Genomic DNA, 40,645 nt, shown 5'->3' on the forward strand with positions numbered 1-40,645 from the left:
GCCCGGGGGCGTCGGGGCCCGCGGACGCCCGGCGCGAGGCGGGCCGCCGATGGGAGGCGCTGCTCTCCGAGATCCGCTCGCGGCCGGGGCTCGGCGACTTCTGGGCGGTGCCGACGATCGACCGGCTGCGCCGCCAGGCCCGCGACGGCCACGTCGTGCTCGTCATGGCCGGACGCGAGGGCGGCAGCGCACTGATCCTCGCGGACGACCCGGCGGAACCGGTCCGGCACCTCCCGCTGCCCGGACTCGGCAGCGACAAGGCCCGGGAACAGGTTCTGCACCTTCGCAGAGCCCTGCGCGGCACGGCAAGGCCCGCCTCGGCGGGCGCGGGGACGGCGCCGCACGGGACCTCGGTGAACGACGTGCTCGGGTGGCTCTGGGACGCCGTGGCCGGACCCGTACTCGCCGCGGCCGGGCACACCGCGGCCCCGGAGCCGGGTCGGGCATGGCCGCGGATCTGGTGGTGCCCCGTCGGCGTCGTCGCCGGACTGCCCCTGCACGCGGCGGGCCACCACCCCGGTCTGACGCCGGAGTCCGACGACCCGGACACGGTCCTGGACCGCGTGGTCTCGTCCTACACGCCGACCATCCGCGCCCTCGGCTACGCGCGCGAGGCGCCCGCCGCCACCGAGCACGCCGGCGAGCGCCCTGCCGCCGACAACGCGCTGATCGTGGCCGTGCCCGCGGCGCCCGGCACCGCGCCTCTGCCCGGAGTCGAGACCGAGGTCCGACTCCTGCGCCCGTTGTTACCCGACGCCTTCGTCCTGACCGGCCCCCAAGCCGTCCGCGACATCGTCCTGACCGCTCTTCCGCGCTGCGCGGTCGCGCATTTCGCCTGCCACGGCGTCAGCGACTGGGCCGATCCCGAAACCGGCCGCCTGATTCTTCATGACCATGAGACCAAGCCCCTGACACTCGGCCGGGTCTCCGGGCTGGATCTGGCAGAGGCCGAACTCGTCTACCTCTCCGCCTGCTCCACCGGCGACGCGATTCCGCGCCTCGCGGACGAAGCCGTGCACATGACCGGGGCGTTCCAGCTCGCCGGGTATCGCAACGTCGTCGGCACGCTGTGGCCGATCTCGGACCGCGCCGCGTCGTCCATCGCGGCCGGATTCTACGAGCGGCTCACCGACGGCGGCCGGCGCCCGGCCGACGTCGACGGCGCGGCCCACGCCCTGCACGAGTCCGTGCGCGCCTACCGTGCCGTGAATCCCTCGCCCGCCCGATGGGCCGCGCACGTCCACGTCGGGCCCTGATACGCGCCTCCCGCGACGGGTTCCGGCGCAAACGCGCCCGGCCGCCCGAACCGCGCGTTATCCTCCCTCCATGGTGGATGCCGGGGAAGAGTCCCGAGGCCGGCTGGCACCCCTCGTCGCAGAGCTCGCGGACGAGGTGGGGGAGTCGCGACTCACCGAGAAGCAGTGGGCCGTCGTGGGCGAGCTCGTGGGGCGACTTGAGGCCGCGGTCGCCTCCGGGCACGGGCTCGCGATGGAGCGGGCCCTGGTGGAACTGGAGGGCATCGGGCCGTTCCGGGCGGTGAAGGCGGGTTCCGTCGATCACGTCGCACAGCCCGAGCCTCTGCGCGAACGCCTCGCCGTACTCGTCCACACGCTCCAGGCGTCCGCCGCCGCGGTCGCGCGGGAAGGCCTTGAGCGACAGCATCCTGATGAGCAGCCCCGTGCCGCTCGCTGAATGCGAACTCGCCGTCCACCTCGTCGCGATCGCCGACGGTCCGGGCGGCACGACCGGCACAGTTCGAGCGTACGGATACCTGCTCGAGGTCTGGTCGCGATGCCGTACGCGGCTGGGCATGACCGAGCCGTTCCCGGACTCGACGGCGCCCCCGGAACCCGCGCCCGATCGGGCCGGGCGGTCCGGTCTCCTGGCGGCCGCCCAACGTCCCGGGGCCGGCGTCTTCCAGGTCATCCTGCGTTGCGAAGACGGCCTGCTGACGCTCTCGGCGATCCTGTCCCCGGCCGGCGGATCGGCGCAGGATCAGGCGCAGGAACCGACGCGGGAACCGGCGCAGGCCGCAGCGGAACGAACGCAGGAGACGCAGGCCCCTGCGACCGACTGGGCCGAGCTCGAGGCCCGCTGGGACGAGGTGGCCGGCGAGCCCCCGGCCGAGCTGATCGGGGACTTCCGGCTGCTCCTGGCGAAGGACGCCCGCCCGTCGCTCAGGTCGGCCTTCCCCCGGCTGGGGCCCGAGGCCGCGCACTGGGATCAGGGTACGAAGACGAGGGACGGGATCGTGCTCGGCGAGGTGTCCGCGCGTGACGACGCGCGCATCGCGCGGCGCATCGTGCTCCTGGCCAAGCCCGGGCGCGACGCCGAACTGAGCGCGTGGGCATGGTCGCGCGGCGACCTGGCCGCCACGCCCTTCGCCCGCTACCTCCAGCACACGGCGAGACTCCGCTACGAACTGCGGGTATGGGCCGACGGCGCCCACCCGCGGCGGCTGCGCCAGGACGTCGACTCCGCCGTCGACGCCCTGATCGCGCTGCTGCCGACCGGCGCGGTGGACGCCGACGATCCGGACGGCGGCGGCATACTCAGCTCGACCGGCCGGATCACGGCCCTGCTCGCCGCCGAGACCGGGGTGGTGGTCACCGTGACCCGGATGTGCGAGATGCTGCGGACGGTCGAGATCATCCACGGCAACATGGCGGCCGTGCTCGGCCGACAGGTCGCGGCCGACGACACGCAGACGCTGTTCGCCGACGACCGGGGGCTGGCCGTCTGGCTGGAACACCGCCTCGCCGACGACATCGCCTACCTGAACGCCGCGAGGGAACGCGCCCGCGACGTCACCTCCTTCGCCGACCAGGTCGTGCGGCGGATCGCCGGCGAGCGGGAGAGCGCGGCCCGCAGCAGACAGGAACGGCTCACCGTCCTGCAGACGGCGATCACCGGCTCCATCCTGATGGCGCTGACGGCGATCCAGGCGCTGGGCTACCACCCGGCGGTCCGGGCGCAGGCCGCGCCCGCTCTCACCGCGCTCCTGAGCTCGCTGACACTCGCGCTCTCCACCCGGGTGTTCGGAGTCCTGCTCATCGGGCGCTCCCGGGTGCTGTCCTGGCTCGACGTGTCGGCGTGGGGCGCGGCGGCCGCGGCCGCGAGCTGGCTCGCCCTCTCGCTCGTCGGGAACGTAAGACTCGGCTCCCTCAGCCCGACGGGGACCACCGGCGCGGTCTCCGGCGCGGCTTTCGCTCTCGCCGTGACCGCCTACTTCGTGATGACGAAGATACGGAGACGCTGACATGGACCCGGTCGACGAGGTCGACGGCGCGATTCTCGCCGCCAGGTCTGCCTGTCGGGAAACCGACCCGGCTTCGGTCGTCCGCCTCGCCGCCCTGCTGTATCTGCGCTACGAGTTCCTGGACCCCTCAAGGGGTGCTTCGCTCAGAGACGTCGTATTCGAAGCGATCGTCACCGGGGCGTGCGACCAGGTCAAGCCGGTAGATCAGCTCGGCGTGCCGTTGCCGTCCGGCTATGCGGACCCGGCGCGCGCCGAAGCACTCGGCGAGATCGTCGGCCTGCTCGAGCCGCTCGTCTCCCGGCTTCCGGGTCGGCCCGATTGCGCCGCGCTGCTGGCACAGGGACTGCTCTCACGGCATCGGGACACCGGGGCCGCCGCGCCACTGCGCCGGGCCGTCGAGGTGTGCGAGCGGGTGCTGGAGGACGACGCCGCGAACCCGGAGGCGTTGCACTGCCTCAGTTCCGCGCTCGTCGCCCTCGACCCCTTCGACGGCGACGTGGAGCGGCTGGCGATTGCGGTGCGGTCTTCCGCGCAGGCCGCCGAGTACGGCCCGCTGCCCGGCCCGCGCAAAGCCGTCTACCTCTGCGGCCTCAGTCACGCGGCCCAGGCGTTGTTCGCCCGGACTCGCCAGACGGACTTGCTGCAATGCGCCGTCGAGGCCGCGGCCGACGCGGTGGACCTCGCCGAAGACATCGAACTGGTCAGGGCAGAGGCCGGATACGCTCTCGGCACGGCGATGCTGCGCACCTACGAGGCGGATCCCGACCTGTTCCCGATCGAGAGCGCCGTCACCTGCCTGCGCGAAGCAGCGTCCGTCGAGGCGAAGCCCGAGTACGTGGCGGCCCTCGCCAACGGGCTGGTCCTGATGTACTTCGTCAACTCGGACGAGGACACCCTCGCGGAGGCCGCGAGTGAGGCGCACCGGGCGATCGGGCTCGCGCGCCCGAACCACCCAAACCGCCACGAATTCCTGCAACGCCGGGCACTGACCTACTACCTCGGCGCCATCACCGGCGGCGGCGACTCGCTGCTGACCACGGCGCTTTCATTCCAGCGCTTCGCCGTCGGCTGCCTGCCGCCCGCGCACCCGCGGCCCGCGCAGTACCGCGGTGTCCTCGCCGACATATGGCTGGCGGAGTACGACCGCACCGCCGCGGTCGACGACCTCGAAGGGGCCCTCGAGTCGGCCGCCCAAGCGCGCAGGCAGTCCGGGCCGGACGATCCCGACCATGCGGAGCATCTCGGCCGCTACGCTCGCGCGCTGGCGATCTGTCACGAGGAGACCGGCGAGTCCCTGCATCTCGAGCGGGCGATCCTCACGACCCAGGACGCCGTCGAGATCACCGGTCTGCCGGACAACGTCCGGGGACCGCTGTTGCTCCAGCTCGGAACCCTCCTGACCAGGTACGGGGACCAGGCCGGCGGCCAGGCGTTCACCGCCGCGCGCAATGCCGCGCGCGCGTGTGCCGACCTCGCGGAACTGGTCCCGTTCGTCCGGGCGCAGGCCGGCCTGCTGTGGGCCGAGCTGGCCATGGACGCGGAGCAGTGGCCCGAGGCCGGCCTGGCCTGCATGAGGACCCTGATAGCCGTTCGCGACATGACGGGCTTGGAGGTGAGCCGGGACGCGCAGGAGGGTGTGCTCGCCCAGTTCTCCGGCCTGCCCATGTCGGCGGCGGCGTGCGAGCTGCACACCGGCTCCGCCGACACGGCGCTGACCGTCCTCGAACTCGGCCGCGGGGTCCTGCTGTCCCAGGACATGGATCTCGCCGGGGACATACGGGCGCTGCGGCAAGACGCCCCGGAACTCGGCGAACGGCTCGCGGCCCTGCACCGCGAGCGTGCCGAGAGTTCGGCGGCGCTACACGACATGGCGCTGACGGACGCGTTCCTCCCGTACGAGGCGGGCGGGCACGGTGGCCGTCGGCGCCGGTCGGCGCGCACCATCCAGGCCCTGATCGACGAGGCCCGCCTGGTACCGGGCCACGAGACGTTCCTGTTGCCGCCGACCATCGAAGAACTCGTCGCGGCGTCCGCCTTGGGCCCGATCGCGGTGATCAACGTCAGCGCGCTGCGTTCCGACGCGCTCGTCGTGCAGCCGACCGGCATCACGCTCGTCCCGCTGCCCGCGCTCACCCCCGAGGCGGTCGAGGAGGTCGGCGCACGCATCCTCGGTACCGTGGACCGACTCGACGAGCCGGACGGCCACGACTCGATGCTCGACGCGCTGGCATGGCTCTGGGACCACCTGGCCGAACCGGTCCTGGCCGTCGCGGCGCCGCCGCACCCGGGTGCGCCGCGACCGCGCCTGTGGTGGTGCCCGACCGGGCTGCTCAGCTTCCTGCCGTTGCACGCGGCCGGCCACCACCGCGACGACCCGGGACGCAGCGTGCAGGCTCGGGCCGTGTCCTCCTACACGCCGACGATCCGCGCCCTGCGGCGCGCGAGAGCGTACGCCCGCGCAGTGCCACAGGACGCTGACACGACCCTGCTGGCGGTCGGCGTCTCCGACACGCCGTACGCGGCCGAGCGGCTTCCCTCCGCGGAAAAGGAGGCTGAGGCGGTCGCCCGTCTGCATACGGGCACGACGATCCTGACCGGACCGGCCGCAACCGTCGAGGCCGTCCGCGCCGAGCTGCCCCGGCATCCTCGCGCGCACTTCGCCTGCCACGGCACGCTGGACCCGCGCTCGCCGTCGCATAACAGCCTCCTGCTCAGCGACGCGGACGACTTCCTGACGGCCGGGGACATCTCCCGCCTCGACCTGTCCGGCGCGCAACTCGCCTACCTGTCGGTGTGCGACACCGCCAGGCCCGACCCGGCGAACGCGGACGAGGCACTCCACATCGCCGGCGCCTTCCTGCTGGCCGGCTACCCCGAGGTCATCGGCACACTGTGGCGCGTGCCCGACGCGATCGGCAGGCGGCTGGCCCGAGCCTTCTACGGCCATCTCGCCGCCGGCTGCGCCCCGGCCCACGCGCTCGACCAGGCGACGACCGAGCTGTACCGCCTCGCACCCGACAAGCCGGGCCTTTGGGCGAACCTCGTCCACTTCGGCGCCTAGGGCGGCGAGGGGGTGATGCGGTGACGCGGTCCGCTTCGAGGCCCGGACGTGCGGGCGTGGTGGGAATCGGGATAGGCGCAACGGAATCGTCGCACCGGATAGTCTGGGCCTTCTTTCAGGCCAGGGCTATCCAGGATGGCGCAGGTGAGTGGTGCGGTGACGATGCAGCGGACCGTTGACGCGGCGATCGCCGACGCCGGGTGCGCCGCGGCGGAGTTCGACGACGCCGGGCGCTGGCTGGCGGCGGCCGTCGAACGGCCGTTGGACCCCTTCGCGGCCGAGGTCTGGGTGACTGATCCCGGCTTCGGCCACGTCCTGCTGGTCCGGCACCGCTGGCGGGGCTGGGTCCCGCCGGGCGGCCGGGTCGACTGGGGTGAGACGCCTCGGGAGGCCGCGATCCGGGAACTGTTCGAGGAGACCGGGATCCGGGCCGAACTCCACCCGGTGCCGGCGGCGGTGAGCGTACGCTCCTACCGCGCGGACTGGCTGCCGACTCTCGGACTGTCCTATACGGCGGTGGTCGACCGTTCGACCCCGCTCGCGGCCGAATCCGGACAGCCTGCCGACTGGTTGTCCCTGGACCGGCACTGGGACGGGATGTTCCCCGAGGACCGCGACCGCATCCGCGACCGCGTCCGTGGATTGGCCGAAGGGCTCGGCTGACCGCCGCACCCGCGGCGAGACCCCCTTCCGACGCACGTCCTGCTGATCGCTCCCGCGCTGGCGGCCGCCGCCTGGCCCATGCGTGTGGCCTGGTGCTGCGCGCTCCCGAGTAAGAGCGCGCAGCACCAGGCCATTACCGACCTCCGGCGGCCCCGGCCGGCACGTGAGGCGGTGTCGGGCGGGGCTCTCAGTGCCTGCTGGCACCGTTGGCGCCGGCCAACTGGTAGTCCCGCCAGGCGCGGGCGCCGGTCGTGGTCGCGTGCCGCGCCTGGCGCATCTTGTCCGTGGCCACGGCGGTGGGTGAGACCTCGCTTCGTCTCAGCCACTCGCGCGCGGCACGCGTGAGTGCCAGGCCCACCAGGCCCGTACCCGCGGTCGCCACCATGAGTCCGGCGCTCGCGAGCACGGCGCCGGCCTTCACCATGCGGAAGTCGAGCATGAATGTCGCGCTATCGGAGTTCGTCATGCCTATACCTTCCGGCGCCACGCGCCGATGCGGCACACCGGCCGTCCATCCGGGTGGCGCGGCAGGGCAGGCCAAGGCGCGCCACGCGCTCCGGAGCCCGGTCTCACCCGTTCGTGGACGACTGGGATAAGAACTGGTCGAGAGAGACCTGATAGCAATCTGAGAATCTCGCTAGAGCGGTTCACGGACTACTGATTCAGCCTGCGCGTACATCGAGGCGCAGGCCACGAAATCGGTGGAGAACCCGTCTTCTCAGCTTCCTACCGCACTTCACCATTCTATACCGTCTGGCGACGCGCTGGCCTGCGCGATGAATGAGTAATCGGGCGGCAACTCTGCAATAAATGACTCAGACGAACACCACGCGGAAAGCGTGGCCGGAACCCAAGAGTGTATGAATATCCCAGGAGGGCTTTACCATGGGCATTTCTGTCTCCGCCAAGGCCGTTGCCGTCAAGACCGCCCGCTGGTCCGCGGTGCCCGTCCTCGCCGTCGCCGCGTTCGCGGTGGCGGCCGGGCCTGCCCTGGCCGACTCCTCGTCTGCCCGGGTCTCCGCCGACTCCGCCTCCGTCTTCCACGGCCAGGTGACCGTCGGCGGCGTGTACGAGTGCGGTCAGCGGCGCGGCACCGAGCAGCTGCGGGTCACCGTGATCGGCCAGGACCGCCGCGAGCAGGTCGAGGCCACCCGCGTGGTGAACGTCAACTGCGGCGGGTCCGCGCACGGCTGGCGCCTGACGCTGGGCACCGACCGCCGCAACGAGCAGTTCACCCCCGGCCTGGTCCGCGTCGAGGCGACCCTGGGCGACTCGCGCGACCGCTTCGACCGCGCGAGCACCACCCGCACGCTCTTCGCCCGCGGCATCTGACGCCGACGCGGAAGGCACCACACCACATTTGAAAGAGCTCTGACACTCGGCGGGCCGCTCAGCACTCCTCGAGCCGCGCCGACGCCGTCGAGGTGCGCAGGTGGGACGCGGCCAGGGCCATGGTTCCACCGAGGGCCGTGGCCACGAGGCGGGAGAGGGCGACGTCCGGCGCACTGTGTCCGAGCAGGTCGAGCAGCAGGACGACGAAGCCGCTGAGGAAGACGCAGAACACGAAGTAGTTCGCGCTGAAGACGGCGTAGGCCAGCCAGACCGTGCCCGCGGCGACGAGCAGGAAGGGCACCGCGCCGGCCTCGGCGAGGCCGGCCAGCAGGACGCCGAGCAGGACGCCGCAGGCGGTGCCGCCGATGCGGTCGAGGCTGCGCCGGATGGTGGCGGCGTGGCCGGGCTTGAGCACCAGCAGCGCGGTCATCGCCGCCCAGTACCCGTGCGGGAGCCCGGCGAGGACGGCGACGACATCGGTGAGTGCGACGACGACGGTCAGGCGCAGCACGTGCTGGCCCGGCTCGGCGCGGGGGTCGAGGCCGATCGAAGCCCTGGCGACCAGCCGCCGGAGCGTCCGCGCCCGACCCGCCGAGTAGGCTGCCGCATCCTCGAACTCCGGCTCTGACTCGAACCCCGACCCTGACACGAACCCTGACCCTGACACGAACCCTGACTCGGGCTCGGGCTCGCCGTGGCGGTCGATCGCGGTCAGCAGGGCCTGCCATGCGCCGCCGGACAGCAGCAGCGTCGCCCACAGCCAGGGGTGTCCGGTCGCCGTCGACGCGAGCAGCAGCGCGACCGGCCACTGCAGGCCCGCGATGCCGACCCGCTGGCTGAACTGGCCGCACAGGCCGGCGGCGTAGGTCGTCACGATCAGGGCCGCGAGCAGCGGCCAGGGCCGGTCGGCCAGGGTGGCGCCGGCGAATCCCGACACCGCCATGCCCAGGCTGCTCAGCAGTACGGCGCGCGCGTGCTGGCCGGGCCGGGCCCGGGTGGTCGCGGCGAGCCCGGAGGTGAGGGCGCCGAGCGCGGCGAACACGCCGAACTGCGGGTGTCCCAGCGAGACGCCCAGGGCCAGCGGGACCATCACGCCCGCCCCGAGCCGCGCGCCGCGGCGTACCTCGACGTGCGCACGCCGTACCGAGACGACCTGGGCCGTCGGGCGCAGGGCCCGGAAGGTTTCCGAGTATGTGGACAAAGTTCTCCTCCGGCGGTTTCGCTTCAGCCGATCGACTCAGCGATACGACACGCCTTCGGGCCGCCCCGGTCGGCGAGTGAGACCCGCCGGTTCTCCGAGGCGCTTCCAGGCTGACACGCGGGCCACAGATGCGTCCAATGCTTCAATCGGCACGTATCGATGCGCGATGCGCATGAGATGATCCGGAGTATGCAGATCGAGGAGCTCCGCTGGTTCGCCACGCTGTGCGAGACGGGGCACATGGGCCAGGCGGCGGCGGAACTCGGCCTGTCCCAGCCCGGGCTCTCCCGCGCGCTCGCCCGGCTCGAGGCCGAACTCGGCGCTCCGCTGTTCGACCGCAACGGCCGCGTGCTCGCGCTCAACCGGTTCGGCCGGGCCTTCCTCACACACGCCGAACGCATCCTGGCCGAGGACGAGGCGGGCCGGCGCGCGGTCGCCGAGTTGGCCAGTCCGCAGACCGGGACCGTGGCGCTGGCGTTCCTCTACACCGTGGGCAACTGGCTGGTGCCGCGCCTGCTGCTGTCCTTCCGCGCCGAGCATCCGCACGTGCGCTTCCATCTCGTGCAGGGCGGCAACTCGGCCAATCTGCAGGCGCTCGAGCGCGGCGAGGTGGACCTGGTGATCACCTCACCGCGTCCCGCGGATCCGGGGCTGGCCTGGCGCGCGCTGCGTACCGAGCACCTGTACCTCGCGGTCCCGGCCGGCCACCGGCTCGCCCACCGCAGGCGGGTGCGGATCGAGGACGCCGGGACCGGGCCGTTCGTCGCCACCAGGCAGGGCACCGGTCTGCGCGAGTCCACCGAGCAGATGTGGCAGCGGGCCGGCATCGAGCCGCAGATCGCCTTCGAGAGCGACGACGTGCCCGCTCTGCGCGGGCTGGTCGCCGTGGGCCTCGGCGTGGCGGTGCTCCCCCGTTCGCGCACGTACGACGGCAACATCGACGACTCGGCGGAACCCTGGCTGCGCTACATCCCGCTCGTCGCGCCGGACGCCTCCCGGGTCCTGGGACTGACCTGGCGCCAGGAGCGGTGGGCCTCGCCCGCCGTGACCGCCTTCCGCGACGCGGTCACGGCCCTCGCGCCCGAGCTTCCCTGACACCGCTCGATGCGAGAGCGGGCGGACTCCACGAGTGACGAGTGGCGAGTGCGCGGGCGTCGCCGAGCCCTGTACGCAGGGGCCGTATTCACCTCGACCCGGTCCGCGCGCCGCTGGTAGTTTGCTGGCCTGTTCTGTGAATCCTGGCCTTGCCGCTCCAGGCGGCCGCTCAGCAGGTGGGGAACCGAAAACCTTGGAATCTCTGATCAACGCCTTCCTCTACGGCAACGCGGCCAACCGCCGGGTCCACGAGGCGTGCGGTCCTTTCATGATCGGGTTCGACGCGGACAACGATCTCAAGTTCCTGAATTACGCGGTCCCGGAGCCGGACGCCGACCCGACGCCGCAGGACATCAGCGCGCTGATAGCGGCGTTCGAGGCGCGCGGCCGCATGCCGCGTCTCGAGTTCGCCCGGAAGGGCGCCGCACTGGTCGAGCCGGCGCTCCTGGCCGCCGGGTTCACCGTCGAGCAGCGCCTGCCGTTCATGCTCATCGTCCCGGCGGACCTGGCCTGGCCGCTGGAGGTCCCGGGGGTCGCGTTCCACGTGCTCGACGACTCCGCGACCGACGAGGAACTGCACGGCGTGGCGCTGACCCAGTACGAGGCGTTCCAGGGCGATCCGGCCGGCGTGGACTTCGGCCGCGAGGTCGAAGGGCTACGCGGTGGGATCGCCCGGGGCGGCGCGGCGGTGCTGGCCTGCGCGGCGCCGGGAACCCCGGACGCGGGAGCGCCGATGGGCGCGGGCAACTTCGGGGCACCGAGGGCCGGGACCACGGAGATCGGCGGGATCGCGGTGCGCGAGGCGTTTCGGCGCCGGGGCATCGGAGCCGCCGTCACCGGGGTGCTGAGCCGGGCCGCGTTCGATCTCGGACTGGAGTGCGCCTGGCTGTCACCGGCCGGGCCCGCCCAGGAGCGGATGTACGCGTCGATCGGGTACCGGAGCTCCGGCGAGATGGTGTTCATCGCCAAGGAGTAGGGCCGAGCACTGAGTTGGCCGAATTCTGACTCGACCGAGCACTGAGTCGGCCGAACACTGAGTCGACCGGGCGTTGTGACGGCACCACCGCACCGGCAAGCCGAACGGCCACCGACGGCTACCTCGCCTGACACCCGATCAGCCACGCACCACGGGCCCGCGCTCCGGCATCCAACCGGGCGCGGGCCCGCGGTATGCGCCGGATGTGAATGAAGATGTAGATGTTACGATTCATCGTGTGATGCCCTATGCAACCCCCGTGAAGCCGACTGCCGGACCTCTCGGCGAGCCGATTCGCGGGGCTGCGACCTTGGCGGACATCGCGCGCGCGGCCGGGGTTTCGGCTTCGACCGTTTCGAAGGTGCTCAACGCCAAGGGGGACGTGGCCGCCGCCACCCGCGAGCGCGTCGAGGCGGTGCTGCGGGAGTACGGGTACCGGCGCCGCGGCCCGCGCACGGCTCCCCTGCTCGATCTGGTGTTCCACGAGCTGCAGAGCGCGTGGTCGCTCGAGGTCATCCGCGGCGCGGAGAAGGTCGCGCAGGAGGAAGGGCTGAGCCTGGTGCTCTCCCAGTCCGAAGGACGCTCGACGCCGGGCCAGTCCTGGCTCGACGGGGTGCTCGCGCGGCGCCCGACCGGCGTCCTGCTCGTGCTCTCGAAGCTCGAGGCCGCCCAGTGCAGGCAGTTGACGACCCGGGGCATCCCGTTCGCCGTGATCGATCCGGACGGCGAGCTCGACGTGGACGTTCCCACCGTCGGGGCGACGAACTGGCAGGGCGGGCTCACCGCGACCCGGCACCTGATCCAACTCGGCCATCGGCGCATCGGCGTCGTGGCCGGGCCCAGCCGGATGCTGTGCAGCAGGGCGCGCCTGGACGGTTACCGGGCGGCGCTGGAGACCGCGGGCCTGCGTTTCGATCCGAAACTGGTCGTGGCCGGGGAGTTCCACCACGACGAGGGACACCGGCTCGGCAAGGAGCTGCTCCGATCCGAGGACCGGCCCACCGCCGTGGTCGCCGGCAACGACCTGCAGGCACTCGGCGTCTACGAGGCGGCCAGGGAACTCGGCCTGCGCATTCCGCAGGACCTGAGCGTGGTCGGCTTCGACGACCTGCCCGTCGCACGCTGGGTCGGGCCGCCGTTGACCACCATCCGCCAGCCGCTGGCCGAGATGGCCGCCGCCGCGCTGCACATGGTGATCGGTCTCGCGCGGGGCGACGAGCGCACCCGGGCGGCCACGCGGATCGAACTGGCCACGGAGCTTGTCGTGCGCGCCAGCACCGCCCCGCCGTCGAAAGCCTGAGCCGTCGTTCTCCGGCACGGTGAGACCGCGCTGCCGGGTCAGTGCAGCGCGATCGCCGTCCACGAGACCGGTGGGAGTTCGACCCTGAGCACGCCGTCGGCCAGCACGGCGCTCGCGTTGGCGAACGGCGTCACCCGATCCTGCTGCTCGAGGGTGTTCTTGGCGTACACATCGGCGTCGGCGAGCGTGACCGCTTCGAGGATGCGCGTCGAACCCAGGCTGCGCACGTCGATCGTGATCTGCGCGGTCTCGGTCAGGTCGCGGTTGACGAGGAAGACGGCGGCGCGGTCCTCGTCCACAGTGGCGACGGCGTCGACGAGGGCTGCCTCGCCGTGGCGCGTCGTCTGATACGTCGGGGTCTGGATCACGGGCCGGATCACCTCACCGGAGGCGAGGCGGCTGGTGATGGAGAACGGGTAGAAGGTCGTCTGGCGCCAGGCCGGCCCGCCGGGCTCGGTCATGATCGGCGCGATCACGTTGACGAGCTGCGCGAGCGACGCCGAGGTGACGCGGTCACTCCGCTTGAGCAGCGTCATCAGCAGGTTGCCGACTACGACGGCGTCGGCCACCGAGTACTTGTCCTCGAGCAGCCGCGGCGCGTAACGCCACTCCTTGGCGGACTGATCGGCCGCCTCGGCCTCCATGTGCTCCTTGACGTACCAGATGTTCCACTCGTCGAAGGAGATGTTGATCTTCTTGTCCGAGCGCTTCTTGTACCCCACGTGATCCGCTGTGGCCACGACGGTGTCGATGAAGAAGTCCATGTCGAGCGCGGAGGCGAGGAAGGAACCGAGGTCCCCGTCGAGCTCCTGGTAGTACGCGTGGCACGAGATGTAGTCGACGTGCTCGTAGCAGTGCTCGAGGACCGTGCGCTCCCAGTCGCCGAACGTCGGCATCCCGGAGCCGGAAGAACCGCAGACCACGAGCTCAAGGCTCTTGTCGGCCATCTTCATCGCCGCGGCGGTACGGGCGGCGATCTTCCCGTAGTCCTCCGCCGTCATGAAACCGGTCTGCCAGGGCCCGTCCATCTCGTTGCCCAGACACCACATCCGCACGTTGTGCGGCTCCACCGAGCCGTTCGCCACCCGCGCGTCCGAGAGCGCCGTGCCGGACGGGTGATTGGCGTACTCGAGCAGATCGAGCGCCGGCAAGATGCCCCGGGTCGCGATGTTCACCGCCAGCATCAGCTCCGAGCCGGTCAGCTTGAGCCACTTGGCGAACTCGTCCAGACCGACCTGGTTCGGCTCGAGCGAATGCCACGCCAGATCGCGCCGCACCGGGCGCTGCTCGCGCGGACCGACCGAATCCTCCCAGCGGAAGCCGGAGACGAAGTTGCCGCCCGGGTAGCGCACCGTCGAACTGCCGAGCTCCCGGACGAGCTCGACCACGTCCATCCGGAACCCGTCCTCGTTCGCACTCGGATGCCCGGGCTCATAGAGCCCGTCATACACACAGCGGCCGAGGTGCTCGACGAACGAGCCGAAGGTACGGCGGTTGACCGGTGCGATCACGGCTCGCCGGTCGAGTTCGATGTGCGCAGTGGGCATCGCAGTAATCCTTTCCTGCCCCCGCCGGTGCGGCGGCGAGGGCGGAAGCGGTGTTGACGGGTTCGGCCGGCCGAGGCTCAGCCCTTGACCGCGCCGGTGAGGCCGCCGACGATCCGCTTCTGGAAGATCGAGAAGAAGATCAGCGCGGGCAGCATCGCGAGCGAGGTGAACGCGAGGACCTTCGCCGTGTCCTCGGAGTACTGCGAGGAGAACTGCTGCACGCCGAGCGGCAGGGTGTAGTTCGCCTGCGAGTTGAGGATATAGAGCGGCAGGACGTAGTTGTTCCAGCTGCCGATGAACGTGAGGATGCCGACGGTGGCCACGCCCGGGAGCGAGAGGGGCAGAACCATGCGGACGAAGAAGCCGATGCGGCTGGTGCCGTCGAGCGAGGCGGCCTCCTCGAGCTCCTTCGGGATCGCGCGCAGGAACGGGACCAGGATGATGATGGTCGTGGGCAGGCCGAAGGCGATCTCCGGGATGATGATCCCGGCGAGGTTGTCGATCAGGCCCAGGTCCTTGATCACGATGTAGAGCGGGGTGATCGCGATGACCATGGGGAACATCAGGCCCGCCGCGAACAGCGAGTACATCGCGCCCTTGAGCTTGAAGTCGTAGCGCGCCAGTACGAACGAGACCATCAGCCCCAGCACCACGACCCCGACGGTGCACGCCAGCGCGACGACCAACGAGTTGCCGAACTCACCCCAGAACGTGGATGACGACAAGACATTGGTGTAGTTGCTGAACACCCAGGGATGGGGCAGGCCGGCCGGGCTCGTGGAGATCTGCGCGTTCGTACGGAACCCGCCGACCACGATGTAGAGCACCGGGGCGATACAGGCCGCGATGAACAGCAGCGCGACCAGGTAGGTGATCGGGTTGCCCCACTTGTGCGGCCGCTCCGCGTCACCGCTGCCGCGCTTCTTGGCGCGCGCCGCGGAGGAGCGAGGGAGATAGGTCGACGTGCTCATCAGCTCGCTCCTTCAGTGACGGCGCCCTTGAGGTCGCGGCGCAGCACGAGGCGCTGGTAGATCAGCGCGATGACCATCGAGATCAGGAACATCACGACCGCGACCGCGCTGCCGTAGCCGTAGTTGCCCGCGTCCCGGCCCTGCTGGACCATGTAGATCGCCATGGTCGAGGTGCCGGCGGTGCCTGAGACGTACTCGCCCCAGATGATGTAGACCAGGTCGAACAGCTGGAGCGAGCCGATGATCGAGAGCAGGCCCCAGATCCGGATCGTCGGACCGAGCAGGGGCACCGTGATCCGGCGCTGGACCTGCCAGTAGGACGCGCCGTCGAGCGCGGCGGCCTCGAACAGCTCGTCCGGGATCGACTGCAGCCCCGCGAGCATCAGGATCACCGCGAAGCCGATGTACTTCCACGAGATGATCGCCATCAGCGTCCAGATGGCCAGCTTCGGGTCCGCGAGCCAGTCCTTCTGCAGCGAGCCGAGCCCGATGTGCGAGAGCAGGTCGTTGACCGCGCCGTTCTGCTGGAGCATCAGCGACCAGCCGGTGCCGACGATGACCTCGGAGATCACGTACGGCACGAAGATCAGCACCCGGATGACCGAGCGCCCGCGGATCTTCTGGTTCAGCAGCAGCGCCAGGATGATCGCCACCGGTCCCTGGATCACCAGGGAGAGCACCAGGATGACCCCGTTGTGCCACAGCACCTGCTGGAACGCCGGGTCCGTGAAGATCAGCTTGTAGTTGTTCAGTCCGACCCAGTCGGTGGCCGGACCGTACCCGTGCCAGCGGTAGAAGCCGTAGTACGCCGCGAGGATGACCGGAAAGATCACGAACGCCACGAACATCAGGATCGCCGGTGCGGAGAGCACCGTGATCTCGAGACGCATCCGGGCACGGCCACGGCGGCGCGCAGCCACCCGCGGCCGGGGCGAAGGCGCACTCGCGCCCTCGCCCCGCACCGTGCCCTGCGACTGCCGGTCGGAGACCGTGTCAGTACCCAGGGAGTTGCTCATCGTGTGTCCGCTCAGCCCTTCGCCGCTGCGCTGTTCGCGGCCGCGACGATCGCGGCGGGCGAGCCCTGGCCGGCCATCAGGTTGACCACGGCGGTGTTCAGCGCGTTACCGACGTTCTGGCCGAACTCGGTGTCGAGGTACATCATCGAGTAGGAGGCCTTGTTGACCGCCTGCATCGAGGAGACGTTGTAGGACTCGGTCACCGCCGACTGCGCGGCCGGGTTGACCGGGATCGCGTCGAGCGCCTTCGAGTAGGCCTCCTGCTGGGGCGTGGTCACCAGGAACTCGAGGAAGCCGAAGGCCGCGGACGGGGCGTTCTTCGATATCGAGTACCCGTCGCTGCCACCCATGATCGCGCTCGGGTCACCCTGGCCACCCGCGACGGCCGGGAACGGGAACCAGCCCAGGTCCGGCAGCGGCTGCTGGTTCGGGGTCAGGCTCGCGATCACTCCCGGGTCCCAGTTGCCCATGAGCTCCATCGCGGCCTTGTGGTTCGCGACCAGACCGGCCGACGAGCCCGCGCCCTGCTGCGAGGAGGTGGTCAGGAAGCCCTTCTGGAACGGGTTGACGCCCAGGAACGAGGACAGGTCCTGGCCGGCCTTGGTCCAGCACGGGTCGGTGAACGACAGCGACTTCGCCGTGCTCGCCATCGTCGCCTGGCTGCACTCGCGCAGCGCGAAGTTGTAGTACCAGTGCGCGGCCGGCCACGCGTCCTTCGCGCCCACCGCGATCGGCGTGACGTTCTGCGCCTTGAGCTTCGCGACGTCCGTCTCGAGCTCGGCGATCGTGGTCGGGGTCGAGGTGATCCCGGCCTGCTGGAACAGGGTCTTGCTGTAGTAGATGCCCTCGGGCTGGGTGTCGAGCGGCATCGCGTAGACCGAGCCGTCGATCGTGTCGGCGGCCAGCGCGGCGGAGGACACGTTCGACTTGTCCGTCGCGGAGAGGTTGAGCGCCTGGAGCTGGTCGGCGTCGACCATCGACTGCATCTTGCCGCCGCCGCGCTGCAGGAAGATGTCCGGTGCGGAGTTGGAGTTCAGCGCGGTCTGCAGCTTCCCGTCCAGGTCCTCGTTCTGGATCGTCACGATGTTGACGGTGACGTTCGGGTGCAGCGCGTGGTAGGCCTTCGCGGCGTTCAGGAAGTAATCCTGGCCCGGGCCGGTGGTCGAGTTCTGCCAGACCGTCAACGTCACGTTGCCGTCGGCCGAACCGCCGCCGCCACCGCTACTGCCACCGGCACAACCGGTGGCCGCAAGCGCAGTGCCCAAGGCGATCGCGGCAGCCATAGCGCCGCGCGTTTTCCTCGTCATCGTGGAAACTCCCTGATCCGTTGTCGATGTCACACCTGGCCCAAGAGGGCATCGGGGGGACTGGCGATGAGTCTGCGCGCCGTCTGCCGATCTTGTCAATCGTTGTCGATAACGATTTCTAACGCTAGGGTGGCGCCGTGCAGCAGCCCAGAGCCCGAGTCACCATCCGCGACGTCGCCGAGCAAGCCGGCGTCTCGGTCGCCACCGTGTCCAAGGTCATCAACGACCGCTACGGCGTGGCGGCGGAGACGATGGCCCGTGTCCAGGGCGTGATCCGCGAGCTCGGCTACGAGGCGAGCCTGGTCGCGCAGAGCCTGCGCAACCACCGCACGAACGTGATCGGCATACTGGTCGCGGACCTCGAGCCGTTCAGCACCGAGCTGCTCAAGGGCGCGGCGGACGCGATCCGCGGCAGCGGCTTCGAGCTGGTCGTCTACAGCGCGGGTGGCCGCCCCGGCGATGTGGGGGGATGGGAGAAACGATACCTCTCGCGGCTGAGCGGCACGCTGGTGGACGGCGCGGTGCTGGTGACGCCCACGGTCGTGGACGTGCAGTACGGCTCGCCCGTGGTCGCGGTCGATCCGCACACCGGATCCTCGAGCCTTCCGAGCGTCGACGCGGACAACCTGCGCGGCGGGCGCCTGGCCACCGAGCACCTGCTGGGCCTCGGGCACCGGCGGATCGGGATGCTGGCCGGCCGCGCGGACCTCGAGTCCGCGCAGCTGCGCGAGCAGGGCTACCGCGAGGCGCTGGCGGCGGCCGGCGTGCCGGTCGACGACACTCTGGTGCGCGTCGGCGGGTACGATCCGAACCTGTCGCGGCTCGTGGCCCAGGAGCTGCTGACCGGTCCACAGCGTCCGACCGCGGTGTTCGCCGCGAACGACGTGACGGCGATCGCGACGATAGAAGTCGCGCAGCAGCTGGGGCTGCGGGTGCCCGAGGACGTCTCGGTCGTCGGATTCGACAACATCCCCGAGTCCGCGCTGTGCGTCCCGCCGCTGACCACCGTCAACCAGCCCATCCGGACGATGGGCGAGCGCGCGGTGGAACTGCTGATCCGGCTGATCCGCGAGCAGCCCGTGGAGCACACGCACCTCACCCTGGCCACCGAACTCGTCGTGCGCGCGTCGAGCGCCCCGCCGCGCAGCGCACCCTGACCCACCCCGGCACCCGGCCGCAGCCGCGGTCCGGGCTCCGGCGCCCGGGCCGCGTTCGCGTGCTCGGGCGCCGGAGCCCGAAGCCGAAACCCGCGGCACCACACCGCACCTCACGCGGGCACCCGGACCACTCGGGCGCCCGGCTCCACCCCGGACGGGAGGCCACGCCTCCCGATTAAGGACAGCCGCACATGGCTACAGAAGTAACCGCTCTCACCGAGCCGTGGCGCGATTCGACCGCCCCGACGGCAGATCGGGTCAAAGACCTCATATCGCGCATGTCGGTGCGGGAGAAGGTGGCGCAGCTGTACGGGGTGTGGGTGGGCGCCGACGCCACCTCAGGGCAGGTGGCGCCGTTCCAGCATTCCTCGGAGCTGCCTCCCGCCGACTGGTCCGACGTGCTGCGCGACGGCATCGGGCAGCTCACCCGCCCGTTCGGCACCGCGCCGGTGGACCCGGTGGCCGGGGCGCGCGCGGTGGCCAACACGCAGCGGGAGCTCGCCGAAGCCGGCCAGGGCATCCCGGCGCTGGTGCACGAGGAGTGCCTGACCGGTCTCGGGGCGTGGCAGGCCACGATCTACCCGTCGCCGCTGTGCTGGGGCGCGAGCTTCGACCCGGAACTCGTGCGCAGCGTGGGCGAACGGATCGGCGCGAGCCTGCGACGGCTGGGCGTGCACCAGGGCCTGGCCCCGGTGCTCGACGTCGCGCGGGATCTGCGCTGGGGCCGGGTCGAGGAGACCATCGCGGAGGACCCGTACCTCGTCGGCACGCTCGGCGCGGCGTACGTGCGCGGCCTCGAGTCCACCGGAGTCGTCGCGACCCTCAAGCACTTCGCCGGCTACAGCGCCTCGCGCGCGGGACGCAACCTCGCCCCCGTCTCGATCGGGCCGCGGGAGCTGGCTGACGTGATCCTGCCGCCGTTCGAGATGGCGCTGCACGCCGGCGCCCGTTCGGTGATGAACTCGTACTCCGACAACGACGGGGTACCGGTCGCCGGCGACCCGGCGCTGCTGACCGACCTGCTGCGCGGAACCTACGGTTTCACCGGCACGGTCGTGTCGGACTACTTCTCCGTGGCGTTCCTGCTCAATCTGCACCGCACCGCGGGCACGAAGGCCCAGGCCGCCGTGCAGGCGCTGGCCGCGGGCATCGACGTCGAACTGCCGACCGTGGACTGCTTCGGCACGCCGCTGATCGAGGCGCTGGAGTCGGGCGAGGCGGACATCGCGCTGGTGGACCTGGCACTGGAGCGGGTGCTGACCCAGAAGTGCGACCTCGGACTGCTCGACGCGGACTGGTCGCCCGAAGCCCCGATCCTCTCCGAGGTCGACCAGCGGCTCGACGACGACGAGTCTCGCGCACTGGCCGGGCGCCTGGCCCGGCGCGCGATCGTGCTGCTGCGCAACGAGGGCGGCGCACTGCCGCTGGCCGCGGGCAGCCGCCTGGCCGTCGTCGGTCCGCGCGCGCACGTCGCGGACGCCGTCTTCGGCTGCTACTCCTTCCCCCGGCACATCGGCGTGCACCACCCGGACCTCGCGCTCGGCGTCGAGTCGCGCACCGTCCTCGAGGCGCTGCAGGCCGACCCGGCCGGATACCGGATCAGCTACGCGCAGGGCTGCCCGGTCCCCGACACCGAGAGCTCCGTGCGGCTGCGGGCCGAGCGCGCGGCGGCCGAGGGCGGCGCGGCACCCGACGCCGTGGACGACGAGGCGCTGCGGGAACTGGGCGACCGCCAGATCGCCGAGGCCGTCGCGGCCGCGCGCGAGGCCGAGTTGTGCGTCGCAGTGCTCGGCGACGTTTCCGGCCTGTTCGGCAACGGGACCTCCGGCGAGGGCTGCGACACCTCCGACCTGCGCCTGCCCGGGCGCCAGGGCGAGCTGCTCGAGGCACTGCTGGACACCGGAACGCCGGTCGTCCTGGTGTTGCTGGTGGGCCGTCCGTACGAGCTGTCCCGGTACGCCGACCGGCTCGCCGCCGTGGTCTGCGGCTTCCTGCCGGGCGAAGAGGGCGCGAACGCGCTGGCGGACGTGCTGTCCGGACGGGTGGACCCGTCCGGCCGGCTCCCGATCGGATTCCCGGCGGAGGGCGCGAACCAGCCCTCGACGTACCTCGCCTCCACCCTGGCCCAGCGCAGCGACGTGAGCACGGTGGACCCGACGCCGCTCTACCCCTTCGGCCACGGCCTGTCCTACAACCCGGCGGTCTGGACGGACCCGGTGCTCCCGGCGGGCGAGGCGTGGCCGACCGACGGCACGCTGCAGCTCGCGGTGACCCTCCGCAACGACGGCGCGTCCGCCACCAGCGAGGTGGTCCAGGTCTACCTGCACGACCCGCAGGCCGAGGTGGCCCGCCCCGTGCAGCAGCTGATCGCCGCCCCGCGGATCGATCTGCAGCCGGGCACGACGCGCACGGTCGTCATCGACCTGCCGGCCGACGCGACCTCGTACACCGGCCGCGCCGGCCGCCGGATCGTCGAGCCGGGCGAGGTGGAACTCTGGGTCGGCGCCTCAAGCACCGACATCCGCGCGCGGCTCACCGCCCACCTGACCGGCGCCCGACGCGAGGTCGGCTTCGACCGCGCGTTCCAGCCGACGGTGAGCATTGTCGAAGGCTGACCCAAGACTCGGTGCAAGCCGGCGCGAACGAGCGCCGGCTTGCACCGTATCCATAGGCGCCCGTCACCGTGCCGGGCGTCGTGTTTCCGGCTCGGCCTGGAGCCGTTGGTGGCCGTTGGTGGCCTTTGGTGGCCGTTGGTGGCTCGTCACGTGGCAATCGGAGTGGCGATCCACCAGGCGTCGACGCGATCAAGCGGAATGCGCACGTCCATCATGCTTGCATCAGCCGCACCCTGCCGCGTCTCGTCCGTGTGCAGATGCAGGTACTCCGCCGCGTCATCCTCCAGCCGCTGCTGCCGATAAGCCGCAGCGAGGTCCGCGGGCAGTGCATCGTCCACGAAGGCACCCGAGCTGAACACGTAACCGGTCAACAGGGCACCTCCGACCAAGACCGAGACCCGGTACGGGTCGCTCCGAGCGTGTTCACCGGACGCGTCCTTCGAGATCGCCTCCAGCAGAGGGTCTGGTCTGCGCATGCCGCAATTCTGCGCAGAGCATCCGGGTCGCTGCACCTCAGACAAGGCAGACGGGGGTCGGCAGGCCGGCAAAGTGGCCAGCGGCCCTCGGGGCGGGCGAGGGGCTCGTACGTGCGACCGTGCCAGTCCGACCGCCGTCAGAGCTGGGACAGCGCCGGGACCAGGTCGTCCAGGCCGAGCGGGCTGAGCGACAGGGCTTTCATGTGCCAGGCCTTCAGGTCGAACTCCTCGCCGCGCTCGGCGTGCGCGGCGCGGGCGGCCTCGCGGCCGGCCAGCCAGGCGCGTTCGCCGAGTTTGTAGCCGATCGCCTGGCCGGGCAGGCCCAGGTAGCGGATCAGTTCGCTGTCCAGGAACTCGCCGGGGCGCCCGCTGTTGCGGCCGAAGAAGTCGCGGGCCAGCTCCGGTGTCCAGCTCTCGCCGGGGTGGAAGTCCGCGTCCTGCGGGATGCGCAGTTCCAGGTGCATGCCGATGTCGACGATCACCCGGATCGCCCGCATCAGCTGGGCGTCGAGGAAGCCAAGGCGTTCGGCCGGGTCGCCGAGGTAGCCGAGTTCGTCCATCAGCCGCTCCGCGTACAGCGCCCAACCTTCGCTGTTGGCGCTGATGCGGCCGATCGTGACCTGATACCGGGACAGTTGGTCGGCCAGCAGCGTCCATTGCGCCAGCTGCAGGTGATGGCCGGGCAGGCCCTCGTGATACCAGGTGGAGACCAGGCCCCAGGTCGGGAACCGGGTGTGGCCCAGGGTCGGCAGCCACGTGCGCCCGGGCCGGGCGAAGTCGAGTGACGGCGCGGTGTAGTAGGGGGCGGCGGCGCTGCCGGCCGGAGCGAGCATCGCCTCCACCTTCCGGATCGGACCGGCCAGGTCGAAGTGCGTGCCGTCCAAGTCCCGGATCGCCTGGTCCATCAGCTCCTGCAGCCATACGCGCACCTCCTCCGCGCCCTCGATCGCGTGGCCGTGCTCGTTCAAGTGGGTCATCGCCTCGAGCGCGGTGGCCCCGGGCAGGATCTGCTCGGCCACGGACCGCATCTCCGCGCTGATCCGGTGGAATTCCGCCCATCCCCAGGCGTAGGCCTCGTCCAGGTCCACGTCCGCGCCGGTGTACGCGCGGGCCGAGCGCAGATAGCGTTCCCGGCCGACGGCGTCCGCAGTGCCCTGCACGGCCGGGGCATACTCGTCGCGCAGCCAGTCGCGCAGCTGCCGCACGCCGCTGTCCGCGATGCGCGCGGCCTCCGCGAGTTCGGGACGCACCTTCTCGGGACCCCCTGCGGCGAACACCTCGAACCAGCTCGGGTCGCCTTCGCCTTCGCCGTCTTCGGCTCCCGCAGCGGCCTGACCGTCCTCGCCCTCGCCCAGCCAGGTGGCCAACTGGCCGAGCACCGCCTCGACCTGCCGCGGCGCGGCCTTGAGATCGCGCTCTACGCCCGCGGCGAGCGCGGCCCGGTATCCGGCCAGCGCCTCCGGCACGCGACGCAGACGCCCGGCGATCACCGACCAGTCGGCCTCCGTCGCGGCGGGCATGGCGACGAAGACGCTGCGCACCGAGTGCACCGGAGAATGCAGGTTGCCCACGGCTCGCAGGTGATCCCCGGCGTCGTACTGGGCCAGCGTCGCGGACAGCCGCTCACGCAGCAGCCTGGCGCACTGCGCCTCGGCCGGATCGGCGGCGAGACCCGCGGCCGTGGACCGCTCGAGATCGTCGAGGGTGGCGCGGAGCAGCTCGGCGCGGGCGTCGGCTCCGGCGGGAGAATAGTCAGGCAGCCGATCGTCGTCGAGGTTCACTCCGAGCGAAGTGGCGAGGATCGGATCGAGCCGGCACAGGGCGTCGAGACAGGCGTCGGCGATCTGGCGAGGATTCAGGTCGGTCATCAACGTATCGTGCCGTACGAACACGAGTACGGTCCAGAGGTGGCAGCGGGTTATTACCCGGGGTCGATCGCGGCTATCGCATCCCGTATCCCCATCCCGCATCCCGCATTTCGCAGACAAGGCCCCGTCAGGAAGGGTGTCCAGATCGGCGTCCACGGCAGCCTCGCGGGCAGGCATGGATGTGTGCGCCGAACCTGGACACCCTTCGCGTCAACCGTCTAAGGCCGAGGGGCCCGTCAGCAGTGGCTCCATCCGCTGGTCCACGACGATCCCTCGTACGCTCCGCCCCATTCCACGCAGGAGCTCGGCGCATATTCCGCGACCGGTCCGGCGTAGTAGGTGAAGGTGCCGGGGTTGCTCGCCGACGAACCGCCCTGCACGGCCAGCGTCGCGTTCATCGACTCGGCCGAGGCCGGGTCCGTGGCCATGGTGGCGACGCAGTTGTCACCGGTGGAGCTGTTGAAGAGCAGGTAGATCGTCGCGCCGCTGAGCGCGTGCGTGTCGACGACGCTGTAGCCGCTGCCGCACACCTGGGTCGGGGTGTACGGATTCGTGGCTCCCGGAGGCGCGGTCACGGTGCCGTTGCCGCAGTGGCTCCAACTGCTCGTCCAGGAGCTGCCGTTGTACGACCCGCCCCACTCGACACAGCTGTTGGGCGCGTACTCGACCACGGGGCCGGCGTAGTAGGTGAAGGTGCCGGGGTTGCTCGCCGACGATCCGCCCTGCACGGCCAGCGTCGCGTTCATCGACTCGGCGCTCGAGGCGTCCGTCGCGAGCGTGGTGACGCAGTTGTCGCCGGTCGAGCCGTTGTAGAGCAGGTATACGGTCGCGCCGGTCAGGGCGTGCGAGTCGATCACGCCGTAGCCGCTGCCGCACACCTGGGTCGGGGTGTAGATGTTGTTTCCGGAGGGCGGCGGGGCACTGGACCCGCCGCCGCAGTGGCTCCAACCGCTCGTCCAGGAGCTGCCGTTGTAGGAACCGCCCCACTCGACACAGCTACTCGGCGCGTACTCCGTCACCGGACCTGCGTAATAGGTGAATGTCCCTGGATTACTTGTCGAGGCTCCACCTTGTACCGCTAGTGTCGCGTTCATCGATTTCGCGCTGGTCGGCGTGGTGGCCAGGGTGACGACGCAGTTGTCGCCGCTCGCGTCGTCGTAGAGCAGGTATACGGTGGCGCCGGTCAGGCCGTGCGAATCGATCACGCCGTAGCCACTGCCGCACACCGCATTCGGGCTGTACGGATTGCCGGAGTCGACGGGCGGCGGGGTGCTGCCGCTGCCGCTCGCGACGGGCGATATGTACCCGGAGATCGTCATCTCGGCCGCGCCGACGTAGTCGCCGGTGGCCCGCTCGCTCGCCGGAATGGTCACCTGGACCACCGAGGAGCTGCGCGCGAACGTCGACTCCGAACTGCCGCTGATGCCGTTCCAGTCGCCGTTCGCGGTGATCACGTCGCCGCTGGAGTCGACCGAGGTGACGATGCCGACGTGATCGGCCACGCCCCCGCCCGAGTAGTCGTAGACGACCGCGTCGCCCGGCTGCGGGACGTACGACGCGCTGGTGTGCAGCGTGCCGTTGTTCTCGCCGTAGACGTAGAAGCTGCCGGCCGCGGCGGTCAGTCCGCCGGTGTAGAAGCCGGAGTTCTGCCAGACCCATTCGGCGAAGTCGGCGCACCAGAACTCGCCGTTGCCGCCGTTGCCGCTGCAACTGGTCTCGAACTGGCTGCCGCCGAGGCTGTTGGTGGTCGGCGTGTCGGCGCAGGTGCCGGCCGACTTGCCGATGTTGGCGTGGGCGAGGGTGGCGGCGTCCCCGCCGGCCGCGGCCGAGGCCGTCGGCGCGAGGGCCGTGGCCAGGCTCAACGCGAGGGCGGCGACGGCCGGCCCGGCGAATCTGCGTAGATGATTTCTGATATTCACACCTTGCTCCTCAGAGCCCGCACACCGGCGGGCCACTCGGTGGGTGGGGCGGCCGCGGCCCGAGCACAGGCTCGAGCCGCGGACGGCGGTGTGGCGGCGTCGCCGGTCAGCCGGCCGCGGCCAGGACCTGCCCGGAGGCCGCGAGCTGGGCGGTGATCCCCGCCTTGACCTGGTCCAGGTGCTGCTGGTTGGCGGCGATCATCTGCCGCTGGAGCGCGGCTTCGACGGCGTACCAGGTGCCGACGAGGTTGGTCTGCGCCTTGCACGCGACGTCGGTGCTCGCGGTCAGCAGTTCCTTGGCCGAGGGTGCGGGAGTGTTCCACTGCTGGTCGCCGGTCGCGTCGTACGGCGTGGCGTAGTGATAGCCGTGCTTCGCCATGCACTGAGACCACTGCGATACCACGGCGATGACCTGCGGCTCGCGCTCCGATATCGCAAGGCTCTGATCGTTGATCTCCTCGGCGACGGCATCGCTGTTGGCCGATCCGCCGTGCGCCGTCAGCTGCGCGCGCGCCTGGCCGATGCAGCCGCCGGCCGGAAAGGCCCGGTTCGCATACCGCGTGGGCGGCGCGGCCGAGGGCGACGCGTCCGTCGCGGCGCTGCCGGTCAGGAGCATGAGCGCGGCGGCGGAGACGCTCGGCTTCTTCGGCAGCGGGGCACTCGGCGGCGGGTGGTAGCCGAGCTTCGCGACCTGCGCGGCATCGGAGACTCCGTAGCGCCGGGGGGCGTTGGAGTCGGTCACGGCCCCCGGCAGGATGTTCGGCGGCGGAGCGGTGTAGTCGAACCCGAACTGCTCCATGCACCGGTCTTCGAGCAGATTCGTGGCCTGATCGAACTCGATGCTCTGATCGTGGGTGGGCAGATAGGCGTCGACCGGGTAGATCAGGGACGTGCTGTCGGTGACGGTCGGGATCCCGGTGACGTGCACCTGCGGGATCGCGCCCGCCGAGGGCTGCGGCGCCGCGGCCGGCGCGCCGCCGGAGCAGGCCGCGCTCGCCGCGCCGGCCAGGATCAGCGCCAGCACGGCGGCGACGGGGCGGGAAGTCAGGGAACGCATGAGGCCTCTCGGGAACGAAGGCGGCGGGCCGGGCCCGGCGTACCGCGCCGCGAGACGCGCGGCGCGGTACCCGGGAACACGCCGGTCAGGAGGGCGACCGGCGGTGGATCACCAGCCCTGGGAGGCGTTCTCGTTCTTCAGGGTGGAGTTGAGGTTGACCCAGCTGCTGGGGGCGACCGACTCGCTGGCCCCGGCCTGGTTCGAGTTGTAGTAGATGATGCCGGTCACCACGGTGTCGTAGTTGCGCACCGAGGCGGCGTTGTTCTTGACCGCCTGGCCGGCACCGGCGTCGCCGCCGCTCCAGGCCTTGAAGACCCAGCCGGCGTAGTTGTCGGTGTACGGATCGTTGAACCGGGCACCGGCCAGGTTCGAGTTGTAGTAGAGGCACAGGTCGCCGCCGGCGCCCGCGTCGTTGGTGACGCAGTTGCCGTCGCCCTCGGCCGCGAAGGCGGACGGGACCGCGGTGAGCCCGATGGTCAGGGCGATGCCGGCGGTCGCCGCCGCGGCCAGAGTCCTGCGGAGCATCATGTCGTTTCTCCGAAAAGTCGCGGGTGGACGGTGCGTTCCGCTGTGGCCGCACCGGGTGGGACAGGGCCTGCGCCGGTCACGAGACGCGCGGTCGATCACGCTGTCCGCATGCCGTGGCGGCGCCGAGCGGCCCCGAGGAATGTCTATCCGGGTGGCTGATTGACCGGTACAGGAGCCGATCTCGGTCAATCAACGGCGTCCCGGACCAGCGCGCCGCGACTCGATTGATCAGTGTTCTGGGATCAGAAGGCTGGTCAGCGCCGCCGATCAATCAATCAATTCCGCCGACCCGGCGCACGGCGTCGCACGTCGCGCACGTGCAGTAGCGTGGCAGTGTTCTGCGTTGTAGAGCGCAGGGCGGTTCGCCGAGGTACGGCGTATGGGGGACTTAAGGGGGAATCGATGGCGCGCAACCCACGGCCTATCGATCCGGGGCAGGGGCCGCTGCAGGCCTTCGCGGTGGAACTGCGGAACGTGCGGCAGGCAGCAGGAGATCCGACTTATCGCGCCATGGCGGTGCGCGCGGGCTTCAGCGCCACCACGCTGAGCGAGGCCGCGAGCGGCACGCGCAAGCCGAGCCTGGACGTGACGCTGGCTTTCGTCGAGGTCTGCGGAGGTGATCCGGCGGTCTGGCGCGAGCGCTGGCTCCGCTTGGAGCGCGAACTCGGGGCGCCGAAGGAGCCGCCCGCGGCCGGCCCCCGGCCGGGGCCGGCGCGCACGCCCGCGTCCACGTCTACAGCTACGTCCACGTCTATAGCCACCTCCGCGCCGGATCCCGAGCCGGGCGGCGAGGCGGACTCGGACGGCGAGGGGGAATCAGACCACGAGGGAGATTCGGGCGGCGAGGCAGAGGGCATCGACGTCATCGGTTCCGGGGCGCCGATGAACGACGGCACCGGCCCCTGGTACCGCGGCAGGTACCGGGCCCGGCTCACCGCCGCCGTCGGCGCCGCCGCGGTGCTCGTGGGTGCGGCGATGCTCGTCACGCACCTGGATCAGACGCAGGGCCGCTCGAGCGCGGCCACCACGCCGGGCGCGTCGTCCAGCCAGGGCGAGGCCTGCCCACCCGCGCCGCCGGGGGCCGTCGCCTTCACCGCCGTGACCTACAAGCCCGGCACGAACGTGCGCGGCGGCGCCAGCCTGGACGCGCCGGTCGTCGCCGCGCTGCCGACCGGCTGCCTGCTCTCGTTCAGCGGGTACTGCCTCGGGCAGTCCCTGCGCGACCAACGCGCCGGCACCCCGGACATGCGGTGGTTCAAACTGGCCGACGGCCGCGGCGTGGTGGCCTCGGCCGTCGTGAGCGGCAACCCGCCGCCGAACCTGACGCCGAGCGACTGCCCGCGGGACGTCCCGCTCCCGGCCGAGATCCGCCTGCGCGTCAGAGCGGCCGCGGCGCACAACGCCGTGGTGCTGTCCGCGAGCGGACTGAACACGCCGATCGTCGGCTACGCCGCCTACTACAGCCAACAGCAGACGTCGGGCTTCCAGGCGCCGAGCTGGCACGAACTCGCACTCAACGACGCCTCCTACGAGCAGGCGCCCACGTGGAGCCTGAGCGGCGTGAGCCCCGCCATCACCGGCCTGTCCGGCACCCCGACCGGTTCGGTCCCGCTCGTCGCCGTGGCCTGCCTCGGCGGCGGCGCACCCACCGCGATCATCAACGCCGCCGCCGTCCGCCCGACCGACCCGTCGGCCACCGAGTCCGTGCAGTTGAGCCCGCAGGACCTGACGACGGCCGAGCGGGCAGCCTGTCAATACCCGATCTCAGACTGAAACCGGAACCGGAACCGGAATCGGAACTGAAAATCGCCGACAAGCGGTCACCACGGCTCGGGCACGCCCCGCTCCGTGGTGACCGCTTGTCGGCGCCGGCGCCATTCCCCCCACGACCCCGAGCCCGGTCCAGATGTTCGCGAAATCGCGCAGCTCCCGCCGTACCGCCCGCCGCCCGCCGCGCCGTACCGCCCACAGGCGCCCCAAGCCCCAGCAAGACCGTCGGCGTACGAGTGTGTCAGGACCCTCGAGCGTGTCGGATCACCCAAGTATGGTCGGTGCCGTGGTCGTCGTCGGCTGACCGACGCCGGCCGTTCGCAGGGGGCTTCGAGTCGCGACCAGGTGATCGGACGGCGAGGGCTCGGTGTCGACCCAGGGAAAGGCTGCGCACGAATGCGGTTCCTGCTCGATCTCGCGGATCCCGAGGCGGAACCTCAGATCGCCGCGCGGCTCGGCCTGCCGTCGCGGTTCGGGGGGCCGGCCTCCGCGCGGGGCGGCGGTGGAGCCTCGCTGCTGACGGCGATGTTCGGGGCGGACCGTGAGGCGGCGCGGCGGGTGTTCGCCGCTCCGGACACGCCCCGCTCGATACTGCGCTGGCTGCTCGAACTCGACGACCCTGACGCCAACTACCTCGTCTATCAGGCCGATGTGCCTGACGCCGTGCGTCGGGACATACTGCTGGGCGTGCCGTACGGTCCGGGAGCTGCGGAGCCCGGCTTCCGGGTGCCGGTCTCATCCGATCTGCATCCGGAGCGAGACCTGAAGGACTATCACTACCGCAGCTTCCGCCGACGGGCCCGCCTGCCGTATCACGAGGGCTACGACGACGCGGCGGACGTGGAGCAGCGCGGCATCATCAGCACCCTGTACGAGGCGGGCAAGGCCCGGCAGTTGAAGAAGTGCAAGCGCGCCGCCGCCGCGCTCAGCGGCCCCGAGTGGTCGGTCGTCGCGGCGGCGGACCGCGCCGAGCCGATGCCCGGGTACGCCCGATGGGCGCTGTGCGTCCAGGTCGGCTGCCCGGAGGAACTGCGCCGGCAGTTGGGCGGGTACGATCCGCACTTCACCGCCCGTATGTCCATGGCGGGATTCCTGCTCGACGGATCCGCCGCGTACGCGTGCGCCGCCCGGCCACCCGGCCGTGTCCTGGCGGTGCTGGAGTGCGTCGCCCGAGCCGCCCCACAGCGGGCAGCCGATGCGGCTGCGGCGTTGCGCCCGCTGGTCGAACAGGAGCTCGGCGACAACCTGGAGGCCTGGGCGGTGCTCGCGCGGCTGCTGCCGGGCTTCGCCGGTTCGCTGCCGGAGCTGATCGTCACCAGCGGGGCGATCGCGGCCGGATCCGGCTGACCGGAGACCTGAGATGACGTTCGGGGACAAGCGTCCGCCGGTGATCGATCTGGCGGACCGGCGGGCGGTCGCGGCCTGGCGCCCGGCCGCGCCGGAAGTCGTGGCCGAGGCGGTGCGGCTCAAAGAGGCGGCTCTGCTCGACTTCGGGCTCACCGAGTCCGCGGTCGCCTCCTGGATCTATGCCAAGTGCCACCACCAGATACCGACCACGGCCGTGGCCACCGCCGCGGTCGTCGCCTCGGGTGACGGCTCCTGCCTGCTGCTGTTCAACCCCGACTTCTTCGTCGCCCTCGGCCTCGACGGCGTCAAGTTCGTGCTCTTCCATGAAGCGCGCCATCTGGTGCAGCGCCACCTGTTCGTCGAGCCTGAGCTGCGCAACGATGCCGTGTTCGAGCTGGCCGCGGAGGTCACGATCAACCACGTCGCGCTGGTCCGGCTCAAGCGCGCGGGCCTGCCTGAACGCCACGGTTCCCCGGTCGGCGTGGATCCGGCGGCAGTGCACGAGCGGTATACCCGGGATCTGGCGGAGCACGGCCTCGACCCGTTGCCCTACGCCGCGTTCGTCGAGACCGACCTGACCGCCTACCGCGAACTCAAGCGCATGAAGCGGCCGCCGGTCGCGGACCACATATGCATCCATCAGCAGACCGACCTGCAGATGGACCAAGAAGCGGTCGATGCGGTGGTGTCCTCCGCGCTGCTCAATACTCTGTTGGCGGGCGGTCGCGGCCACACCGGCGCCCGCAATGAGATCAACGATCTGATGAATCGGTCCGAGGGCGGTGAGCGGGCCTCGCGGATCTGGGGCTCGCTCGGCGCGGGCTCTCTGCGCGGCCGGACCTCGGCCACGCGGCGCGTCGACTGGTGGCAGCGCTGGTTCGTCGACGTCGTCGGCTCGAGGCTGAGCGAGGGCGAACGGCTGGTCTACCCGAAAAAGCGCGGGGCGGTCCTCGCGGCCCTGGGCCAGGACCCGATCATGGCCAGGCGCGGCCCGGTGCGCGAGAAGGTCGTGGTGTTCGCGTACGACACGTCCGGTTCGATGCCGGCGCACGTCGTCGCGTGGCTGACCGATCTGGTCGGACGGATCGACAGGGTCCGGGCACACTGGCTGTCGTTCGACGCGGTGGTCATGCCCTTCCAGCCGGGTGAGCGGGTGTTCGGCGGCGGCGGAACCAGCTTCCAGGCCGTGGCCGACTACGTCGAGGGGCGCAGTGAGGTGCACGGAGCCCGGTTCGAGGAGCAGGTGGACGCGGTCGTGATACTCACGGACGGCCATGCCCCGCACATCACCCCGGCCGAGCCGGACAAGTGGATCTGGCTGATCACCCAAGGCGGCGACGACTGGCCGGACCGGCACCATCCGCAGATGTCCTGCCATCGCGTCACGACGGGGAGCAGCTGAACGTGTCAGTACCTATACAAGGCCTGGCGGGCGCCGCGGAACCCGGTATCGAGCCGGGGGCCGGAGCTGCGGGGCCGGCCCCGCAGCAGGGTGCGCGGCCGTGGGTGCCGACCGCCACCTACCCCGAGGCGCTCTTCGACCTGTCGGGGCCGTCCGGCGGATCCCGGCTTGAGTCCTTCATCGACGCGATGATCGAGCTGGGCCAGACCGGGCAGATCTTCGGCGAGCACGGCATCGGCAAGACCGCGACGTTCTTCACGCACATCGCAGAGGCCTACCGGGACACCGCGCTGGTCTACGTCCCGGCCGCGAACCTGACCCCGGACGACCTGCTGGCCAACGCCCCGGTCCGGACGGACGACGGCACCCTCGTGCTGCGCCAGCTGGTCATGGGCCAACTGCGGCCCGGGCGCCGGTTCGTGCTGCTGATCGACGACTCGCTGCAGGCCGGGGACTCGATCCAGTCGCAGTTGATGCAGATCGCCTGCAACTGGACGCTCGGCGAGTTCGACTTGCGCGCCCTGGGTTGCATCGGGGTGTTCCTGACCGACAACGAGTCGCTCGCCGAGACCTCCGCGCGCCGAGGCGATCTCGCGATCCTGGACCGGATGGCCACGCTGAGGATCACCGCGAACGACACGGCCTGGCGCTACCGGCTCGCCCGCCGGTACCGGGACCGCGACCTGTCCGGGGCGTTCGCCGTCTGGGCCTCGCTGACTCCGGCGCTGCGCGAGCTGCTCTCCCCGCGGACGCTCGAACACGTGCTGGCCAACGCCTTCGAGGGCTTCCCCCTGATCTGGGGGCTGCCGCTGGTCGGCGGGGAGCGCATGCGGCTGGTCGAGGCGCGCGAGGACGGTTCGCCGGGCCCCGACCGGACCGAGGAGGTGTTGGACCGGATCGCCGAGGCGGTCGGCGCGCGGAATCCGGCCGGCCTGCAGGACCCCGTGCGGCAGGTCGTGCGCGCGGCGCTGCGCAACCGTTGGACCGTGCTGCTGCAAGGGCCGCCCGGATGCGGGAAGACCGAACTGGTGCGTGATCTCGTGCGACGCGAACTGGGGCGCGAGCCGCTCTACTTCTCGCTGCCGGTGACGAACATCGAAGACCTCTGCGTCCCCGTCCCGAGCGCGGACGGCTCGCTGGAGAACCTGGTGGCGCGCTCCTTCACCGGCCGGGAGCCGAAGGCGATCGTCTGGGACGAGTACAACAGGCCCAAGGACAAGGCCGCCTTCGCCAAGCTCATGGAGATCACCCAGGAATGGTCGATCGCCGGGCACCCGATAGAGAACCTCAGGGCCCAGATCGCGCTGCAGAACCCGCCCTACCACCTCGGGCGCAAACTGCTGGTGGCGCGCAACAACGTGGCGCAGGCCTCACGCTTCACCGCCTCGTTGACCGTGCGCCCCGAGGACATCCCCGCGAACGAGTGGCTCATCACGACCTACGGCCCGATCGCGGAGACCTTCCTGGACTGGTGGAAGCTCGACATCGACGACGACGCCCGGGACTGGATCTCCAAGCGGACACTCGAGCGGATGATCAAGCTGCACCGGCGCGGCCTGCCCATGCAGTGGGGCACGGTCTACCTCGGGGACGGTGAATACGCGCCGGTCCCGCTCACGGCCCTGATGGACCGGCTGGCCCGGCGCGAAGTGGTGGGCCTGCGTGAGCTGGCCGCCGATCTCGACGGCTGGGAGGCCCGGCTGCGCCGCGCCGCCCAAGCCTCGAGTGAAGGGGCGAACGACACGGACGTCGTGCACCAGGTCATCGCGAATGCCGAGCTCTCGCAGCTGCGGGCGCACCGGGCCGCGATCGTTCGGCTGGTGGCGCTGCTGCCGCCGAAGCTGCGTTCGACGTACCTGGTCGGCGCGGCGGAAGAGCGCCAGCGTTTCTGGATAGAGGTGTTCGCCGCGATGCCGCGCAAGAAGTCGGGCGCCGGGCCCGGCGCCGCCCGGTGAAAGCCGGCGCCGGCTACTGGGCCGTGCGGTAGACGCTGCGGACGGCGGCGACGTCCGGGGCCGAGGCGGGGCGGGCGACTCCCGCGGCGAGTTCCGCGAATCGGCGCTTGACCGTGGCCGCGATGCCCTTGCCGAGCACGATGCGGATCGGCGCCGGGCCGTCGGCGGGAACCTCCGCCGTGGGCGCGGACCACGGGCGCCGGTCCGTCACGCCCAGAGCCCGCAGCATGCTCAGTGCCTCGCGACTGCGCATCCCGGTGTCCGTGAGTACCAGGTGGGCAAGCCGATGTGGGGCCGCGGCCAGGGCCGTGCCGATGGCGGCGGCCGCGTCCTCGTCGATCCGGTTCTCAGGAGCCGCCAGGACCCGCGCCGCCCGGACCCGGCCGAGGTCAAGCAGTTCCACCCCGGCGTGCGCCGCCGCCGCGACGAGCCGGGAGGCGGCAGCCGGGCCGATGCCGTTGCTGGCGGCGGACAGGCGGCGCAGCCTGCCGGGCGGCGCGCACTCGAGGGCCTCGGCGAGCGCCTGGGCGCCCTCGGCGCCGAGCCCGGCCGCCGAGACGTAGAGTTCTGCGACGCCGCCCGCCGCCACCAGACGGGCGAGCGAGGAGGCACCGGCCGCGCCGAGTGCGTTGCCGCCGAGGTAGACCCGCTCGAAGCCGCGGCCGGTGCCCACTGCCGAGATCAGCGCGTCGGTGAGAGTCGCGACCGCCCCCGCGTCGAGACCGGTCTGCACGAGATCCAGAGTCCTCAGGCCCTCGGCGGCCTCGAGCAGACGCGCGGCGGCATCGCCCCCGGCCGGACCCAGCGGATTGCGTTTGAGCCACACCGCACCCACTGCGGCCTGCGGCGAGGCACGCAGATTGTCCGCCATCCGGCACACCCCTCCGGCGGTCACGCCGTTGCAGCCGAGATACAGCGTCTGCAAGCCCTTCGGCCCCGCTGCGGCCGCGACGGCTCCGGCACCGGCGTCCCCGAGGCCGTCGGTGCCCAGCAGCAGATGCCTGACCGCGGGCCGGGCAGCGCGCGCGGAATCCGGCAGCGCGTCGACGACACGGCGCACGCCCTCGGGACCCACCGCCTGCTTGCACAGGTCCAGCCGCCCGTCGGGCAGCGCCGTGCCGGCCGGGAAGTCGAGCCTGTGCTCCGGTGTCCGACCGGTGCGCAGCCACGCGATCAGCGGCAGCAGGTCCTCGCCGGGACGCGGCGCGATCGGGCCGATACCCGCCCAGCGCGAAACGACGCCGTCCGCGCCGTCTTCGAGGTCGTCCTGCGCCTCTGCGGCGGATCGGCCGGGTCCGGCGGATCCAGCCGACTCGAGCGGCCGGGACACGGCGTCCCGGATCGGCCCGTCCGCGGGTGTCGGACCGCTGCTCACCATGCCGCCTCCCGGTAATCCTTCAGAAAGACTCCCCACACCGGGTCCCCGGCCTCCCCACGCACGACGGGGTCGTACACGCGTGCCGCTCCGTCCACGATGTCGAGCGGAGTACGGAATCCGCGGTCGGCGAGTCGGGCCTTCTTCGGGGCGGGATTCTCGTCGGTGATCCATCCGGTGTCCACCGCACACAGATAGACCCCGCGCGCCGCCAGGTCGTCCGCCGACGTGCGCGTCAACATGTTGAGCGCCGCCTTGGCCATATTCGTGTGCGGATGCCCCGAGGTCTTGTTGCGCACGGCGAACCTGCCCTCGACCGCGGTGACGTTCACGATGTAGCGCCGTGGACGGGGCGAGGCCAGCAGCAGCGGCAGCAGCCGATCGCACAACAGCGTCGGCGCGAGCGCGTTGACCAGGTGTGTCTCGAGCAGCTCGGCCGGATCCAGGCTCCCGAGTCTGGCCGACCACGAGTTCGCCGGCGAGAAGTCGGGAAGCAGGCCCGCCTCGTCGGCCTGTTGCGGAGTGAACGCGCCGGCCCGCACGGCAGGCGTGGCCCGGGCGCCCTCGATCTGCGCCGTGGCCCAGGCCTCGGTCAGCACCGGCATGGGGCGGAATCCGGGCGCCGGGCGTATGGGTCGACCAGGGCCGGGCGGCAGCGGGGAATGTTCGCCGTCCGACAGCAGCGCGTAGGACTCAGGGGGCCGACGGACGGTCTGCGCCGCGTTGTTCACCAGGATGTCCAGCGGCTCGTCCGCCGCGACGAGGCCGTCGCAGAGCCCGATGACCTGGCGCGGGTCACGCAGATCGACGGCGAGGACGGTCAACCGGTCCATCCACCCGGCGCTCCCGGCGGCCGCCCGGAATCGGCACACGGTGTCGTGCGGGAACCGGCTGGTGACCATGACCTCGGCCCCGTCGCGCAGCATCATCAAGGCGAGCTGAAAACCGATCTTGACCCGGCCTCCGGTCACCAGGGCGCGGCGGCCGGTCAGATCGGTGCGCGCCGCGCGACGGCGGGCGTTGTCCCGTGCGCACTCGGGACACAGCAGGTGGTAGAAGGCATCGACCTGCCGGAACGACTGCTTGCACACATAGCAGCGGCGCGGCGTGACATACCGCCCGACCGACTCCGCCACCTCGGGCAGGGCGAGAGGTGCGTCCTCACGGCGCGTCAGGCCGCCGAGCGCGGTCCGCGCGACGGTTCGGCGGTCCGCCGTCACGGCCTCCTGCCGCCGCCCGTCACGGCGCCGCCGCCGGCCGTCCCGCGAGAACGACGCGGCGACCTGTTCGGCCCGCAGCCGGACCGGATCGTCGACGGGCAGTGCGCAGAATCTGCCCGCCAGGCGGGAGAACTCGGCAAGTTCGGCGTCGGAGAGCAGTTCGGCGTCGGCGGACAGATCGGCACTCTCGCCGGAGGCCGAGTCTTCGACCATGACGTGTGCGCCCTCCTCATCGCTGCGCACGGGCCGGAAATCCATGCGGCTACTAGACGCCCAGGCGACCGGATTCGAACCGGCGTGACCCTCATTGACAGTGAGGTGCGACTTCCTCTGCGCTACACCCGGGCGCGCGCATGATCCTACTCAATCGCGGACCGTGCCCGGCGCGGTGTCGCGGCCGAGGATGCGGCAGGGACTCGGACGGCACCCGACGCCTTCAGGCGACACCCGGGCGGCCGGATTCGAACCGGCGTGAATCCCATAAGCAATGGGGCGCGACTGCCTCTGCGCTACACCCGGGCATCGAGGGCGATCTTACGCGAGCCGATCTGAGCGCGGTCGACCGGATCCATCCGACCGCAGGAGATGACGACTGACTGCCCAGGCGGCCGGATTCGAACCGGCGTGACCGGATCGCGAGTAAGAGACCGGTGCGCCTGCCTCTGCGCTACGCCCGGGCATCGAACAGGATCATACTCATCGCGGCGGGACCGAGAGCGAGCGGGGCGGCAGCGTCAGATGACGTCCCACCAGCCGGTTCGGCGGGCGCGGCGCCGGATTCCCGCCTGATCGCAGACTGTCGGTGGCCTCTGTCAGGATCACTTCCATCAGAGAGATCGGTCTCGAGGAGGCGCGGCTTTGGACAGCTCAGATGAGGCCTGGCGGCTGGATCCGCTCGCTCGGGTACTGCCCGCGGTCAGGCCCCGCAAGCTGGCGAAGGTGCCCTTCGTCGAACTCGCCGAAGGGCGGCTGCAAGGTGTCGTATCGAGCGGTTCGGACATCGAGCGCGTGTACGTGTCCTCCATCACCGCCGGGAGCCACGGACTGAGCTGCAGTACCAACAACAATCGGCCGTGCGGCGGGCTCAACGGCGGTTCGCTGTGTAAGCACCTTCAGTCGCTGGCCGAGGAGGCGGTGCAGCAGTATGGCCTGGACCGCGTCGCGCGGTACCTGAAGGTCGAGGTGCCCGAGGGCAGCTCGCTGGCCGCGGCGCTGAGCGGAAGCAGGGATCCCGCGCCGGCCGCCGCGGTGTTCAGCAGGTTCCTGCGACACCTGGCGTACCTCGAGGCGCCGGCGAGCACCGCGGCGGAGCCGGAGATGCAGTGGTTCCGCGGCGCCGGAGCAGTGGTCTGATGCGCGGGGCTCAACTGGCCGCCCTGCTCGAACAGGCACCGGCCGGCGTGCCGGAGGCGCTGGACCTTGTATCAGGTTTCGACGACCTGCTGGAGCACGGCCTGGCTCGGATCGGCCAGGGCCGCGCCGGGGCCCTGGCCGCGATCGCCGGAGCGCTGGAGGGCACGCCGCTCGGAAGCCCGGCCCACGAAGCGGTGGCGAAGCTGAGCGCCGGCTCGGTCTCGCGCGAGCACCTCGTCACGCTCGCGGGCGCCCGTGCCGCGCTGCTCGGAGCGGCGCACGATGCGTTGCTCGAACACTGCGACGCGGCTCTCGAACGCACCCGCGGAGCATGGAATCAGAGCCCTTCCGCAGCGGTCGGTACCGGCCCGGGCGAAGCGGTGCAGGCCTGGCTGCAGGAGCTGGCCGTGACGGGCTGGCGCGGACTCGACCAAGGGCACGTGGACGGCGCGGACCGACTGGTCGAGGCGCTGCTGGCCGATCCGGGTGGCCGCAGGCTCGCCGTGTTGCTGGACGGGCTGGCGGCGGAACTGCGCGCCAGCGTGCCGATCGGGCCGGCCGCCTGCGTGCCGACGCGGCGCTGGGCGGATCTGTGGAGCCGCGCGATGCTGCTGGCCCGGCAGGCGACAAACGGTGCCGGGGACACCGAGCCGGTGACGGGGCGTCTGCTGCCGCTGGGGGTGGATGTGCTCGAGCACGGGACGGCCGTGCAGGTGCTGGTGTACGGCGTGCTGGAGACGCCGACCGGGACGCCGCGGCTGGTGCGCACCGGCGTGACGGCGGCGAAGACGGACACGATCTCCGGCCCGGCGGTCTGGCGGCTGCTGACGGCGTTTCCGCTGCTGCTCACGGCGTTGGCTCAGCAGCGCAGCCTCGAGTTGCGGGACGTGGCGCTCACGGCCGATGGCAGGCTGCTGTGGGACGAGGCCCGCGCCGCGCTCGGCGAGGTCGCGGACCCTTTCGCCACCGCCCGTGTGCTGCTGCCGGGTGTGCTCGCCCCGGCCGCCGCGCCACTGGACCGGCATCCGGTGGCGCTGAACGAGCCGGTACTGGTCGAGGGCTACAAGACCGCAGGCGGGAGCTGGACGGTCGACGGCCGGAATCTGCGCATCGAGGTGGACCGACTGCCCGCGACCGGACCGCTGACCCCGGCACTGCTCAAGGCTTCGACGGCGTGCATCGGCGTGCTTCGGCACGACGGCTCGGGCTGGCTCCTGCGGCCGCTGGCCGTGCAGGCCAAAAGCAAGAATTCGAGCACGGCATACCACGGCGGCGACTGGGCGCTGGGCCCGACCGATCCCAAGGTGGTCAAGGCGGAATCCAAGTCGGGCGATCCGGTCGCGGTACTGCGCGAACGGGCGGGAAGGCTGCTGCGGCGATGAGTACCACAGAACGCGACGACACCGGCACAGCGACGGCTCCGGGCGCCGGCCTGAGCACCGCCGAGGAACACCAGCGGCAGGTGCTGTACTGGCGGCTGCTGGCGCGGCTGTTCGGAGCGGAGGAGCAGCCGGCGCTCGAGACCTCGAGCCTCGCGGTGGTCCAGGAGCTCGGCCTGCCTGCCGGACTGCTGGATCCGCGCGTGTCCGTGGACAACCTCGTGCAGCGTCACCCCACGCTCGGCCCGGAGTTCCGGGGCCTGACACACGGCACCGACGGCCCGGCCGGGGACGAGACGGAACCCGCCGTTGAGATTGAACCCGCCGTCCCGCCGACGAATCCGGTGCGCAGCGCCGCACTGGTGTCCAAGCTGCTGCTCAACCTGTTCGCCACCGGCTCCGGCGCCGTCTCCGCAACGCAGCTGGCCGGCTGGCAGCAGGACTGCGGCTGGCTCAAGGAGGCACTCGCCGGCACGGAAGCCGACCTCGGGTCACTCCTCGCCGAGATGGAGGGCGATCTGGTCAAGCGCATGCAGCTGCGTGAGGTGCTCGCCGACCCGAAGCTCGCCAAGCAGCTCACGCCCAGCATGTCGCTGATCGAGCAGCTGTTGCGGGACAAGCACAACCTCGACGGCGTCGCCCTCGCCAACGCCAAGTACCTGATACGGCGGTACATCGACGAGGTGGCCGCGGTACTGCGCACCCAGGTCCAGCAGTCGAGCGTCGGCACGATCGACCGCTCGGTGCCGCCCAAGCGCGTCTTCCGCAACCTCGACCTCGACCGCACGATCTGGAAGAACCTGACCAACTGGAGCCCGGAGGACCAGCGGCTCTACGTGGACCGGCTCTTCTACCGGCACACCGCCAAGCGCACCGTACCGGCCCGGATGATCGTGGTCGTCGACCAGTCGGGCTCCATGGTGGACTCGATGGTCAACTGCACCATCCTGGCCTCGATCTTCGCCGGGCTGCCGAAGGTGGATGTGCACCTGATCGCCTACGACACCCGGGCCATCGACCTCACGCCCTGGGTGCACGACCCCTTCGAGGTGCTGCTGCGCACCAAGCTCGGCGGCGGCAACGACGGTCCGGTCGCGATGGCGATGGCCCAGCCGAAGATCTCCGACCCGCGCAACACGGTCATGGTGTGGATCTCGGACTTCTACGAGTTCGACCGCTCGCAGCCGCTGTTCGAGGGGATCGAGGCGGTACACCGCTCGGGCGTGAAGTTCATCCCGGTCGGCTCGGTCAACAGCTCGGGCCACCAGAGCGTCAACCCGTGGTTCCGCGAACGCCTGAAGAACCTCGGCACGCCGGTGATCTCCGGCCGCATCCAGAAGCTCGTCCACGAACTCAAGACCTTCCTCGACTAGAAGTCCGATGAAGATCTTCGTGGTCTGATGTGGCGGGTCGGCGTAGCCGGCCCGCCACTGGCCTGTTCATGCTGGTGTCGGCAGGTTCCAGCGTCCGTTGGTGCGGGTGAGGCCGAGGTTGAT

31 protein-coding genes, 2 tRNA genes and 1 pseudogene are annotated in these 40,645 nt (G+C 71.2%); 18 read left to right on the forward strand and 16 right to left on the reverse strand.

Going from position 1 to position 40,645, the window contains the following annotated elements; genetic code table 11:
* From KDL01_RS12520 to KDL01_RS12540, 5 genes are all read left to right on the forward strand, one after another.
* Window positions 1-1,256, forward strand: a 1,256-nt coding sequence (locus tag KDL01_RS12520; RefSeq protein WP_212528615.1) for a CHAT domain-containing protein, incomplete at its 5' end; no start/stop codon positions are given.
* A gap of 70 nt (window positions 1,257-1,326) precedes the next feature.
* The gene (locus KDL01_RS12525; RefSeq protein ID WP_212528616.1) at window positions 1,327-1,692 is read left to right on the forward strand and encodes a CATRA system-associated protein; all 366 of its coding nucleotides are present in this window, start codon (window positions 1,327-1,329) and stop codon (window positions 1,690-1,692) included.
* Window positions 1,679-3,259, forward strand: a complete 1,581-nt coding sequence (locus KDL01_RS12530) for a CATRA conflict system CASPASE/TPR repeat-associated protein (protein ID WP_212528617.1) — start codon at window positions 1,679-1,681, stop codon at window positions 3,257-3,259. Before KDL01_RS12525 ends, KDL01_RS12530 begins: the two co-directional genes overlap by 14 nt.
* 1 nt (window position 3,260) lies before the next feature.
* A complete protein-coding gene (locus KDL01_RS12535) occupies window positions 3,261-6,320 on the forward strand; it encodes a CHAT domain-containing protein (RefSeq protein ID WP_212528618.1) in 3,060 nt (1,019 codons plus the stop codon).
* A 162-nt stretch (window positions 6,321-6,482) separates the two neighbouring features.
* Window positions 6,483-6,983 (forward strand): NUDIX domain-containing protein, encoded by a 501-nt coding sequence (locus KDL01_RS12540; protein WP_212528619.1) that lies wholly within the window; start codon window positions 6,483-6,485, stop codon window positions 6,981-6,983.
* Between the two features lie 187 nt (window positions 6,984-7,170).
* Here the strand turns inward: KDL01_RS12540 and KDL01_RS12545 are convergent, their stop codons facing one another.
* Window positions 7,171-7,449, reverse strand: coding sequence for a hypothetical protein (locus KDL01_RS12545; protein ID WP_212528620.1), 279 nt, complete (start codon window positions 7,447-7,449; stop codon window positions 7,171-7,173).
* Window positions 7,450-7,868: 419 nt separating this feature from the next.
* On the opposite strand from KDL01_RS12545, the gene KDL01_RS12550 reads away from it, so the two are divergent.
* Entirely contained in the window at window positions 7,869-8,315 is a 447-nt protein-coding gene (locus KDL01_RS12550; protein ID WP_212528621.1) for a hypothetical protein, read from the forward strand.
* Window positions 8,316-8,373: 58 nt separating this feature from the next.
* Here the strand turns inward: KDL01_RS12550 and KDL01_RS12555 are convergent, their stop codons facing one another.
* Entirely contained in the window at window positions 8,374-9,516 is a 1,143-nt protein-coding gene (locus KDL01_RS12555) for an FUSC family protein (RefSeq protein ID WP_212528622.1), read from the reverse strand.
* Between the two features lie 189 nt (window positions 9,517-9,705).
* On the opposite strand from KDL01_RS12555, the gene KDL01_RS12560 reads away from it, so the two are divergent.
* The 3 genes from KDL01_RS12560 to KDL01_RS12570 all read left to right on the forward strand — a co-directional run bounded on the left by KDL01_RS12560 (window position 9,706) and on the right by KDL01_RS12570 (window position 12,887).
* The gene (locus tag KDL01_RS12560; RefSeq protein WP_212528623.1) at window positions 9,706-10,611 is read left to right on the forward strand and encodes a LysR family transcriptional regulator; all 906 of its coding nucleotides are present in this window, start codon (window positions 9,706-9,708) and stop codon (window positions 10,609-10,611) included.
* Between the two features lie 193 nt (window positions 10,612-10,804).
* Complete coding sequence (locus tag KDL01_RS12565) at window positions 10,805-11,587, forward strand: GNAT family N-acetyltransferase (protein WP_212528624.1); 783 nt, start codon at window positions 10,805-10,807, stop codon at window positions 11,585-11,587.
* Between the two features lie 241 nt (window positions 11,588-11,828).
* The gene (locus tag KDL01_RS12570; protein ID WP_212528625.1) at window positions 11,829-12,887 is read left to right on the forward strand and encodes a LacI family DNA-binding transcriptional regulator; all 1,059 of its coding nucleotides are present in this window, start codon (window positions 11,829-11,831) and stop codon (window positions 12,885-12,887) included.
* A 38-nt stretch (window positions 12,888-12,925) separates the two neighbouring features.
* Here the strand turns inward: KDL01_RS12570 and arfA are convergent, their stop codons facing one another.
* The 4 genes from arfA to KDL01_RS12590 form a co-directional block, all read right to left on the reverse strand.
* Window positions 12,926-14,434: an arabinosylfuranosidase ArfA gene (gene arfA / locus KDL01_RS12575; protein WP_212528626.1), complete on the reverse strand. Its 1,509-nt coding sequence runs from the start codon at window positions 14,432-14,434 to the stop codon at window positions 12,926-12,928.
* Between the two features lie 77 nt (window positions 14,435-14,511).
* Window positions 14,512-15,405, reverse strand: coding sequence for a carbohydrate ABC transporter permease (locus KDL01_RS12580; RefSeq protein WP_212528627.1), 894 nt, complete (start codon window positions 15,403-15,405; stop codon window positions 14,512-14,514).
* Window positions 15,405-16,421 carry a carbohydrate ABC transporter permease gene (locus KDL01_RS12585; protein ID WP_212528628.1) on the reverse strand — a complete coding sequence of 339 codons (1,017 nt, stop codon included), beginning with the start codon at window positions 16,419-16,421 and terminating at the stop codon, window positions 15,405-15,407. Before KDL01_RS12585 ends, KDL01_RS12580 begins: the two co-directional genes overlap by 1 nt.
* A gap of 11 nt (window positions 16,422-16,432) precedes the next feature.
* Window positions 16,433-17,728: an ABC transporter substrate-binding protein gene (locus KDL01_RS12590; RefSeq protein WP_212528629.1), complete on the reverse strand. Its 1,296-nt coding sequence runs from the start codon at window positions 17,726-17,728 to the stop codon at window positions 16,433-16,435.
* A gap of 137 nt (window positions 17,729-17,865) precedes the next feature.
* On the opposite strand from KDL01_RS12590, the gene KDL01_RS12595 reads away from it, so the two are divergent.
* Both KDL01_RS12595 and KDL01_RS12600 read left to right on the forward strand, forming a co-directional pair.
* Window positions 17,866-18,885 (forward strand): LacI family DNA-binding transcriptional regulator, encoded by a 1,020-nt coding sequence (locus KDL01_RS12595; RefSeq protein WP_212528630.1) that lies wholly within the window; start codon window positions 17,866-17,868, stop codon window positions 18,883-18,885.
* Window positions 18,886-19,076: 191 nt separating this feature from the next.
* Window positions 19,077-21,500 (forward strand): beta-glucosidase family protein, encoded by a 2,424-nt coding sequence (locus KDL01_RS12600; protein WP_212528631.1) that lies wholly within the window; start codon window positions 19,077-19,079, stop codon window positions 21,498-21,500.
* A 146-nt stretch (window positions 21,501-21,646) separates the two neighbouring features.
* Here the strand turns inward: KDL01_RS12600 and KDL01_RS12605 are convergent, their stop codons facing one another.
* The 5 genes from KDL01_RS12605 to KDL01_RS12625 all read right to left on the reverse strand — a co-directional run bounded on the left by KDL01_RS12605 (window position 21,647) and on the right by KDL01_RS12625 (window position 27,348).
* The gene (locus KDL01_RS12605) at window positions 21,647-21,976 is read right to left on the reverse strand and encodes a hypothetical protein (protein WP_212528632.1); all 330 of its coding nucleotides are present in this window, start codon (window positions 21,974-21,976) and stop codon (window positions 21,647-21,649) included.
* A gap of 137 nt (window positions 21,977-22,113) precedes the next feature.
* Entirely contained in the window at window positions 22,114-23,844 is a 1,731-nt protein-coding gene (locus tag KDL01_RS12610; protein WP_212528633.1) for a DUF885 domain-containing protein, read from the reverse strand.
* A 236-nt stretch (window positions 23,845-24,080) separates the two neighbouring features.
* On the reverse strand, window positions 24,081-25,763 hold the full coding sequence (locus KDL01_RS12615) for a CHAP domain-containing protein (protein ID WP_212528634.1): 1,683 nt from the start codon (window positions 25,761-25,763) through the stop codon (window positions 24,081-24,083).
* Window positions 25,764-25,869: 106 nt separating this feature from the next.
* A complete protein-coding gene (locus KDL01_RS12620) occupies window positions 25,870-26,820 on the reverse strand; it encodes a hypothetical protein (protein WP_212528635.1) in 951 nt (316 codons plus the stop codon).
* Between the two features lie 108 nt (window positions 26,821-26,928).
* The gene (locus KDL01_RS12625) at window positions 26,929-27,348 is read right to left on the reverse strand and encodes a hypothetical protein (RefSeq protein ID WP_212528636.1); all 420 of its coding nucleotides are present in this window, start codon (window positions 27,346-27,348) and stop codon (window positions 26,929-26,931) included.
* Window positions 27,349-27,750: 402 nt separating this feature from the next.
* Here KDL01_RS12625 and KDL01_RS12630 point away from each other — a divergent pair, with 402 nt between their 5' ends.
* From KDL01_RS12630 to KDL01_RS12645, 4 genes are all read left to right on the forward strand, one after another.
* Entirely contained in the window at window positions 27,751-29,121 is a 1,371-nt protein-coding gene (locus KDL01_RS12630; RefSeq protein ID WP_212528637.1) for a helix-turn-helix domain-containing protein, read from the forward strand.
* Between the two features lie 393 nt (window positions 29,122-29,514).
* Window positions 29,515-30,465, forward strand: a complete 951-nt coding sequence (locus KDL01_RS12635; RefSeq protein ID WP_212528638.1) for a hypothetical protein — start codon at window positions 29,515-29,517, stop codon at window positions 30,463-30,465.
* A gap of 13 nt (window positions 30,466-30,478) precedes the next feature.
* Window positions 30,479-31,867, forward strand: a complete 1,389-nt coding sequence (locus KDL01_RS12640; RefSeq protein WP_212528639.1) for a DUF2201 family putative metallopeptidase — start codon at window positions 30,479-30,481, stop codon at window positions 31,865-31,867.
* Between the two features lie 188 nt (window positions 31,868-32,055).
* The gene (locus KDL01_RS12645) at window positions 32,056-33,822 is read left to right on the forward strand and encodes an AAA family ATPase (protein ID WP_212528643.1); all 1,767 of its coding nucleotides are present in this window, start codon (window positions 32,056-32,058) and stop codon (window positions 33,820-33,822) included.
* A gap of 13 nt (window positions 33,823-33,835) precedes the next feature.
* Here KDL01_RS12645 and KDL01_RS12650 read toward each other — a convergent pair whose 3' ends face one another.
* The 5 genes and pseudogenes from KDL01_RS12650 to KDL01_RS12670 all read right to left on the reverse strand — a co-directional run bounded on the left by KDL01_RS12650 (window position 33,836) and on the right by KDL01_RS12670 (window position 37,094).
* A complete protein-coding gene (locus KDL01_RS12650; RefSeq protein ID WP_246576351.1) occupies window positions 33,836-35,200 on the reverse strand; it encodes a leucine-rich repeat domain-containing protein in 1,365 nt (454 codons plus the stop codon).
* Complete coding sequence (locus KDL01_RS12655; protein ID WP_212528645.1) at window positions 35,194-36,630, reverse strand: SDR family NAD(P)-dependent oxidoreductase; 1,437 nt, start codon at window positions 36,628-36,630, stop codon at window positions 35,194-35,196. The genes KDL01_RS12650 and KDL01_RS12655 overlap by 7 nt, the downstream gene beginning before the upstream one ends.
* Before the next feature lie 59 nt (window positions 36,631-36,689).
* A tRNA-Asp gene (locus KDL01_RS12660) sits at window positions 36,690-36,762 on the reverse strand.
* Between the two features lie 101 nt (window positions 36,763-36,863).
* Window positions 36,864-36,936: transfer RNA gene (locus tag KDL01_RS12665), tRNA-Ser, on the reverse strand.
* An 80-nt stretch (window positions 36,937-37,016) separates the two neighbouring features.
* A pseudogene (locus tag KDL01_RS12670) lies at window positions 37,017-37,094 on the reverse strand.
* A 181-nt stretch (window positions 37,095-37,275) separates the two neighbouring features.
* Between KDL01_RS12670 and KDL01_RS12675 the strand changes: the two are divergent.
* Genes KDL01_RS12675 through KDL01_RS12685 form a run of 3 tightly spaced genes read left to right on the forward strand, consistent with a single transcriptional unit; the run spans window position 37,276 to window position 40,522 of the window.
* Window positions 37,276-37,770, forward strand: coding sequence for a hypothetical protein (locus KDL01_RS12675; protein ID WP_212528640.1), 495 nt, complete (start codon window positions 37,276-37,278; stop codon window positions 37,768-37,770).
* On the forward strand, window positions 37,770-39,152 hold the full coding sequence (locus KDL01_RS12680) for a hypothetical protein (RefSeq protein ID WP_212528641.1): 1,383 nt from the start codon (window positions 37,770-37,772) through the stop codon (window positions 39,150-39,152). Before KDL01_RS12675 ends, KDL01_RS12680 begins: the two co-directional genes overlap by 1 nt.
* On the forward strand, window positions 39,149-40,522 hold the full coding sequence (locus KDL01_RS12685; RefSeq protein WP_212528642.1) for a vWA domain-containing protein: 1,374 nt from the start codon (window positions 39,149-39,151) through the stop codon (window positions 40,520-40,522). Before KDL01_RS12680 ends, KDL01_RS12685 begins: the two co-directional genes overlap by 4 nt.
* Window positions 40,523-40,645 lie beyond the last annotated feature (123 nt).

This window comes from Actinospica durhamensis, assembly GCF_018139695.1.
Classification (GTDB): domain Bacteria; phylum Actinomycetota; class Actinomycetes; order Streptomycetales; family Catenulisporaceae; genus Actinospica; species Actinospica durhamensis.

Excerpts from the sequence above, each read along its gene's own strand:
- KDL01_RS12525 (WP_212528616.1), top strand. The coding sequence starts at position 1,327 with ATGGTGGATGCCGGGGAAGAGTCCCGAGGCCGGCTGGCACCCCTCGTC.
- KDL01_RS12535 (WP_212528618.1), top strand. The coding sequence starts at position 3,261 with ATGGACCCGGTCGACGAGGTCGACGGCGCGATTCTCGCCGCCAGGTCT.
- KDL01_RS12540 (WP_212528619.1), top strand. The coding sequence starts at position 6,483 with ATGCAGCGGACCGTTGACGCGGCGATCGCCGACGCCGGGTGCGCCGCG.
- KDL01_RS12545 (WP_212528620.1), bottom strand. The coding sequence starts at position 7,449 with ATGACGAACTCCGATAGCGCGACATTCATGCTCGACTTCCGCATGGTG.
- KDL01_RS12550 (WP_212528621.1), top strand. The coding sequence starts at position 7,869 with ATGGGCATTTCTGTCTCCGCCAAGGCCGTTGCCGTCAAGACCGCCCGC.
- KDL01_RS12560 (WP_212528623.1), top strand. The coding sequence starts at position 9,706 with ATGCAGATCGAGGAGCTCCGCTGGTTCGCCACGCTGTGCGAGACGGGG.
- KDL01_RS12570 (WP_212528625.1), top strand. The coding sequence starts at position 11,829 with ATGCCCTATGCAACCCCCGTGAAGCCGACTGCCGGACCTCTCGGCGAG.
- arfA (WP_212528626.1), bottom strand. The coding sequence starts at position 14,434 with ATGCCCACTGCGCACATCGAACTCGACCGGCGAGCCGTGATCGCACCG.
- KDL01_RS12580 (WP_212528627.1), bottom strand. The coding sequence starts at position 15,405 with ATGAGCACGTCGACCTATCTCCCTCGCTCCTCCGCGGCGCGCGCCAAG.
- KDL01_RS12585 (WP_212528628.1), bottom strand. The coding sequence starts at position 16,421 with ATGAGCAACTCCCTGGGTACTGACACGGTCTCCGACCGGCAGTCGCAG.
- KDL01_RS12590 (WP_212528629.1), bottom strand. The coding sequence starts at position 17,728 with ATGACGAGGAAAACGCGCGGCGCTATGGCTGCCGCGATCGCCTTGGGC.
- KDL01_RS12600 (WP_212528631.1), top strand. The coding sequence starts at position 19,077 with ATGGCTACAGAAGTAACCGCTCTCACCGAGCCGTGGCGCGATTCGACC.
- KDL01_RS12605 (WP_212528632.1), bottom strand. The coding sequence starts at position 21,976 with ATGCGCAGACCAGACCCTCTGCTGGAGGCGATCTCGAAGGACGCGTCC.
- KDL01_RS12610 (WP_212528633.1), bottom strand. The coding sequence starts at position 23,844 with ATGACCGACCTGAATCCTCGCCAGATCGCCGACGCCTGTCTCGACGCC.
- KDL01_RS12620 (WP_212528635.1), bottom strand. The coding sequence starts at position 26,820 with ATGCGTTCCCTGACTTCCCGCCCCGTCGCCGCCGTGCTGGCGCTGATC.
- KDL01_RS12625 (WP_212528636.1), bottom strand. The coding sequence starts at position 27,348 with ATGATGCTCCGCAGGACTCTGGCCGCGGCGGCGACCGCCGGCATCGCC.
- KDL01_RS12630 (WP_212528637.1), top strand. The coding sequence starts at position 27,751 with ATGGCGCGCAACCCACGGCCTATCGATCCGGGGCAGGGGCCGCTGCAG.
- KDL01_RS12635 (WP_212528638.1), top strand. The coding sequence starts at position 29,515 with ATGCGGTTCCTGCTCGATCTCGCGGATCCCGAGGCGGAACCTCAGATC.
- KDL01_RS12640 (WP_212528639.1), top strand. The coding sequence starts at position 30,479 with ATGACGTTCGGGGACAAGCGTCCGCCGGTGATCGATCTGGCGGACCGG.
- KDL01_RS12645 (WP_212528643.1), top strand. The coding sequence starts at position 32,056 with ATGATCGAGCTGGGCCAGACCGGGCAGATCTTCGGCGAGCACGGCATC.
- KDL01_RS12650 (WP_246576351.1), bottom strand. The coding sequence starts at position 35,200 with ATGGTGAGCAGCGGTCCGACACCCGCGGACGGGCCGATCCGGGACGCC.
- KDL01_RS12655 (WP_212528645.1), bottom strand. The coding sequence starts at position 36,630 with ATGGTCGAAGACTCGGCCTCCGGCGAGAGTGCCGATCTGTCCGCCGAC.
- KDL01_RS12680 (WP_212528641.1), top strand. The coding sequence starts at position 37,770 with ATGCGCGGGGCTCAACTGGCCGCCCTGCTCGAACAGGCACCGGCCGGC.
- KDL01_RS12685 (WP_212528642.1), top strand. The coding sequence starts at position 39,149 with ATGAGTACCACAGAACGCGACGACACCGGCACAGCGACGGCTCCGGGC.